This window comes from Parasphingopyxis sp. (genome assembly GCF_052168295.1).
Classification (GTDB): Bacteria; Pseudomonadota; Alphaproteobacteria; order Sphingomonadales; family Sphingomonadaceae; genus Parasphingopyxis.
This window is the reverse complement of the sequence record NZ_JBQLZN010000059.1, coordinates 1-55207: the sequence shown is the minus strand read 5'-3', so window position 1 is coordinate 55207 and position 55207 is coordinate 1. Positions and strand designations below refer to the sequence as shown.

General features: G+C 64.9%; 55 protein-coding genes (1 of these 55 cut by a window edge). 35 read left to right on the top strand and 20 right to left on the bottom strand.

All coding sequences use genetic code 11. The annotated features are described in order from the left end of the window. The 3 genes in view from ACTS1Z_RS10145 to ACTS1Z_RS10135 are tightly spaced (at most 2 nt apart) and all read left to right on the top strand, a layout consistent with a single transcriptional unit that may run on beyond the window. A protein-coding gene (locus ACTS1Z_RS10145; protein ID WP_442624340.1) for a TonB-dependent receptor crosses the window boundary here: on the top strand, positions 1-1421 show its 3' portion. Its footprint begins 1093 nt before the window's first position; 1421 of the gene's 2514 nt are visible here — the last part of the coding sequence; its start codon lies off the left edge, out of view; it ends in the stop codon at positions 1419-1421. 2 nt (positions 1422-1423) lie between these two features. After that, on the top strand, positions 1424-2650 hold the full coding sequence (locus ACTS1Z_RS10140) for a serine hydrolase domain-containing protein (RefSeq protein WP_442624339.1): 1227 nt from the start codon (positions 1424-1426) through the stop codon (positions 2648-2650). Continuing rightward, on the top strand, positions 2647-4062 hold the full coding sequence (locus ACTS1Z_RS10135) for a flavin monoamine oxidase family protein (protein WP_442624338.1): 1416 nt from the start codon (positions 2647-2649) through the stop codon (positions 4060-4062). The genes ACTS1Z_RS10140 and ACTS1Z_RS10135 overlap by 4 nt, the downstream gene beginning before the upstream one ends. 70 nt (positions 4063-4132) lie before the next feature. On the opposite strand, the gene ACTS1Z_RS10130 is transcribed toward ACTS1Z_RS10135, so the two are convergent. Both ACTS1Z_RS10130 and ACTS1Z_RS10125 read right to left on the bottom strand, forming a co-directional pair. Further along, the gene (locus ACTS1Z_RS10130; protein WP_442624337.1) at positions 4133-6619 is read right to left on the bottom strand and encodes a TonB-dependent receptor; all 2487 of its coding nucleotides are present in this window, start codon (positions 6617-6619) and stop codon (positions 4133-4135) included. A 128-nt stretch (positions 6620-6747) separates the two neighbouring features. Beyond that, positions 6748-7845 (bottom strand): PLP-dependent cysteine synthase family protein, encoded by a 1098-nt coding sequence (locus ACTS1Z_RS10125; RefSeq protein ID WP_442624336.1) that lies wholly within the window; start codon positions 7843-7845, stop codon positions 6748-6750. 110 nt (positions 7846-7955) lie between these two features. Here ACTS1Z_RS10125 and ACTS1Z_RS10120 point away from each other — a divergent pair, with 110 nt between their 5' ends. Continuing rightward, complete coding sequence (locus ACTS1Z_RS10120) at positions 7956-8417, top strand: Lrp/AsnC family transcriptional regulator (RefSeq protein WP_442624335.1); 462 nt, start codon at positions 7956-7958, stop codon at positions 8415-8417. Positions 8418-8426: 9 nt separating this feature from the next. Here the strand turns inward: ACTS1Z_RS10120 and ACTS1Z_RS10115 are convergent, their stop codons facing one another. From ACTS1Z_RS10115 to ACTS1Z_RS10090, 6 genes are all read right to left on the bottom strand, one after another. Beyond that, entirely contained in the window at positions 8427-9599 is a 1173-nt protein-coding gene (locus tag ACTS1Z_RS10115; RefSeq protein ID WP_442624334.1) for a CaiB/BaiF CoA transferase family protein, read from the bottom strand. Continuing rightward, the gene (locus ACTS1Z_RS10110) at positions 9599-10528 is read right to left on the bottom strand and encodes a hydroxymethylglutaryl-CoA lyase (protein WP_442624333.1); all 930 of its coding nucleotides are present in this window, start codon (positions 10526-10528) and stop codon (positions 9599-9601) included. The genes ACTS1Z_RS10115 and ACTS1Z_RS10110 overlap by 1 nt, the downstream gene beginning before the upstream one ends. Continuing rightward, positions 10525-11142 (bottom strand): 3-isopropylmalate dehydratase small subunit, encoded by a 618-nt coding sequence (gene leuD, locus ACTS1Z_RS10105; protein WP_442624332.1) that lies wholly within the window; start codon positions 11140-11142, stop codon positions 10525-10527. The genes ACTS1Z_RS10110 and leuD overlap by 4 nt, the downstream gene beginning before the upstream one ends. A gap of 135 nt (positions 11143-11277) precedes the next feature. Next, complete coding sequence (locus tag ACTS1Z_RS10100; protein ID WP_442624369.1) at positions 11278-12657, bottom strand: 3-isopropylmalate dehydratase large subunit; 1380 nt, start codon at positions 12655-12657, stop codon at positions 11278-11280. Next, on the bottom strand, positions 12654-13151 hold the full coding sequence (locus tag ACTS1Z_RS10095; RefSeq protein WP_442624331.1) for a DUF3598 domain-containing protein: 498 nt from the start codon (positions 13149-13151) through the stop codon (positions 12654-12656). Before ACTS1Z_RS10095 ends, ACTS1Z_RS10100 begins: the two co-directional genes overlap by 4 nt. A 3-nt stretch (positions 13152-13154) precedes the next feature. Continuing rightward, the gene (locus ACTS1Z_RS10090; RefSeq protein ID WP_442624330.1) at positions 13155-14516 is read right to left on the bottom strand and encodes an alpha/beta fold hydrolase; all 1362 of its coding nucleotides are present in this window, start codon (positions 14514-14516) and stop codon (positions 13155-13157) included. Between the two features lie 94 nt (positions 14517-14610). Between ACTS1Z_RS10090 and ACTS1Z_RS10085 the strand changes: the two genes are divergently transcribed. From ACTS1Z_RS10085 to ACTS1Z_RS10040, 10 genes are all read left to right on the top strand, one after another. Then, on the top strand, positions 14611-15285 hold the full coding sequence (locus ACTS1Z_RS10085; RefSeq protein WP_442624329.1) for an isochorismatase family protein: 675 nt from the start codon (positions 14611-14613) through the stop codon (positions 15283-15285). Further along, positions 15285-16175 (top strand): polysaccharide deacetylase family protein, encoded by an 891-nt coding sequence (locus ACTS1Z_RS10080; RefSeq protein ID WP_442624328.1) that lies wholly within the window; start codon positions 15285-15287, stop codon positions 16173-16175. Before ACTS1Z_RS10085 ends, ACTS1Z_RS10080 begins: the two co-directional genes overlap by 1 nt. Beyond that, a complete protein-coding gene (locus tag ACTS1Z_RS10075; protein ID WP_442624327.1) occupies positions 16172-17095 on the top strand; it encodes a polysaccharide deacetylase family protein in 924 nt (307 codons plus the stop codon). The genes ACTS1Z_RS10080 and ACTS1Z_RS10075 overlap by 4 nt, the downstream gene beginning before the upstream one ends. Further along, positions 17092-18516: an aldehyde dehydrogenase family protein gene (locus ACTS1Z_RS10070; protein ID WP_442624326.1), complete on the top strand. Its 1425-nt coding sequence runs from the start codon at positions 17092-17094 to the stop codon at positions 18514-18516. Before ACTS1Z_RS10075 ends, ACTS1Z_RS10070 begins: the two co-directional genes overlap by 4 nt. After that, on the top strand, positions 18513-19103 hold the full coding sequence (locus tag ACTS1Z_RS10065) for a VOC family protein (RefSeq protein ID WP_442624325.1): 591 nt from the start codon (positions 18513-18515) through the stop codon (positions 19101-19103). Before ACTS1Z_RS10070 ends, ACTS1Z_RS10065 begins: the two co-directional genes overlap by 4 nt. After that, positions 19100-20341: a cupin domain-containing protein gene (locus ACTS1Z_RS10060; protein ID WP_442624324.1), complete on the top strand. Its 1242-nt coding sequence runs from the start codon at positions 19100-19102 to the stop codon at positions 20339-20341. Before ACTS1Z_RS10065 ends, ACTS1Z_RS10060 begins: the two co-directional genes overlap by 4 nt. Beyond that, on the top strand, positions 20338-21525 hold the full coding sequence (locus ACTS1Z_RS10055) for a class I SAM-dependent methyltransferase (RefSeq protein WP_442624323.1): 1188 nt from the start codon (positions 20338-20340) through the stop codon (positions 21523-21525). Before ACTS1Z_RS10060 ends, ACTS1Z_RS10055 begins: the two co-directional genes overlap by 4 nt. After that, complete coding sequence (locus ACTS1Z_RS10050) at positions 21522-21794, top strand: hypothetical protein (protein WP_442624322.1); 273 nt, start codon at positions 21522-21524, stop codon at positions 21792-21794. Before ACTS1Z_RS10055 ends, ACTS1Z_RS10050 begins: the two co-directional genes overlap by 4 nt. A 47-nt stretch (positions 21795-21841) precedes the next feature. Then, complete coding sequence (locus tag ACTS1Z_RS10045) at positions 21842-22504, top strand: cupin domain-containing protein (RefSeq protein ID WP_442624321.1); 663 nt, start codon at positions 21842-21844, stop codon at positions 22502-22504. 99 nt (positions 22505-22603) lie between these two features. Further along, positions 22604-24202, top strand: coding sequence for a response regulator (locus ACTS1Z_RS10040; protein ID WP_442624320.1), 1599 nt, complete (start codon positions 22604-22606; stop codon positions 24200-24202). A gap of 27 nt (positions 24203-24229) precedes the next feature. Here ACTS1Z_RS10040 and ACTS1Z_RS10035 read toward each other — a convergent pair whose 3' ends face one another. Beyond that, complete coding sequence (locus tag ACTS1Z_RS10035; protein ID WP_442624319.1) at positions 24230-25384, bottom strand: FAD-dependent monooxygenase; 1155 nt, start codon at positions 25382-25384, stop codon at positions 24230-24232. Continuing rightward, positions 25381-26136, bottom strand: coding sequence for a hypothetical protein (locus ACTS1Z_RS10030; RefSeq protein ID WP_442624318.1), 756 nt, complete (start codon positions 26134-26136; stop codon positions 25381-25383). The genes ACTS1Z_RS10035 and ACTS1Z_RS10030 overlap by 4 nt, the downstream gene beginning before the upstream one ends. Positions 26137-26236: 100 nt before the next feature. On the opposite strand from ACTS1Z_RS10030, the gene ACTS1Z_RS10025 reads away from it, so the two are divergent. Then, the gene (locus tag ACTS1Z_RS10025; protein WP_442624317.1) at positions 26237-26929 is read left to right on the top strand and encodes a hypothetical protein; all 693 of its coding nucleotides are present in this window, start codon (positions 26237-26239) and stop codon (positions 26927-26929) included. Here ACTS1Z_RS10025 and ACTS1Z_RS10020 read toward each other — a convergent pair. The 6 genes from ACTS1Z_RS10020 to ACTS1Z_RS09995 form a co-directional block, all read right to left on the bottom strand. After that, positions 26926-27285, bottom strand: coding sequence for a hypothetical protein (locus ACTS1Z_RS10020; protein WP_442624316.1), 360 nt, complete (start codon positions 27283-27285; stop codon positions 26926-26928). The genes ACTS1Z_RS10025 and ACTS1Z_RS10020 overlap by 4 nt on opposite strands. Further along, complete coding sequence (locus ACTS1Z_RS10015; RefSeq protein WP_442624315.1) at positions 27282-28505, bottom strand: class I SAM-dependent methyltransferase; 1224 nt, start codon at positions 28503-28505, stop codon at positions 27282-27284. Before ACTS1Z_RS10015 ends, ACTS1Z_RS10020 begins: the two co-directional genes overlap by 4 nt. Positions 28506-28613: 108 nt before the next feature. Then, complete coding sequence (locus ACTS1Z_RS10010; RefSeq protein WP_442624314.1) at positions 28614-29759, bottom strand: nitrilase-related carbon-nitrogen hydrolase; 1146 nt, start codon at positions 29757-29759, stop codon at positions 28614-28616. A 6-nt stretch (positions 29760-29765) separates the two neighbouring features. After that, positions 29766-31325: an FAD-binding oxidoreductase gene (locus ACTS1Z_RS10005; protein ID WP_442624313.1), complete on the bottom strand. Its 1560-nt coding sequence runs from the start codon at positions 31323-31325 to the stop codon at positions 29766-29768. Then, on the bottom strand, positions 31325-32611 hold the full coding sequence (locus tag ACTS1Z_RS10000) for an MFS transporter (RefSeq protein ID WP_442624312.1): 1287 nt from the start codon (positions 32609-32611) through the stop codon (positions 31325-31327). The genes ACTS1Z_RS10005 and ACTS1Z_RS10000 overlap by 1 nt, the downstream gene beginning before the upstream one ends. Positions 32612-32671: 60 nt before the next feature. After that, positions 32672-33604, bottom strand: coding sequence for a DUF1838 family protein (locus ACTS1Z_RS09995; RefSeq protein WP_442624311.1), 933 nt, complete (start codon positions 33602-33604; stop codon positions 32672-32674). Positions 33605-33704: 100 nt separating this feature from the next. Between ACTS1Z_RS09995 and ACTS1Z_RS09990 the strand changes: the two genes are divergently transcribed. The 6 genes from ACTS1Z_RS09990 (at position 33705) to ACTS1Z_RS09965 (ending at position 39321) form a co-directional block, all read left to right on the top strand. Then, positions 33705-34388, top strand: coding sequence for a hypothetical protein (locus ACTS1Z_RS09990; protein ID WP_442624310.1), 684 nt, complete (start codon positions 33705-33707; stop codon positions 34386-34388). 98 nt (positions 34389-34486) lie between these two features. Further along, a complete protein-coding gene (locus ACTS1Z_RS09985) occupies positions 34487-35326 on the top strand; it encodes an HpcH/HpaI aldolase/citrate lyase family protein (RefSeq protein WP_442624309.1) in 840 nt (279 codons plus the stop codon). Beyond that, complete coding sequence (locus tag ACTS1Z_RS09980; protein ID WP_442624308.1) at positions 35319-35828, top strand: MaoC family dehydratase; 510 nt, start codon at positions 35319-35321, stop codon at positions 35826-35828. Before ACTS1Z_RS09985 ends, ACTS1Z_RS09980 begins: the two co-directional genes overlap by 8 nt. A 13-nt stretch (positions 35829-35841) precedes the next feature. Next, a complete protein-coding gene (locus ACTS1Z_RS09975) occupies positions 35842-37020 on the top strand; it encodes an acyl-CoA dehydrogenase family protein (RefSeq protein WP_442624307.1) in 1179 nt (392 codons plus the stop codon). After that, complete coding sequence (locus ACTS1Z_RS09970; RefSeq protein ID WP_442624306.1) at positions 36996-38228, top strand: CaiB/BaiF CoA transferase family protein; 1233 nt, start codon at positions 36996-36998, stop codon at positions 38226-38228. Before ACTS1Z_RS09975 ends, ACTS1Z_RS09970 begins: the two co-directional genes overlap by 25 nt. A 4-nt stretch (positions 38229-38232) precedes the next feature. Further along, entirely contained in the window at positions 38233-39321 is a 1089-nt protein-coding gene (locus tag ACTS1Z_RS09965; RefSeq protein WP_442624305.1) for a CaiB/BaiF CoA transferase family protein, read from the top strand. A 5-nt stretch (positions 39322-39326) separates the two neighbouring features. On the opposite strand, the gene ACTS1Z_RS09960 is transcribed toward ACTS1Z_RS09965, so the two are convergent. Continuing rightward, a complete protein-coding gene (locus ACTS1Z_RS09960; RefSeq protein ID WP_442624304.1) occupies positions 39327-40064 on the bottom strand; it encodes a GntR family transcriptional regulator in 738 nt (245 codons plus the stop codon). A gap of 41 nt (positions 40065-40105) precedes the next feature. On the opposite strand from ACTS1Z_RS09960, the gene ACTS1Z_RS09955 reads away from it, so the two are divergent. The 11 genes from ACTS1Z_RS09955 (at position 40106) to ACTS1Z_RS09905 (ending at position 49811) form a co-directional block, all read left to right on the top strand. After that, the gene (locus tag ACTS1Z_RS09955) at positions 40106-41329 is read left to right on the top strand and encodes an MmgE/PrpD family protein (protein WP_442624303.1); all 1224 of its coding nucleotides are present in this window, start codon (positions 40106-40108) and stop codon (positions 41327-41329) included. Continuing rightward, positions 41326-42639: an MmgE/PrpD family protein gene (locus ACTS1Z_RS09950; protein ID WP_442624302.1), complete on the top strand. Its 1314-nt coding sequence runs from the start codon at positions 41326-41328 to the stop codon at positions 42637-42639. The genes ACTS1Z_RS09955 and ACTS1Z_RS09950 overlap by 4 nt, the downstream gene beginning before the upstream one ends. After that, positions 42636-44009 carry a phenylacetate--CoA ligase family protein gene (locus ACTS1Z_RS09945; RefSeq protein ID WP_442624301.1) on the top strand — a complete coding sequence of 458 codons (1374 nt, stop codon included), beginning with the start codon at positions 42636-42638 and terminating at the stop codon, positions 44007-44009. The genes ACTS1Z_RS09950 and ACTS1Z_RS09945 overlap by 4 nt, the downstream gene beginning before the upstream one ends. Further along, on the top strand, positions 44006-45316 hold the full coding sequence (locus ACTS1Z_RS09940; protein WP_442624300.1) for an amidase: 1311 nt from the start codon (positions 44006-44008) through the stop codon (positions 45314-45316). The genes ACTS1Z_RS09945 and ACTS1Z_RS09940 overlap by 4 nt, the downstream gene beginning before the upstream one ends. A 19-nt stretch (positions 45317-45335) precedes the next feature. Next, positions 45336-45644, top strand: coding sequence for an REDY-like protein HapK (locus ACTS1Z_RS09935; protein WP_442624299.1), 309 nt, complete (start codon positions 45336-45338; stop codon positions 45642-45644). A gap of 104 nt (positions 45645-45748) precedes the next feature. Next, positions 45749-46543 carry an SDR family NAD(P)-dependent oxidoreductase gene (locus ACTS1Z_RS09930; protein ID WP_442624298.1) on the top strand — a complete coding sequence of 265 codons (795 nt, stop codon included), beginning with the start codon at positions 45749-45751 and terminating at the stop codon, positions 46541-46543. Further along, positions 46543-46965, top strand: coding sequence for a GFA family protein (locus ACTS1Z_RS09925; protein WP_442624297.1), 423 nt, complete (start codon positions 46543-46545; stop codon positions 46963-46965). Before ACTS1Z_RS09930 ends, ACTS1Z_RS09925 begins: the two co-directional genes overlap by 1 nt. A 5-nt stretch (positions 46966-46970) precedes the next feature. Beyond that, entirely contained in the window at positions 46971-47837 is an 867-nt protein-coding gene (locus ACTS1Z_RS09920; RefSeq protein ID WP_442624368.1) for a polysaccharide deacetylase family protein, read from the top strand. Further along, entirely contained in the window at positions 47834-48598 is a 765-nt protein-coding gene (locus ACTS1Z_RS09915) for an enoyl-CoA hydratase/isomerase family protein (RefSeq protein ID WP_442624296.1), read from the top strand. The genes ACTS1Z_RS09920 and ACTS1Z_RS09915 overlap by 4 nt, the downstream gene beginning before the upstream one ends. After that, positions 48595-49488 carry a VOC family protein gene (locus tag ACTS1Z_RS09910; RefSeq protein ID WP_442624295.1) on the top strand — a complete coding sequence of 298 codons (894 nt, stop codon included), beginning with the start codon at positions 48595-48597 and terminating at the stop codon, positions 49486-49488. The genes ACTS1Z_RS09915 and ACTS1Z_RS09910 overlap by 4 nt, the downstream gene beginning before the upstream one ends. Beyond that, positions 49485-49811 carry a YciI family protein gene (locus ACTS1Z_RS09905; protein ID WP_442624294.1) on the top strand — a complete coding sequence of 109 codons (327 nt, stop codon included), beginning with the start codon at positions 49485-49487 and terminating at the stop codon, positions 49809-49811. The genes ACTS1Z_RS09910 and ACTS1Z_RS09905 overlap by 4 nt, the downstream gene beginning before the upstream one ends. A 94-nt stretch (positions 49812-49905) precedes the next feature. On the opposite strand, the gene ACTS1Z_RS09900 is transcribed toward ACTS1Z_RS09905, so the two are convergent. Genes ACTS1Z_RS09900 through ACTS1Z_RS09890 form a run of 3 tightly spaced genes read right to left on the bottom strand, consistent with a single transcriptional unit; the run spans position 49906 to position 52291 of the window. Beyond that, complete coding sequence (locus tag ACTS1Z_RS09900; RefSeq protein ID WP_442624293.1) at positions 49906-50523, bottom strand: carboxymuconolactone decarboxylase family protein; 618 nt, start codon at positions 50521-50523, stop codon at positions 49906-49908. After that, positions 50523-51500, bottom strand: coding sequence for a quinone oxidoreductase family protein (locus tag ACTS1Z_RS09895; RefSeq protein ID WP_442624292.1), 978 nt, complete (start codon positions 51498-51500; stop codon positions 50523-50525). Before ACTS1Z_RS09895 ends, ACTS1Z_RS09900 begins: the two co-directional genes overlap by 1 nt. Beyond that, positions 51497-52291, bottom strand: coding sequence for a hypothetical protein (locus ACTS1Z_RS09890; RefSeq protein ID WP_442624291.1), 795 nt, complete (start codon positions 52289-52291; stop codon positions 51497-51499). Before ACTS1Z_RS09890 ends, ACTS1Z_RS09895 begins: the two co-directional genes overlap by 4 nt. A gap of 122 nt (positions 52292-52413) precedes the next feature. Here ACTS1Z_RS09890 and ACTS1Z_RS09885 point away from each other — a divergent pair, with 122 nt between their 5' ends. The 3 genes from ACTS1Z_RS09885 to ACTS1Z_RS09875 all read left to right on the top strand — a co-directional run bounded on the left by ACTS1Z_RS09885 (position 52414) and on the right by ACTS1Z_RS09875 (position 55101). Further along, positions 52414-53175: a hypothetical protein gene (locus tag ACTS1Z_RS09885; RefSeq protein WP_442624290.1), complete on the top strand. Its 762-nt coding sequence runs from the start codon at positions 52414-52416 to the stop codon at positions 53173-53175. A gap of 9 nt (positions 53176-53184) precedes the next feature. After that, positions 53185-53490, top strand: coding sequence for a DUF1330 domain-containing protein (locus ACTS1Z_RS09880; RefSeq protein WP_442624289.1), 306 nt, complete (start codon positions 53185-53187; stop codon positions 53488-53490). Positions 53491-53571: 81 nt separating this feature from the next. Further along, positions 53572-55101 (top strand): acetyl-CoA acetyltransferase, encoded by a 1530-nt coding sequence (locus tag ACTS1Z_RS09875; protein ID WP_442624288.1) that lies wholly within the window; start codon positions 53572-53574, stop codon positions 55099-55101. Positions 55102-55207 lie beyond the last annotated feature (106 nt).

Here is a 55207-nt window from a genome sequence, read left to right as displayed (position 1 = left end):
ACGAGCAGTTCACGCAGGAGATCAAGCTTACCGGCAACCTCGGCGACGGCCTCGTCGATTTCGTCGCGGGCCTCTATTATTTCCGCGAATGGAACACGACCGATTTCGGCGACATCTTCACGCTCGGCATCGCGCCCGGCGGCTTCCCGCTGTTGCTTGCCGATCGCGTCCTCGAGAATAACGCGGAAGCATGGGCCGGCTATGTCCAGGCCGACTTCAACGTCACCGACGCGCTGACCCTGACGGCCGGCGTCCGCTACACCGATGAAGAGAAGGACGTCACCTTCATCGACAATCGCGGCAGCCTCGGCAACGGGCTGTGCATCGGGCCGAACCAGTTCGGGCCGAGCCCGTGCCTGATCAACTCGAATCTGATTGCCTCCAACGGTGCGCAGATTCCGACCGAACAGAGCGTCGATGTGTGGACCCCGCGCTTCGCGATCAGCTATCAGGTCAATCCCGACTTCATGGTGTTCGCCTCGGCGACGCGCGGCTTCAAGTCGGGCGGCTGGAATGCCCGCGGCACGTCGCCCGGCACGCTCCTGCCGTTCGATCCGGAATTCGCCTGGAGCTATGAAGCGGGCTTTCGGTCCGAATGGTTCGACCGGCGGCTGCGGTTGAACGTGACCGGCTATATACTCGATGTCAGCGGGCTGCAGACCCCGTCGGCGCTGATCAACCCGAATACGGGCGCGATCGACTTCATCACGCGCAACTTCGCGGATTACGAGAATATGGGCCTCGAGGTCGAGATCAACGCGCAGCCTTTGCCGGGCTTCAACGTCTTCGCGGCGATCGGCTATCAGGACGATGAGTATCAGATCCCGTCGAACGCGCCCGATTTCGATGCGTTCGGCGTCCAGTCGGTCGGCGCGCAGCAGGCTGCCTGCCGGGCGCAGCTGGCGGCCGGACTCACCGCCGGCGGCCGCGATCCGGACGGGCCCGGACCGGCGCCGAGCGACCAGGCCACGGCCTGCGCCAACGGCATCGTCACGGCGGACGGCTCGATCGCCGAACCCGTGCGGACGCCCGATTGGACGCTCGCCTTCGGCGCAAGCTACGAAGCGGTCCTCGGCAATAGCGGCATGACGCTGACGCCGTCGGTCAACGCGACCTACCAGTCCGACCAGGAAGTCGGCACGTCGAACGTGAACATCTTCGATGCCGGTTTCACGAGCCCCGGCGGCGTTGCCTATCAGGGCAATCTCGCGGGCAACGGCAATTTTGTCACCGGCTCGTTCAGCGAAGCGCACTGGATCGTCAATTCGAGCCTCACGTTGCGTGGCGAGGACGATAACTGGGCGTTGACGCTCGAATGCAATAACTGTTTCGACGAGGAATATATCCAGTCGGCGCTGGCCAATTACAGCTATCTGAACCGGCCGCGTACCTGGATGGTCCGGGGCAGGATCACCTTCTGATCATGGGCGCAAAACGCGCACTCAGGACGGCCGCCGGCCTTTTCGGTCTGGCGGCCGTTCTTTTTCCAGCGGCGGTGACAGCTCAGTCGGATGCGGACCCGGTGCTCGAACAGCGGCTCGGCAGCTTTCTCGCGGGCGGCTACGAACCGCTGACGACGCCCGTCGGCTGGTATGCTCCGACCGAGCAGGTGCGCGGCGGCGACTATCCGGATATCCGGCAGCTTGTGGAGAGCGATGCGTTCGATGCGGACGCCATCGCCGCGGTCGCCGCCCATGCCGGGCGGATCGGCAGTTCGGCGCTGCTCATTTCCCATCGTGGCCAGCTCGTCCATGAAAGCTATTGGCAGGACAGCGGCCGGGACACCTATTTCAACCCGCAATCGATGTCGAAAACGGTCGCCGCGATGCTTATCGGCGTCGCGATCGCCGAGGGGCATATCGCGAGCGTTGACGATCCGGTCGGGCGTTACATCGCCGAATGGGCGGACGATCCGCGCGGCGCGATCACCATCCGCCACCTGCTCCATATGTCCGGCGGGCTCGCCCAGCTCAGCGGCGATTACGGTTATGCTGTCGTGCCCGAGAACCCGTCCGTGGCGCAGTTTTTCGGCAGCGATTTCGTCGGCCCAATCCTCGGCCTCGCCCAGGTCGATCCGCCCGGCGCGCGCTGGGATTACAACAATAACGAAACCAACCTGCTGGGCGTCGTCGTCGCGCGCGCCACGGGCATGCGTTACGCCGATTTCTTGTCGGACACTCTCTGGCGGCCGCTCGATCTCGCCGATGCGTCGCTCTATCTCGACCGCGAGGGCGGCACGCCGATGATGAGCTGTTGCATCCTGTCGCGGCCAATCGACTGGCTGCGGATCGGCGAGCTTGTCGCCAATCGCGGCGCGTTTGGCGGGACGCAGCTCGTGCCCGCCGACTGGATCGATGCGATGCTGGCGCCCGCACCGACGCGTTCGAATTATGGTTATCTGACCTGGCTCGGCGATCAGCGGGTTGGCGGAGAGCCCGATCCACGGCCCGGCCTCATTCCCTGGCAGAGCGAGCCGTTCGCGGCGGATGATTTGATCTTCCTGCATGGCCATGGCGGGCAGCGGACCTGGATCGTCGCGTCGCGGGAACTCGTGATCGTGCGCGCCGGGCGGAGCTGGCCGACCGAATGGGACGAGGCCGCGATCCCCAACGCCGTGATCCGCGCACTGGACGAGGGCGACGCGCAATGAATGCGGTGACGCGCCGGAATTTTCTCCGCGCGTCCGTCGCCGCCGCGATCGCACCGGCCGTGCTCGGTACCACGCGCCGATCGAGCGAAACCGCTGACGTGCTGGTTCTCGGGGCTGGCCTCGCCGGTCTCTCCACCGCGTTGCAGCTTGCCGATGTCGGGGCCTCGGTGCTGCTGCTCGAGGCGCGCGAGCGCCCCGGGGGCCGGGTGCAAACCCTGTTCGATCTGCCTGGCCGTCCCGAGGCGGGCGGTACACAGCTCAGCTCCAATTATCGGCGCTTCGTGGGCCTTGCCGAGCGGTTCGGCATTCCGCTCGTCGAGGATTCGCCGATGCAGCGGGACGGACCGCCCGAACTCTACATAGCTCTGCGCGGCGAGACGATCCTGCCCGCTCAATGGCTCGGTCATGCGCTCAACCCGTTCGAAGGGCCGCTCGCCGGGCTGCCGCCTTGGGCGCTGCCCTTCGCCGCGATGGGACGCGACAATCCGCTGCCCGAAGTCGCGAGCTGGCGCGATCCGGCCTTTGCAGAATATGATCGTCCGGTGTCCGACCATCTGGGCTGGACGAGCGAGCAACTCCGCCTCGGATTCGGCATCAATCCCGGCTATGGGGCGTCCGCCTATAGCCAGTCCGCGCTGATGTGGTTCCAGATCATGAAGGCGATCGCCGAGCCCGGCGGACGGCTGCTGACCGTCGAGAATGGCAACCAGCGCGTGCCCGATGCGATGGCCGCGGAACTGGGCGACCGGGTGCGTTTCGGCGTCGCCGCGCGCAGCATCACGAGCGGGCCGGAGGGCGTGGAAATCCGGATGATGGACGGCAGCCGCTATCGCGCCGACCGCGCCGTGATCACGTTGCCGACCAGCGCGCTCAGAACCGTCGATATCGACCCCGCGCCGCCGCTCCTGCAGCAGCGCGGCATTCGGGCGCTGCCCTATAACCGCGTCGTGCGTGCCTATTTCGCGCCCGAGCGGCGTTTCTGGGAGGAAGACGGCCTGCCGCCCTCGATCTGGAGCGACAGCTATGCCGGCCGCGTCTTCGCGCTGCGTGGCGGCGGGGGCAGCGAGATCACGATGATGCAGAGCTTCATCACGGGCCGTGCGGCCGAACTGCTCGACCGTATGCCGCAAAGCGAAGCGATGGCGCTCGTCCAGGCCGAGATCGAACGCATCCGGCCGGCATCGCGCGGCGCGTTGCGCCCAGCCGCCTATGTGAGCTGGGGCAACGATCCTTATGCAGGCGGCGCCTATGCCTGCTGGGCGCCGGGCCAGATCACCGCCTTCGCCGACGCGCTGTCCGCGCCCCACGACCGCCTGATCTTCGCCGGCGAGCATACCGCGATCCGCGCACGCGGCATCGAAGGCGCGCTGGAATCCGCCGACCGGGCGGTGCAGGAGGTTTTGGCGGTTTGAGTCCGACAGAAAAAGGGCGCCGCGTCTGGTAACGCAGCGCCCCTATTCTGGCAGCTAGGCCTAGCCCAGGTTAGTACCGCGCGCTGACCGCGACGCCGAAATGGCGGCTGCGGCGGAGCGCGCCGACGAAGTTACGGCGGAAGCTGTTGTTCGCATCCGCATAGCGCAGCACGAGCGGCGAGCTATCCTCGTTCGTCAGATTGTTGACGTAGAAGTGGATCCGGTAATTGTCGTTCCGGAACCCGGCCCGCGCATTGACCAGCGTCGTATCGCCATTGTCGATCAGGTTGTGCACCTGGGAGAAGACCCGGCTGCGGTGCGAGATGTTCGCGCCCGCGAAGAACTCCCAGCCGCTCCCACCGATATCGGTGCGATAATCGACGTCGGCGAAGATCGTGTGCCGCGACGTACGCGGAATCTGCCGCCCGGCGATCGATCCGAAGAGCGACTGGCAGCCCGGCGTATTCGGGAACTGGTCGCCGATCGAACAGTCGACGAGATTGTTATCGCGCACATCGTTGAGCACGCCCTCATTCTCGTCGAACCCGCTCGTGAATTCGGGATCGAGCAGCGTGTAGTTGGCCGTGAACGTCCAGTTCGGGTTCGGGCGCACCTGCGCTTCGATCTCGAAGCCCATGATCCGCGCGTCGCCCGCATTGGTGATGGCCGACACCGTATTGTTCGCGTTCTGCACATTCTGCGTCAGCTGATAGCCGTCGATCTCGTTGAGGAAGGCGGCGAAGTTGAAAGTAAAATCGCCGAACGTGTTCTTCGTGCCGATCTCGTAGGAGATCGCGTCTTCCTGCTCATAGGTCGGCACGCCGGCGGCGATCGCCGTCACGCCGTTGAAACCGCCCGGCTTGGTGCCGGTGGCGAACACCGCGTAGAACAGATTGTCGGGCGTCGCCTGCCAGCTAAGCGTGATCCGGGGATCGAAGCTGTTGAAGGTTTCGCGTCCCGCAGCCTGGTTCAGGATCGGCCCGCCCGCATCCTGTTCGACCGCGGAAAAGGTGATGCGCTCGGACGCATACCGGCCCTCAAGGCTCAGCTCGAGATTGTCGGTGATGTCGAAGGCGACCGAACCGAACACGGCGAGGTTGCGGATGTCGGTTTCCGTTCGGTCACGCGAGTTCGGTGCGGTAGGTCCGAACAGCGGGAAGACGAAGCCGCAGATCGGGTTCGCCGCGCATCGCGCCGCTTCGGCCGCCGTTGCCGCGCCGAGACTCGCGCCCGCCTGCACGAGCGCATTGGCCGGCACCTGGCGGACGTCCTGCGTATTGATGCTCTGGTCGAAATAATAGCCGCCGAACAGGAAGCGCCAGCCATCGCCATCGTACAGGAATTTGAGCTCCTGGCTGAAATCGTCTGTGTCGGTCAGTCCTTCGAAGGTGAAATCGACGGTCGTGCCGACGAATCCGAACGGGAAGATCGGGCCGGCCGGACCAAAGCCGATCGGCGCACCGGCCGGGAAGCGGGCGAACACCGCCGTCTGGAAGGCGGTTGCCGAATAGTCGGCATCGACGGCGAATAGCGTGTCGCGGTCGTTATAGCCGGTTAGCGAAACCAGCGTCAGATTGTCGGTGAGGTCGACCTCGATCCGCGACGACAGGTTCAGCGTGTCGATATAGGTGCCGACCGGGCTGCCCGCGGCGAACTGGATGCTCGGATCCGCGGTGACGGGCTGGGGCTGCAATGTGCCACAGAAATAGCGGCCACCGCCGCCATAGAGCGAACCATTGTCGAAGAGGCAGTTGTTGGCGGTCGCCGGCTGGGCGAACAGCGCCGACTGGCCATCGTCGATTTCCGAATAATAGCCGCGCAGGCGCACCCGGACCGGGCTGCCGACGGGCTCGTAGGCGATGACGCCGGAAAAGGCGAGCGACTCTTCCTGGCCGAAGGTCACGCCCGTATTCGGATTCACATGTTCGCCGCCGAAATCATAATAGCGGACCTGCGCGCCGGCGGTCAGGCCTTCGGCAATGCCGCCCTCGATATTGCCGGTAATCTCGTAGCGATCGTCTTCGGAGATATCGACCGTCAGGCTGCCGCCCAGCTCGTCACTCGGCGTGCGTGTGATGATGTTTATCGCGCCCGAATAGGTGTTGCGTCCGTAAAGCGCGGACTGCGGGCCTTTGACGACCTCGAGCCGTTCGATGTCATCGACATTATAGTCGGAGATCGATCCGGTGATGTAGATACCGTCGATAAAGGTCGCAACGCCGGAATCGCCGAGGATGTTTGCCTGACCGCGAATGACCGGCCGGTTGGAATCGCGTCCGAACTCATTGTCGAAAGTGAGGCCCGCCGTGGTCGCCGCGATATCGGTGAGGTCCTGCAGGTTGAGTCGCTCGATCGTTTCCGAAGTGGCGACTGCAACCGAAACCGGGGCGTTCTGCAGCGCCTCGTCGATCCGCCGCGCGGTGACGATGATCGGCGCGCCCCCGCTTGCCGTGTTTGCGCCTTCCCCGACCACCTGCGCGTGCGCCGCGCCCGGCAAGGCGATGGCGGCGATACCCGCCGTGGTCGCGAGCAAAAATCCCTTGTTCCGTGATGTCATTAGTCCCTCCCAAAACTATTTGTTTCAATCAGTCCGTGTCCCCAGTAAATTTGTCCAGACAAATTTTATTTTTGGCGCAGCGAAGTCCCTGACTGTGGCGCAACTGCAACGCCTATGTTGTCGCGATTTTACCTTTGGTTGTGGCCCAGCCGGTCGTTGTTTGGCGCTCGCGCCGGGCAGTGGATGACGTCGAGGCCGAGAAGCTCGGTATCCGGCGTCAGATAGCCGGGCTGTACGGGCTCCGTGCGCGCCAGGTCTGTCGACAGATAGCGTGCGCTATTGTCGCACAGCACCGTCGCGACCGGGCAATCGCGCCCGCGCTCCGCCACGACCTTCAGTGCCGCGACGATATTCGCGCCGCTCGAAATGCCGACACCGAGGCCGAGACGATGGGCGAGCTGCTGCGCCATCAGGATCGCATCGCCATCGGCAACGGCAATCACCGGAGCGAGCTCGTCTAGCTTTACGATATCGGGGATGAATTCGTCGGACACGCCCTGGATGCGGTGATGCCCGACCTTGTAGCCGGTCGATAGCGTCGGCGATTCCGCCGGCTCGACCGGATGGACGGCGATGTTATGGCCGTACGCCGCACAATAGCGGACCGCGCCCATCACTGTGCCGCCCGTGCCGACGCCGGCGACGAACGCGCCGGGCTCAGCGCCGGTGCTCGCCATCTGCGCGAACAGTTCGGGCATCGTGCCTTCGGCATGGGCGCGCCAGTTATCGTCATTCTCGAACTGGCGGGAAAGGAACGCGCCTTCGCGCGCGGCCATCGCTTTCGCCTGCGCGATCGCGCCGAGAAAACCGCCTTCTTCGCGCGAGACGAGCCGCAGCTCGGCACCATGGCTGGCGAGCAGCGCGCGGCGTTCGGCGCTCATCCAGTCGGGCATGAAGATCGTTACCGGATGGCCGAGCGCCCGGCCGAGCGCGGCGAGCGCGATCCCCGCATTGCCGCTCGTCGCCTCGACGATCGGCTGGCCCGGCGTAAGTTCGCCGCGCGCGATCGCAGCGGAGAGGATGCCGTGCGCCATCCGGTCCTTGATCGATCCGGTGAGGTTGAGGAATTCCGCCTTGGCGTAGACGGTCGTCCGTTCGCCGCGAAACCGCGTATGGATCGCGATCAGCGGCGTGCGGCCGACAAGATGGCCGAGCGGCGCGCAGCAAGGCGCGGGCGCGATACTTTCCGACGACTGGCGATGCGCGATAGCGGCCTGTGTGAGCACGATAGTCTCCCCTTAAGGCCGGCCAAGTTATTGGCTCAACGGCGCAAAATCATCGCCAAACTACATGGTCGATGGACATTATTCGAAAAAATATTCTATTATATATCCATATGGCAAAAAAGATTGACGAGACTGATCGCCGGATATTGGCGCTGCTGCAGACCGACGCGACGCTGTCGCTCGAGAAGATCGGCGAGCGGCTGTCGCTCTCGGTCAATAATGTCTGGCGGCGCGTGAAGCGGCTCGAGGCGGACGGCGTGATCGCGCGCCGCGTCGCGCTGATCGATCCCGAGGCGGTCGGGCTCAACGTCACCGTCTTCGTCGCGATCAAGACCAGCGACCATAGCGAGGACTGGCTCAAGGCCTTTGCGACTGCCGCGCGCGCGCTGCCCGAGGTGGTAGAGCTGTATCGCATGGCCGGCGATGTCGATTATTTCGTCAAGCTGCTCGTCCGCGATGTCGGCGATTACGACCGGGTCTATCGCAAGCTGATCGCGACCGCGCCGATGAGCGATGTCAGCGCGAGCTTCGCGATGGAGCGGATCAAATTCGATACGGCCCTGCCGCTATAACCTGCCGCTTTAGGCCGCCGCGCCTGCCTCTTTGAGCGCCGCGATTTCCTCCGCCGAATAGCCGAGGTCCGCCAGCACGTCATCGCTCTGATCGCCGGGTTCGGGCAGCGTGTCGGGCGCGCCGGTGCGCTGCCCTGCCATGTCGATGGGGAGGACGGGCAGCTGGACGGTGCGGCCATCGGTCAGGGTGACGTCCTGCAGCCCGCCGCTCGCGACGAGGTGCGGATCGTCGAACAGTTCCTCGGGTTTGCCGATCGGCGCGAAGGGCAGGCCCGTGCCGTCGAGCTTCGCGATCAGTTCGTCGCGGGTGAAACTCTTCATCAGCGCGCTGATCTCCGGCATGATCTCGTCGCGCGCCTCGACGCGGGCATTGTTCTCGCGCAGCTCCTTACGCGCCCAGAGATCGTCGAGGCCGAACAGCGCGCAGAATTTCTCCCAGAGCGCATCGGTGACGACGCCGATGAAAACGGGCTCGTCGGCGGTCTCGAACACATCGTAGATCGCCCAGGCCGATACGCGCGCGGGCATCGGCGCGGCCGCCTGACCCGTCACCGCCTTTTGCGCCATATGCTGGCCGACCAGATAGACGGTCGTCTCGAACAGCGAGGCCTGCACCTTCTGCCCGCGCCCGGTGCGGTAGCGCTGCTCGACGGCGGCGAGGATGGCGATGACGCCGAACATGCCGCCCGTAACGTCGATCACGCTCGCCCCCGCACGCAAGGGCCGCCCCGGCGGGCCGGTCATATAGGCGAGCCCGCCCATCATCTGCGCAACCTCGTCGAGCGCCGTGCGATTCTCATAGGGTCCGGGCAGAAAGCCTTTTTCCGAGCAGTAGATGAGCTTGGGGTTGGTCTCGGCCAGCGCCTCATAGCCGAGGCCGAGCTTCTCCATCGCGCCGGGCCGGTAATTCTCGATCAGGATATCGGCGCTGTCCGCCAGCTTTTTCGCCGCGACGAGGCCGTCAGGGTCCTTGAGGTTCAGGCAGATGCTCTGCTTGTGCCGGTTGTACATCGGGAAATAGCCGCCGCCCGAACCGAGCAGCCGCCGCGTCCGGTCCCCGCCGATCGGTTCGACGCGGATCACTTCGGCGCCGAGCTCGGCGAGGATCGCACCCGCGGCCGGCCCCATGACCATATGGGTGAATTCGACGACGCGCAGGCCCGAGAGAGGTTGTTCGCCCATCACGCGGCCTCTCGGAAGCCGAGCGGGAGGCCGGCATCGGGCGTGAAGCCGTAGAGCGGCTCGCCGGGCAGGGCTTCCGCGATGATCTCGCGCACCTTCAGCAGTTTTTCGAGATCGATTCCGGTTTCGTACCCCATCGCTTCGAGCATGAAGACAAGATCCTCGGTCACGATATTGCCCGATGCGCCGGGCGCGAAGGGGCAGCCTCCGAGCCCGCCCAGCGAAGCGTCGAACGTCGTGATGCCCTCTTCGAGCCCCGCCACGACATTGGCGAGCCCGAGACCGCGGGTGTTATGCAGATGCAGCGTATTGAGCTTGTCCGCGCCGACCGCCGCCTTCACCTTGCGCACGAGCCGCCGCACCTGTTCAGGGTTCGCGTACCCCGTCGTGTCGGACAACCCGACCTCGGCGACGCCCGCCTCCATCGAAGCCTCGGCGAGCCGGACGACCTGATCCTCGTCGACCGGCCCCTCTATGGTGCACCCGAACGCTGTCGACAGCCCGACCTCGAAATGCGGGCGTTTGTCCTCGGGCTGCTCGGCGACCAGTTCGGCGATCGGACGGATTTCGGCGAGCATGGCCGGATGGTCCTTGCGGACATTGTTGATGCTGTGCGTTTCTGACATCGAAAACGGTATCGACATCTTGTCGACGCCGGCGGCGATGGCGCGCTCCGCGCCTTTGAGGTTCGGGATCAGCGCCACGACCTCGAGATCGGGCAGCGTCTTGGCAAAGGCGACGAGCTCCGCCGTATCCGCCATTTGCGGCAACAGCTTGGGCGGCACGAAACTGCCGACCTCGATCTCGGACACGCCGGCCTCGGCCTCGGCCTTGATCCAGGCTTTCTTTGCGTCGAGATGCATGACGCGGTCGATGCTCTGCAGCCCGTCGCGCGGGCCGACTTCGGAAATGTGGATGTGGCCGGTCATCTGCCGTCTCCCAAATATATCCAGGGCCGGGCCTCGCGGTCGGCCTTTTGCCATATGGCGATGTCGTCCGAATTTTTCAGCGTGAGGTCGATCGCGTCGAGGCCTTCCAAGAGCATAGCCTTCGCTTCCGCACCGATATCGAACGTCCAGCTCCGCCCGTCGGGCAGCGCGATCGTCTGCGCGGGCAGATCGATGGTCACGGCCGTATCGGCCTCGGCGATCGCTGCGATATCGGCGCGCGCGAGTGCTGCGGGCAGCACGCCGTTGCGCACGCAATTGCCCGCGAAGATCGGCGCGAAGCTCTCGGCGATGATCGCGCGGATGCCATATTCGGCCAGCGCCCAGACCGCATGTTCGCGGCTCGATCCGCAGCCGAAATTGCGCCCGCCGAGCAGTATCTGCGTGCCTTCATATTTCGGGCGGTTGAGCACGAAATCGGGCCGCTGCTCGCGCCCGCCGATCTCGGTGTAGCGCTGCCCGGCGAACAGCCCGTCGGCCAGCCCCGTCTTCCCCGTGCTCTTCATCTCGCGCGAGGGGATGATTTGGTCGGTATCGATATTGTCGCGCAGCATGGGCGCGGGAAGAGAGGTGAGGGTGGTGAGGGGGTCAGGCATGTACAAGCCTTCCACCCCAAATCCGTTTGGGCTGAGCTTGTCGAAGCCCTGTCCTTCCTTTTTCGACCGTGGCAAAGGAAGAACGACCCTTCGACAGGCTCAGGGTAAGCGGGTTATTGACGAACGGCCGACGCATCACCTCACCTCCCGCGGATCGGCGATCGCGCCCGCAAGCGCACTGGCCGCGACGGTTTCCGGGCTGGCGATATGCGTCTTTACATTCGGCCCCTGCCGGCTTTCGAAATTGCGGTTGGTCGAGGAGATCACGCGGACGCCTTCGCCGAACGTTTCGCCGCCTGCGTAGAAGCACATCGAGCAGCCGCTCTCGCGCCATTCGAAACCGGCGTCGAGAAATATGCGGTGGATACCCTCGGCCTCGGCTTCGCGCTTCACATGGCTGGAGCCGGGCACGCAGATCGCCTTCACGCCTTCGGCAATGCGCTTGCCTTCGAGCAGGGCCGATGCGCGGCGCAGGTCGGAGAGGCGGCTGTTCGTGCAGCTGCCGATAAAGGCCGCGTCGATGGCGAGTCCCTTGAGCGGCTGGCCCGGTTCGAGCGCCATATAAGCGAGCGGCCGCGCCTCGGCATCGTCCGGCACATGCCCGCCAATGCCGATGCTCGCCTCGGGGCTCGTGCCCCAGCTCACCATCGGCTGGATCGCGCTGGCGTCGATGGCGATCTCCGCGTCGAACTGCGCGCCCGGATCGCTGCGCAAGGTGCGCCAATGAGTGAGCGCCGCGTCCCAGTCTTCGCCCTTCGGCGCATAGCGCCTGCCCTCCAACCAGGCGAAAGTCTTGTCGTCGGGCGCGATAAAGCCGCTCATCGCCGAAAATTCGGTCGTCATGTTGCAGAGCGTCATCCGTCCTTCCATCGACAGCGCCTCGACGGCCTCGCCGGCAAACTCCACGGCATGGCCCTTGCCGCCCGCCGCGCCGTGCGCCGCGATGAGCGCGAGGATCATGTCCTTGGGCGTCACGCCGGACGGCAGCGCACCGTCGAACGTCACGCGCATCGATTTCGGTTTTTCGAGCCTGAGCGTACCCGTTGCCATCGCATGTTCGGCTTCGGAACTGCCGATGCCCCAGGCGAGCGCGCCGAACGCGCCTTGCGTGCAGGTATGGCTGTCCGGCGCGATCAGCGTGCAGCCGGGCAGGACGATCCCGAGCTCGGGCGAGATGACATGGACGATGCCCTGATCGGGATCGGTGACGTCGAACAGCGTGATGCCGGCCGCCCTGGCCGCGGCGCGCAGCTCGGTGATGAACACCTGTCCGCCCGGCATCAGTGTCCGGTCGCCGCGCCCTGGCCTTGTGTCGACGATATGATCTGCAACGGCGAACACACGCGACGGATCGGCGACCTTGCGCCCCGCTTCGGCCAGCGCGTTAAGCGCCGCCGGCCCCGTCCGCTCGTGCAGGAATATCCGGTCGATCGCGATCAGCTGCGCGCCGGCGGGCAAATCGGCCGCGACATGGCTGTCCCACAGCGTGTCGAAGAGGGAGGTCGGTGTGCTCAGCTACCCTGCTCCATTTCCGCGTCCATAGCGCGCCAGTCCTTCGTCACGGACGTCTCCTGAATGGACGTGCGCGTTTCGAGCGCGCCGTCGCGGATCCAGTGCCATGTGCGGCAGCGATTCTGCCCATCGTCTGAAAGCTGGATCATTTCGTAGAGATAGAGCGAGGGATCGCCGGTGCGTTGCCAATAGAGCATCATCGTGCGGTTATATTCGTCGAGATCGACGGCCGAGGCCCAGCCCTTGATCAGGTCATTGTCCCACCAGACACGCCCGTCGCGATAGTCTGCGGGAAAATCGCGGATCTCGGTGCGCCCGTCCGGCCAGGTATAATGATTGGTCTGATGATAGGGGTAGGGCCCCTTATCGGGAATGCGGCAGATCAGGCGCGAGGCGTGCTCGTCGACTTTCTCGTTCGCTGCGTTGAAATAGCTGTAGGTGCCGTCCCACACGCCTTCGTGGCGGGCGAGCAATGGCATGTCTTCGCGAATTCCCATGGGTCAATTGTCCTTGTCGAGGAGGGCGAGATGATAGGGGCGGGCAGCACGGGCGCGGAGCAGGTCGCGATGCTCGGTCGCCAGCTTTTCCAGCGCCAGATCGGCCGGATCGAAGGCGCGGGCGTTGTCCGCTTTCGCTTCGTACCAGGGTTCGAAGAAATGGCGGGCGCGGACGATCTGCCAGGCGGTCGTGAGATAGGCGCCGAACCGGTCGGGCGTCAGATCGGGATAGAGACGCGCCGGATCGCCGGGCGGCGGCGCGGGGATATGGGTTTTGAGCGTGCCGAGTTCGGCAGACACGGCATCGATCAGCGCCGCCCATCCGGCCCAGTCCTTGGGTGCCTGGCTGTTCCAATCGTCAGAGAGGCCGTGGCCGGGCAGGTCGATATGGAGCGCATCGGGCGCGGCGGTGCTGTCCAGCGCCCGGCCGGGCTCGTGGAGGTGCAGGGCGTCGGACCCGCGATTGCCGCGCCAATGGATGAGGCCGTCAAAGCCGCCAGTGTCTATCGCGACAAATCCCCGGTCATCCGCTTCAGGCAAGGCGGGTTCCTCCGGATATTCTCCCGCCAACAGATGATCGAGGCTCGCATGCTGATGGTCGTCGGGTGTCGCGACCTTGCGCGCCTCCCAGCCCGAAGGCATGTCGCCCAGACGGTCGATATGCGCCTGCAGCGGATCGCCATCATAGGCGGTGATCAGGCAGGGCGGCATCTCCGCATCGGTCGGCGGGATATCGCGCGGCGCGCGCAGCACGGCACCATAGCCAGCCTGATAGGCGTTCCCCGCGTCCAGCATCTCGCGCACCACGGCATCGACCCGCGCCGGATCATCATGTGCAACGCTCAGCCGATGCGCCTCGTCCGTCGCGAACCAGGGGAAGAACCAGCTCTGTTCGAGTATCCGGTTCCACAGCCAGGTGAGGTGCTCGCCATAGTCGGCCGGATGGAAGGGCGGCAGATAGGCATCGCCGAACAGCGCCATTTCGTCCGGCGTCCATACCGCATAGCCGCCCATCGCGGCGCGGGTGAAACGCGCGGGGCTCTGTTTGAGCGCCGTCATCAGGATGATCGCGCCCGAATGAAAGCCGTACGCGGCGCAGCGGTCTATACCGAGCGCGTCGAGCAGGGCGTGCACGGCTTCCGCAAAGTCATTGATATCGGGCTCGCCGGGCAGCGGATCGGACTGGCCGAAGCCCGGCGTATCGGGCGCGATGCAAGTGAAATGCGGCGCCCATTTCTCCATCAGCGCTGCATATTCGGCCGAACTGCGCGGGCTTTGATGCACCATCAGCAGGATCGGGCCACTACCCGCCTTGCGATAATGGACGTGGCGATCGCCAAGTCGAATGTAATGCCGTGTGATCATTGGGGCATAATTTGTCCGGACAAATTTCTCTCGACAAGTCTTTTCTTTCGCGGCACGATAATCGCACGGAGGAGCGAGAGGAGAAAGGCGCCAGATGCAGGGCACAAAAATGGTCAGCGACGGGAAGACGGCGCGCGAAATCTTCGACGGCGTGATGGCCAATCCGGCGCGCAAGAAATACGGCTTCGGCGAGAAGCTCGCCATCGTAAATGTCGATATCCAGCGCGCCTATACGGACCTTGCTGCCTTCAAGACGGCCTATGAAACCGATCCCGACCAGATCGCCCATGTGAACCGGATTTCCGCGCTCGCGCGCGGCAAGGGCATGCCCGTCATATGGTCGCGCGTCGCCTATAAAGCCGATGCGGGCGATGCTGGCGTCTGGGGCACGCGGACCGATACCGAGGATTCGCTGCAAAACATCAAATATGATTCCGAGCGGCACGAATTCGATCCGCGCTGCGAGATCGACCCCGACGACATGACCTTCACCAAGCGCATGCCGAGCGCTTTCTTCGAGACGCCGCTCGCCAGCTATCTGGTCTGGCACAAGGTCGATACGGTGGTGGTGACGGGCGGTTCCACTTCGGGCTGCGTGCGCGCGACGGCGGTCGATTCGCTATCGCACGGTTACCGCACGATCGTCCCGATCGAGACCTGCGCGGACAAGCATGAGAGCTATCACTTTGCGAACCTTACCGACCTCCAGCTAAAATATGCCGATGTCGAACCGGTCCAGGCGGTGATAGACTGGCTGGAGGCGCGTTAGTGCGGGAAGGCGAAGCGGACCCCGAATTGTACGATTTCAAGGCGTGGCGCGGTCGGCCGAAGCTCGCATGGCCGGACGGCAAGACCTGCGCCGTCTGGGTGGCGCCGAACCTTGAGTTTTACGAGCTCGATCCGCCGACCAATCCGCACCGCAAGAGCTGGCCCAAGCCGCATCCCGATGTGGTCGGCTACAGCCATCGCGATCATGCCAACCGCGTGTCGCACTGGCGGATGGCGGATGCGATGTCGAAACACGGCTTTCCGGGATCGGTGAGCCTGTCGGTCGCGCTCTGCGATCATATCCCGGAAGTCGTCGAGGATGCGAATGCGCGCGGCTGGGAGTTTTTCAGTCACGGCATCTACAACACGCGCTACAGCTACGGGATGGACGAGGCGCAGGAACGCGCGATCATCGAGGATTCGATTGCGACCGTGAAACGCGCGACGGGGCAGACGATCCGCGGCTGGCTCGCCCCGGCGCTGACGCACACGCCGCGCACGCTGGACCTGATCGCCGAATATGGCCTCGATTACACCTGCGACCTCTATCATGACGACCAGCCGACCGATGTGAAGGTGGTGTCTGGCAAGCTGACCGCGATCCCCTACAGCCTTGAGGTGAACGATCACTACGGCTTCTTCATCTACAATATGAGCCCACGGGAATATGCCGATACGCTGATCCGGCAGTTCGAGCGGCTGGCGCGGGAGGGAGAAGAGTCCGGCACGGTGATGTGCATCCCGCTCCACAGTTACCTGATCGGTCAGCCGCACCGGATCGGGCCGTTCGAGGAGGTGCTGAAGCATATCGCGGCGGACGGTCGCGCCTGGATCGCCAAGGCCGGGGAGATCGTCAATAGCTATCGCGAGCAGACGGGAGATGCGTCATGAGCCTCGATCCCGCCTATCTCGACTATCCGAAGCGCCAGCGCGGCATGGATCACGAGCATTACCCGTACAGCCGCTTCGATACGCGGCTGCCCGTGCAATGGCCCGGTGGCAAGAGCGTTGCGATCTGGCCGGTGATCAGCCTCGAATGGTTCCCGATTACGCCGAGCGACGAACCCCTCCGCGCGCCCGGCCATATGCAGACCGCCTATCCCGATTACCGCCACTATACCGCACGGGAATATGGGACGCGCGTAGGTCTCTACCGGCTGCTCGACGCGTTCGAGGGAATCGGCGCGAAGATATCGGTCGCAACCAACAGCGCCATCGCCAAGCGCTATCCCGAAATCGTCGAAGCGGTCGTCGGCGCTGGGCATGAGATCATCGCGCACTCAACCGATATGAACGGCACCATCGCCAGCGGATTGCCCGAGGAAGACGAACGCGCGCTGATCGCGCAGTCGCTCGATACGCTGGAACAGGTGTCCGGGACCCGGCCGCGCGGCTGGCTATCCATCGCCCGCTCGCAGAGCTTCAACACCGCTAGGCTGCTCGCCGAAGCGGGCCTCGACTATATGTGCGACTGGGTGAATGATGAGCTGCCCTACCGCTTCGCGACCGAAGCCGGCGATATCGTCAATATCCCGCTCAACCACGAGCTGTCGGATCGCCAGATCGTCAACGTCCAGCAGCAATCGGCGGACAGCTATGTCCAGCAGATGCAGGACGCTTATGGCTGGCTGGCTGGCGAAGCCGCAAATCATGGCGGCCGCATGCTGCCGATGCATCTGACGCCCTATATCATGGGGCTCCCGTACCGCATGGATGCGTTCGAAGGCCTGCTCCGCTGGCTGGCAGACCAGCCGGGCGCATGGTTTGCGCGCGGCGACGCCATTCTCGATAGCTGGAGCGCGCAACAGTGAAAATCCGCAATCCCCGGACCGGCGAATATGATTACGAAATCAGCCCGGCTGATGCCGACGCAGTCGCCGATGTCGCGCGATCGCTGCGCGCCGCGCAGCCGCAATGGGCGGCACGGCCGCCGGAGGAACGCGCGGATATCCTCCGCCGCTGGGCCGATGCGGTCGAGGCGCATCGCCAGCCCCTGTTCGAGGCGCTGCGCACGGACACGGGCCGGGCGCTGATCTCCGCCGTCGAGGTCGACGGGCTGTCGGCGACGATCCGGCGCTGGGCCGATATCGCGCCTGGCCTGATCGCCGCGCACAGCAACGCCGACGTCCAGCTCGCCCATCCGACCGTGACCAATTCGACCCGGCTCGTGCCATACCAGTTGTTCGGCGCGATATCGCCGTGGAACTTCCCCATTATCCTGTCGACGATAGACGCGATTCCGGCTCTTGCCGCCGGGTGCGCGGCGCTGATCAAGCCATCCGAAGTCACGCCGCGCTTTATCGCGCCGCTGCGCGATACCATCGCCCAGGTCCCGGAGCTGGAATCGGTACTGGCGCTGATCGAGGGGGATGCGGAGACGGGCCAAGCGCTCGTCGCCAATGTCGATTATATCTGTTTCACCGGTTCGGTGGCGACCGGGCGCAAGGTGGCCGAAGCCGCGGCGCGCGCCTTCATCCCGGCCAACCTCGAACTGGGCGGCAAGGATCCGATGCTGATCCTGGCGAGCGCCGATCCCGAACGCGCGGCCAGGACGGCGCTGCGCGCGAGCGTCGTCGCCACCGGCCAAGCCTGTCAGTCGATCGAGCGGATATATGTCGCGCGTGATATCTATCAGCCCTTTCTCGATGCGCTGGTGCGTGAGGCCGAGGCCGTGTCGCTCAACTATCCGGATATCGGCAGCGGCGAGATCGGCCCCTTCATCTTCGCACCCCAGGCCGACAAGGTCGCGCAGCACATCGATGCGGCGCGCGAGGCGGGCGCGCGCATATTGACGGGCGGCACGGTAGAGACGCTGGGCGGCGGCAAATATCTGCGGCCGACCGTTATCGCGGACGCCACCGCCGATATGGCCGTCGTGCGCGAAGAGACATTCGGGCCGGTGCTGCCGGTCATTCCCTTCGATACGGTCGATGAGGCAGTCGCGGCCGCCAATGACAGCGATTATGGCCTGTCGGCGGCGGTCGTCGCCGGCACTGCGGAGGAAGCCGAGGCGGTCGGTATCCGGCTGGAGGCCGGGGCGATCTCGATCAACGACGGGTCGATGACTTCGATGGTCTGGGACGCGGAAAATGAGAGTTTTAAACTGTCCGGCATGGGCCCCTCGCGGATGGGTGATAGCGGTTTGTTGCGCTTCTTCCGCAAACAGGCGCTGATCCGCCAGAATGCCGAACCGGCGACCATCGCCGGCTTCTCGGAGGAGAATCTAGGATGAAAAAGCTCGCACTATTGGCCCTGATGGCCTGCGCGCCTGGCATGGCCAGCGCCGGGCAAAGCGAGAGCGACGACCAGACCGCCTCGCCCGGCGTTGCTGCCCCAGATGAGCGATCACCGACCGATTTCCGGCGCAGCACGCTGATCGTGCGCGATATCGATGCGTCGCTCGCCCTCTATCGCGACGTGCTCGGCTTCTCGGTCAATTACGATACCGAGGTGACGACGTCGGGCGTCGCGCTCCCAGCCGGCGAACCGGGCGCGCGGGCGCGCTTGGTTTTGGCGAACGCCAACGACCCATGGATCGGCTGGATCGGCTTCATGCAGTGGCTCGAGCCCGCGCTGCCCGATCCCGGTCCCTATCCGACCCGGCTCGGCATCGGCGATCATGTGATGATCATGAACACCGACGATGCCGAGGCGCGCTGCGCCGCCGCCGCGGAAGTTCCGGGCGTCACCATGACCGCGCCCGCGCGGATGCAGGAATATCCGGGCCGCGATGGCGCGCCGCCGATCCGCGTCATCGGCTGCAACATTTTCGATCCGGACGGCAATCTGATCGAAATCAACCAGTTGCTGCGCGAATGAGCGCCACGCTGCTTCTTGCGGCGATGCTGCAGGGAACGGCCACTGCCCCGGCCACGCCCTGCGCCGACCCCGTCTATATGGTCGTGGCCGGCCCGACCCATGATCGTGCGCGGATGATGGCTTATGGGCAGGCGATCGCGGACTCGCAGATCTACGACCGGCTCGGCGGCTATTACATCAACGCCCCGCGCGCCGTGGCGACGTTCGAGGGCGATGCGCCGCCCGGCTATGCGACGCTGATTGTGCGCTTTCCCTGCCTCGCCAATGCGGAGGCCTTCTGGAACAGCGATGTCTATCAGAATGAAATCCTGCCGCTCCGCCAGAATCCGAGCGCCGGCGATTATTTCGTGACCGTCTATCCGGAGATACCGCTGCGGCCCGAGATGGTCGGCAAGGTCGGAGAAGCCGACTATCTGGTGCGGTTCGAGGGCAGCGAAATTCCCGAACGGCTTGGTTATGCCGACCCGCCGGGCTTGGTGCTCGGAGTCGATGCGAACGCGGCGGACCTGGCCGCACCGTCAGACGGTTGGCCCGAGGCGCGGCTGTTGCGGCGCGATGCGGTGACGGGCGAAGCGTGGCGGCTCTCGGCGGACCGGGCGTCCGATTTCGATGGCGGCGCGGCACCGGCGCTGACCGAAATCTACGTTCTGCGCGGATCGATGCGGTTCGCGCGCGTCGCGCTGGGGCCCGGCGATTATGCGCGGCTCGGCGCGGGCTATGACATGGGCGAGGTCCGGCTCGGTACGGACAGCGATATCCTGCTCTTCCGCTATCCCGAAAGCGCGCCAGCCAGCCCACAGCCCGAACCGCTGATCGTGCGGGAAGCCGAAACCGAATGGACGGCGGGCACGGTCGCGCGCGATGCGGGCGCCGAAGCGCCGCTGATGATCCGGCGGCTCTACACCGATGCCGAAACCGGCGCGCGGACGCATCTGGTGCGGCTCGCGGCGGGCGTGTCCGTGCCCTGGGAAATCCATTCGACGGCCGAGGAAGGTTATCTGCTCGACGGCGATTATCGCCTCGCCGAATGCCTGCCGAGCGGTCGGCGCGATTACGACTATGCGCCCGGCGGCTATTTCTATCGGCCCGCGGGCGTTATGCATAGCGGGCCGCAATCGACTACAACGACCGGCGCGACGTGGCTGATCCGGACGCCGCGCACGCTCGACGCGCTATTCTATCCGGCGTGCCCGAGCGCGCCCGCAGCCCCGGAGAATGAGGAGGAGGAAACCCCATGACCCCGACCCTGCAACATGCGATGAAGCCCGAACTGACGGTGGAAGAGGCCGCGCGCGGCCGCTTCGTCTCGGGCATCCGCAGCCTGATCCTCAACGATCTCGCCGCCGATATGCGCGCCGGCTACGAAAAACGCGCCGCGCCAGCCTTCCGCCGCGACCATGGCCGCGCGCCCGAAACCAGCCGCGAGGCGCATCTGGCGCTCCGCGGCGATCCGGCGTTCAACATCTACAGCGCGATGCGCGTGCAGGCGCAGAAGATGGTCTGGGCGAGCGTCGCGGATATCGTCGAACGCGATCTCGAACGGATGGAGGCCGAAGCGGCCAAGGTCGCCGATGCGCCGGGTTCGCTGACCCTCGATCCGTCGCTCGACGTGCCGCGCAATGTCGATGCGATCGACGTCCATCTGATGCCCGGTTCCTATACGCGCGGTGCCGAAACGCTCGAAGCGGGCGCGGTCTACGATCAGGGGCTAGCGGTCTTCTCGATGGGGCTGATGGGGGCCAATCTCGACGATATCGGCCTCTCCATGGCGCGCTATATCAAGGGCAAATATCCGGATTTCAAACCGCGCGACATTCTCGATACGGGCTGCACGATCGGCCACAATACGCTGCCCTGGAAACAGGCCTATCCGGATGCGCGGGTCGAGGCGATCGACGCCGCGCCGGGCGGGCTGCGCTATGCTTCGGCGCGCGCGAAGATGCAGGGGCAGGAGGTGCATTTCCGGCAGATGTCGGCCGATGCGCTCGATTATCCCGACGAAAGCTTCGATCTCGTCTGGTCGTCCATGTTCCTCCATGAGCTCTCGAAAAAAACGCGCGCCAAGGCGTTCGCAGAGGCCTATCGCGTGCTCCGGCCCGGCGGACTGATGTTGCACATGGAATTGCCGCCCAACGACCAGATGGACGCGTTTGACGGCTTCTATCTCGACTGGGATAGCTATTATAATTCCGAGCCATTCTACAAAGGGTATCGCGACGAAAGCCCGCCGGAACTCTGTGTCCGCGCCGGGTTTGCAGAGGACGACTATATCCAGTTCGTCGTGCCGAGCATCGGCATCTATGGCGAGCAGGCGGTCGCGGATACGATTGCGGCGGAAGAGGGCGAGGCCGTGGGGCAGGAAACGACGGGGCGGCTGGCCGAGGGCGTGATGTGGTTCGGTTTCGGCGCCTGGAAATCATGAGCGGCGACCACAAGACCGAAGGCCCGCCGATCAAGCCCGAGGATGCGCCGGACAGCATTTACGGGCCGGACGGGCAGCCCCGCTTCTTCGCTGAGCCCGGCATGGACCGGTTCGTCGCAGTCGTGATGAATCTCGCCCAAGAGATCTGGGTGCAGGAGGAGCGGCTGATGGCGCTCGAGGGCGAGGACGCCGATGCCGAAACGCGCGATGCGAAGCTCAAGGCCTTTATCGACCGGGTGTTCCAGCCTATCCGCGAACCTGACGCCTGAGGCGGGTCTGTAACCGTCACGGGCAAACGCGCGAAGGACGGTGCAGCATGCGCATCAACGCCGATTTCTCGAAACCCGCTATCGTCCGCCCCGGCGATGTCGACTGGACCGCATCGCCGATGCCCGGCGTCGAGCGCAAGATGCTTGACAGGATCGGCGAGGAAGTGGCGCGGGCGACGTCGATCGTCCGCTATGCGCCGGGCTCGCATTTCTCCGAGCACGCGCATGGCGGCGGCGAAGAGTTTTTCGTGCTGGAGGGTGTTTTCTCCGACGAAACCGGTGACTTTCCCGCCGGCACCTATGTCCGCAATCCGATCGGGACGCGCCATACGCCGCACAGCGATCCGGGCTGCACGATCTTTGTGAAGCTGCACCAGTTCGACGCGGACGATACCGAGCAGTTCGCCGTGCAAACCCGGACCGCGGAATTTCGGCCCGGGCCCGTGGAGGGCTCGACTGTCCTCCCGCTGCATCGTTTCGGATCGGAGTCGGTCGCGCTCGTGCGCTATGCGCCGGGTACGCGCGCAACCCCGGACCGGCGCCGGGGCGGCGAGGAGATTCTCGTGCTCGAAGGCGTGCTGCAGGACGAACGCGGCAGCTATCCTGCCGGTACATGGCTGCGCTACCCGCATCTCTGGGACGGCAGGGATCATTTTTCCGAGAAGGGCTGCCTCCTCTACGTGAAGAGCGGACATCTGCCGACCGGATAGAATCTCCATTTCGCACCCTGTTCTGGAGTACTGGGTGGCTATCGCTGCCGCGCAGGGCTACGCCGAACGACAGTTCGTCGTTTGTGTGGGGGCACGAGTATGAATTACGGCAGCTTTTTCTACGATTACACGCCGCATGGCTATTGCATCATGTGGCAGCCGGGGCTGGTCTGGACGCATGTGATATCCGATGCGCTGATCGCGCTCGCCTATTTTTCGATCCCGATCGCGATCCTCTATTTCATCCGCAAGCGGCCCGATATCCGGTTCGGCTGGATCGCGGCGCTGTTTGCGGCCTTCATCCTTGCCTGCGGGCTCACGCACGTAATGGGTATCTGGACGCTGTGGAACGGCGATTACGGCATTCAGGCGCTGATGAAGGCGTTCACCGCGCTGGTGTCGGTCGCAACCGCCATCGCGCTCTGGCCGCTCATCCCCAAGGCGCTTGCCGTGCCGTCGACGGCGCAATTGCAGCGTACCAATGAGGAGCTTTCGGCACTGGTCGCGGAACGCGACGCGGCGCTCGTCCGCTTGCAAAGCGAGATCGAGGAACGCACCAAGGCCGAAGAGGCGCTGCTGCAGGCGCAGAAGATCGAATCGATCGGCCGGCTCACCGGCGGCATCGCGCATGATTTCAACAATCTGCTGCAGGCCGCGTCCGGCAATATCGAGCTGATCCGCACGCGCAGCGACGCCGACGATCGCGTATCGCGCTGGATCGGCAATGCGGGCGCGGCGATCGAGCGCGGCAAGCGGCTGACCTCGCAGCTCCTGTCTTTCTCGCGGACGCAGAAGATCGAGCTCGAACCGCTCGAGGCCAGCGAGGTGGTCGAGGAAGTGGGCGAGATGATCCGGCGAACGATCGGGCCGCAGATCGATCTCACGGTTCGAACGTCACCGAAAAAAGTGGACGTGCTCGCCGACCGGACGCAGCTCGAAATGGCGATCCTCAATCTTGCGATCAACGCGCGCGATGCGATGCCGGACGGTGGCAAGCTGGAAGTCGCCGTGCGGTCGACGAATTTGCCGGTTTCCGAAAACGATCTCCCCGCCGGCGACTATGTCGATATCGTGGTGTCCGATACGGGCGGCGGTATCGATCCGGAGGTCCTGCCCAAAATCTTCGAGCCTTTCTTCACGACCAAGGAAATCGGGCAGGGTACGGGGCTCGGCCTTTCCATGGTGTTCGGTATGGCCAAACAGTCCGGCGGCATCGCCTTCGTCGAATCGACCGGAGCGGACGGCACGACGATCACGATCCGGCTCCGCCAGGCGCACCGGGACGACAGCCAGGCCGATGCCGGCGCGGAAAGTGGCGCCAGTGCCACCAGGCTGCCGAAGCTCGATGTGCTGCTGGTCGACGATGAAGACGATGTCCGCGGCACCGTTGCCGATATGCTCGAACATCTGGGGTGCCGGGTCAGGGCCGTCGCGGACGGCGAGGCTGCGGTCACTGAGATGCTGAGCGGCCGGTTCGATCTGGCGTTGCTCGATTTCGCCATGCCGGACCGGTCCGGTGCGCGCGTCGCGGCGATGCTGCGCGTCATCCGGCCCGATCTGCCGATCCTGTTCATCAGCGGTTATGCGGATACCGAAGCGCTCGAACAGGCGGCCGGCGGCGATTATCGGCTGCTCCACAAACCGTTCAGCGACCATGAGCTTGCCGCCGCGATCCGCGCGGTGATCGCGGAAGGGTAGCGCAGCCGGCCAGAAGCGCTCCAGACGTCAGATCGGGGCGGTCACCGGATCGAACTCCATCATCTCGCGATCATTCATCGGCGCGCTTGCGGGTTCGAATGTGTCGGGATCGATCGCCTGCGTCACCTGGCCCTGCCGGATCGACATCTGGTGGAGCAGCTCGGTGCGCGGTTTGCGCGCCGCCTCATGGCGGGCCAGCGCGGCCGCCGGATCGGTTTCTTCAGCGAACGCCCGGGCCAGCACATAGCCGTCCTCGATGGCCATGGCCGCGCCCATGCCGAGAAAGGGCAGCATGGCATGGGCCGCATCGCCAAGCAGCGTCACCCGGCCCTGCGCCCATTGCGGCAGCGGTGCGCGATCGTACAGCCCCCATTTGATGATGGATTGCGCCCGGTCGATCAGGCCCATGACATCCGGGTGCCAGCCATCGAACGCCGCGCGCAATTCGTCCGTCGATGCCGGTATCGACCAGCCTTCGGCGATCGCCTCCTGCGTTTCCGCGAGGCCCGCGCAGTTCACGATCTCGCCGCCGCACATGGTGTAGCGGTTGAAGGTCCGCTGCGGGCCGATGAAAATCGCGCTGCGGCCCAGCCCCATGAAGGGCGCAGCTTCGGCCCGGGGCACGAGGAAGCGATAGGCGACATGATCGGTAAAGCGCGGCGTATCGCCGGGCCATAGCTGGGCGCGCACCGCCGAACGCACGCCGTCTGCGCCGATCAGCACATCGCCATATGCCGTCTCGCCACCGGCAAAATGCGCGGTCACGCCATCGCCATGATCCTCGAAGCCGGTCAGCCGCCGGTCCGTCAGGATCTTCGCGCCAAGGGCTTGGGCAGCGGCGATCAACACGGTTTGCAGATCGGCCCGATATATGTGCCGGACGATATTGGCCGCGCCATCGTCGGGCAGGCCGTCTCCCTCGTCGCGCGCGCCCATCAGCAGCCGGGCCGTGCGATAGTGGAGAAAGGGCAGGGTGCCCGCGGGGCAGGCCCGGGCGGCGACGTCAGCCTGGGTGCCGAGCGCCCGGAACACATGCTGTGCGCCGATACCCAGCGTCAGCCCGGCGCCCGTTTCTTCGAGCCGCGCCGCCGCTTCATGGACTTCTACCGTGAAGCCCCGTTGGCGCAGGGCTATGGCGGCCGTCAGGCCGCCCAGCCCTCCACCGACGATCAGTATTTTCAAGAGCCGGCCTGCGGCGCGGCGTCGCCCGGCCCGAAGCGTTCGAGTTCGACGAGCTCGTAGCGGTTCATCATATAGCCGTCGATGCTGCCCTTCACGACGATGGAATCCTCGTCGGCCGTTACCCACATGTCATAGGCGGGATGCTCGGTGCCGCCCATGCCCTCTTCGTCGACGAAGCGGAAATGGCGGCAGGCGAAGGTGCCGGCGGCGACCGTCATTTCTTCCTCGCCGACATATTCGAGGCCGATATTGACCTCCGCGATCATCGGCGGCGTTGCGCCGCGATGATCGGGCGAGGGCAGAAACACGCGCACATTGCGGCGGTGCGGGTCCTTCGACAGGTCCATGCATTTCGTCAGATAGCCGTCGCCGACGATCGGGTGCGTGCCGAAGCCGTCGAGCGCGCCGTTCATCGGCATTTCCTGCGACAGCCGCCCGATGGACGGGCCATGGCTTTCGCAGATGACCGTTTGGGCATCGTGATCGGCATGCATCCAGCCCGTGCCCAGATAGTCGTCGCCCAGCGTCAGATGCACGTGCAGGTCGAGCGGTTCCCCGTCGGCGCCGAGCCGGTAGACGATATCGCGCAGCACGGTCGGGTCCGGTTCCTCGATCTCACAGCGCGCGCGCATGATCGTCGATCCGTCGCCATGATGGGTGAAGGCGAACCATTCGCGGCCGCGTTCCCGGCCTTCCCATTCGGGCTTTACCGAGGTGTAGCTGATTTTTCCGCTGACGGTGCGATGCTGCATGGCACTCCCCTGTTTTGCGCGTTTGCGACCATGCCTGCGCATTTAAAGCTTGCCAAGTGAAATTTGTCCGGACAAATTATGCGCGAACTGGGAGGGGTCGATGGAATTTCTGACAGCCAATGAGCTGAGCATCCTGCGCTGGGTGCATATCCTGGCGATGGTCTATTGGCTGGGCGGCGAATGGGGCGTCTTCCAGACCAGCTATCACGTCACCAATCCGGCGCTGTCGCTCGAGGAGCGGCGGCGGCATATGGAGACGGCCTATCGGATCGATATCCTCGCGCGCACCGGCATCGTGCTGCTCCTCCCGCTCGGCCTCCATATGGGCAAGCTCTACGGCTTCGTGCCGATCCTGGAGGGCGCAGGCGTCTGGTGGATGTGGCTCTTCTTCGCGGTCTGGCTGGCCATGACCTGGACGGCTTTCATCAAGCGCGAGACCGATATCGGGATCAAGGTGACGCGGGCCGAGGAATTGCTGCGCTATCCGTTGATCGCCGTGCTGTTCCTGGTCGCCTTCATGGCCTGGGGCGGCACCGGCCCTGTCGAGACCGGGCCGGGCAATTTATGGTATCCGGCGAAGATCGGGCTCTATGCCTTCGCGCTGTGCATCGGCCTGTTCCTCAGGCTCGTGATGCGGCGCTGGACGGTGCGGTTCCGCAAGCTCGCCGAAGGGCCGGATGCAGCAGAAGAGGCCGCGCTGGCACGCGAAATCGGCCAGGCGCGAATCTCGGCCTATATTTACTGGATCACGATCGCGAGCGTCTGCTTCCTCGGCGCGGTTAAGCCCTTCTAGCTCGTCTGCAGATCTTCGACGACATCCTGGATCGGCGGTTCGAACTCTTCGAGCGCCTGTAGCGCCTGATGCGGGCCGCGCATCACGCGCGCGATATATTCGCGGATCAGCTCGCCGCGCTCCTGCCCGGCCTCGCGGTCTGGCTCATAGGCTTCGATGTCCGCGCGGCTGATCGTGCCCTTGGCCTCCAGCAGCCGTTCGACCGTGTCGAGCCGCTCGCGCAGTACGGATACCTCGCCGATCACGGCCATCAGCATCGAGAGCATTTTCTCTTCCTCGGGATCGCCGAGAAAGTCGGGGCGCTTGCCCTTGGCCTTGAGATTGGCCCGCGTCATCCAGTCAATTTCTTCGGTCATTCCGCGGCCTCCTGAATGGCTTCGGCATTCTTCCATGCGCCATAGGCGTTCCACACCGCAGCGCGGCCATGGTCTTCGGATTCGCCGGTCGGCGCCGCGGGGAAGATATCGGTATCGACGACGGCGCGGACGCCGACAGTGAACAGTTCGTCTCGCGCGAAGCCCGCCTTCACCATCTCCTCCTTGAGGTCGAGCGCGTGCATCGCCGACCAGAAGGGCTCGTTATTGTTGAACGCGTCCCAGTCGCGGATGAACTGCTCGTAGAGCGGCATTTCGTCCGAATATTGCGGCTGCTCGACATGCAGCATCAGCCCGTCATCGGCGAGCACGCGATAGCCTTCGGCGATGATCTTGGGCAACGCCTTGCCGGAGAGTTCGTGCAGGAACATCGTCGTCTGCACCCAGTCGAAATATCCGTCCTCCCAGCGCGAGAGATCTTCGGCATTGGCCTGGACGAAGCGGATATTCGTCGCACCGAGTGCCTGAGCGCGGGCATGGCCGTAGCGTAGCGACGGCGCGGCGGTATCGATCGCGATCACCTCGGTATCGGGGAATGCAAGGGCCAACGGCACCGCGTTATGGCCGATCGTGCAGCCGATATCGAGGATGCGCTTGGGCGCCCAGCCCGGCCGTTCCTTGGCGATCCATTCGACCAGCGCCTGCCCGCCGCCATCGTTGAGCGCGCCGAGCGCGCCGCCCGTCGTTGCGAACAGGCCGCAATCGTAATTGGCGCCGGCCGAGACATCGCCGGGCCGTTCTTCGCCATGATAGCTGCCCGGCATGCAGTGAATATCGACCGCGGCCTGATAGCGCGGCACCGCGACCGATGGATCGAGCTCCAGCGTATCCTTGCCGGCGTTGAGCGCTTCGGCCTTGGCGTCCAACGCGTCGAGCTGGCGCAGCACCATCGCGCGGCCGTTCTGCTGGCGCATCTCCATCGAATTGCGCTTGAGCGCCGACCAGAAGCTGTGGAACGGATCGGCATTCATCGCATGGCGGATTTCGAACCGGTCCTTGGGCTCGCGGCCATGCTCCTTGACGAAAGCGGGCAGGACGCGCTTGTCATAGGCGAGCTTGTTGCCCGGGCCGAGCGTGCCGGCGAGAAACTTGTTGAGGTTTGCGAGAAAATCGAACCGCGCCGCCTCGTCATGGCGGGGTTCGGGAAACATCTCATGCCGCGAAACGGCGGTATAGGGCGGGGCGACGTCGATCTTGCTCATCCATTCTCTCCGAGATTGTCCGCGATACTATAATTAGTCCGGACAAATTTCCAGACCATGATCTGGATCAAAAAGCCGCGTGCAGAACCGATATCGGCGCAATGCCGCCTATATCAATCCTTCGCGCACCATGCGTTCGATCACCTCTTCCTGCGTCCGGCGGAAATAGTCGCGATCGGGGACGCGTGGCATATCGCCGTCCATCATGCCGTTGGCGGCGTGAATCTGCGTGTCCGCATAGACCGGCGCGAACAGTTCAAGCCGCTGGCGCGCGAGGAAGTTCGTCATGCTCGGCGTGCGGCGACCTTCGCGCAGCCCATCGATATCGACGGTCGCAAAGGCGGTGAAGGTTTCGCCGCTGTTCGATTCGGCGACGACGCGGCCCTTCCAGTCGATAACCTGCGAATTGCCGTCGGCCGAGGCGAGCGGCAGCGCCGCGCCCTCGATCCCCGCCGTGTTCGCCGACACGACATAGGCCATATTTTCGAACGCGCGCGCCTGCTTTGCCACGTCCTTGGGCGTATCGAGCGGCGATCCGATCTCGGACGAGCTGTGCACGAACACTTCCGCGCCGCGCAGCGCATGGGCGCGGGCGATTTCGGGATAGAGGATTTCCTCCGACGCGATCGCCGCCAGATTGCCGATCTCGGTCCGCGCCACCGGGAACACGCCGTCGATGCCATAGATATCGAGATAGCGCGACCAGACATCGTGCGGCGTCGGCGCGAACATGGAATTCAACCGGCGGTAGCGCAGCACGACCTCGCCCGATGGCGCGATCACGAAGCTGGTCTGGAAATAGAAATCGGGAAAATTGCTGTCGGCCTCATAGGCGTTGCCCGCGAGAAACAGGTTCGCCCGCTCCGCCACGCCGCCTAGCGCCTCATATTCGGGCCCGTCGATTTCGAGCGCCGCCTTGTCCGCGAAATCGGGGATCGAGATGCGCCCCGGATAGCTGGTCAGCAGATACTCCGGCAGCACGGCGAGGCGCACCGGATGGCCGCCATACTGTTCGATGAAGACACTGGCCGAGCGCAATTTCGTCTCGACCTCGCCGATCATCGCCATCATCTGCGCGCGGGCGGCGGCCCGGTCGGGCGTCGCCTCTATGGAACGGGCGGCGAGCTGCAGCGCAAGCGCCGAATAGAGCGGGGTTTCAGGCATTGCGTCTTCCTGCGCCATCAGGGCGGCATTGGGCAAGGGCAGCATGCTCGCGAGCATCGCTGCCATGATCTGCCGCCGGTCCATATACATGATCGATCATCCCAGCCCGAGCGCCCCGGGATTCATCCGTCCCTCGGGGTCGATCGCGCGCTTTACCGCTTCGAGCAGCTTCCAGGCCTCGGGGTCGCTACGCGCTTCGAGCGGATAGGCGCGCCCGATCTGGAAATGCACACCGTCCATCTCGCCGAAAATGTCGATCACGCCCCGCCGCAGCGTAGCAACGAGCGCGCGGGCCTCTTCGTTCACCGGAAAGCCTTTGAGCTTCGCGAGATGATCGGGCTCGACAGAGCGGCGGTGCATTTCCTGCATCTCGTCCGGCCAGTAGAAGACGGGTTCGATGAGGAAACCCGTGCGGCCGACGGTCAGGATCAGATAGCCGGCGCCGACGCCGAGCCGTTCCATCTCTTCGCCATGGCGTTCGTACAGCGCGCCGATCGTTTCGATCGTTTCCAGCGCGCGCGAATGGCGGACGATGCCGTGAACGGGCACCCAGCGCTCGCCGTCCGGTCCGACCATCGAATTGACGGGCGGGAAGGGGTTGGCGCGCATGACCTTGGGGATCGTATTCTCGACCTTGGTGCCGCCGGCTTCGGCGACGATTTCCTCGACGCGGCGCATATCGGCATCGACCGCCGATTGATGCCGCCCTTCGCAGATCAGATGCGCGGAAAAGGTCGCATCGTCGAGGAAGGAGCGGCCCGCGGCAACGACCTTTGCGCCTTCCTTGATGCCCTTCCAGAAACCGCCTTGGCTTTTCATCATGCCGACCAGCTGCTTGGCATCCTTGGTCAGGCTGTCGCGCTTCATCCGCTGCGCCTGCAGGAACGGGTCGAAACCGAAACATTCGCTCGCCAGCCCTTCCCGCGCCACCTGGCTCATCGCGGCGGTGATCTGGTCGGGCGTGTCGAATGCGAAGGAGCCATAAGCGAACGCCGTCGCGTCGCGCATCATCGGCAGCGTCACCTTGGCCTTGATGCCGAAGCTGCCCGCGTCCGATCCGAACAGGCCGGTCAGGTCCGGGCCGAAGGGGCGGAGAAATTCGCTGCCCGTGCGCATCACGGTGCCGTCGGCGAGGACGACCTCCATCGCGAGCGCGCTCGGCGCGATGGTGCCGTTGGTCGCCCCCCAGAACAGGCCGTTCTGGCTCATCCCGCCGCCGATATTCGCCTTGATGCCGGAGAGCGTGCCCCAGACCGGCGTACGCAGTCCGCGCGGGTGCAGCTCTTCGTACAGTTTATGCCAGGTGCAGCCAGCCTCGACGGTGACGGTCATGTCCGTCTCGTTGACTTCGAGGATGCGGTCCATCGCGGCCATGTCGATGATCAGCGCGCCGGCTTCGGGCGCGACATAGCCGGATGTGTAGCTCATGCCCCCGCCGCGCGGAACGATGGCGACGCCGCTATCGGCGACGGCAGCAAGGCCGCGCGCAAGCATGTCGGTATCGGCCGGGCGGAAGATGCCCAGCGGATCGGGGCCGAGCGTGTAGACGTCCTGCGCATAGAAGGTGCGCTCGGCCGGGTCGGTGATCACCGCATCGGCGCCGACGGCTTGGGTCAGCAGGCCGAGCGTATCGCTATGGGCGGGCGCGGTTGCCATCAGGCCGGCTCCGCCGCCGGCTCGGTGGACGGCCCCTCCTCGGCCTCCGGGAAGGTCTCGGGATAGCGGCCGAGAAACAGCAGTAATCCGCCGCCGATGACGAAGCCGCCCATGGCCACGGTCAGAATGGGATCGAAGCTGCCTGTCCGGTCGAACACCTGCGCATAGAGCAGGGGCGAGGCGGCCGAAAACAATCCGAACGGCATATAGAGCATGCCGTAGATCTTGCCATAATTGGCCATGCCGAAATAGCGCCCGGTCAGATACGCGATAAGGTCGCTCTCGGCGCCGGCGGCGAAGCCGAGCAGGAAGCCGGCGATGGCGGCCAGCGGAAAGGTGATGCTGTCGCCAATCAACAGCCAAGCCGATATGGCGGGCAGGCACAGGAGCGGGAAGGCCACGAAGCCCTGCCAGAAGCGGTCGAGCAGTGCGCCGGTGATCAACCTGCCGGAGAAAATCCCGATGCCGAGGATACCCATGACGGTCGCCTGGGTCTGCGGATCGATACCGCGCAGGCCGAGCATCCGGGGCATGTTGATGAACGCGCCGCCGAAAGAGGCAGCGATCAGCGCGATCGACAACCAGATCACCCAGAAGCGGTAATCCTTGAGCGCCGTTCCCAGGCCCACGCCGGTCAGCTTGCCGCTCGCGCTCTCGATCGCCTTCGGCCGTTCTTCCGGCCGCGGCTCGCGAAACAGGAAGTAGCCGACGATCAAGGCGGTTATGGGAAAGACGGCGATGACGAGGAACATCTGCCGCCAGCCGAAATTATCGATCGCCCAGACGGCGACTTGCGGGATGACCATGGCGGCCAGGCTCGTGCCCATCAGCAAGATCCCGAGTGCAAGCCCGCGATGCTTGAAAAACCAGAGATTGATCGCGCGGCTCCAGGTGACCGGGGTCGAGCCGATCCCGACAAGGCCGACCACGACCCAGAAGCCGTAATAGATGTAGAGCGTGGAGGGGTCGTCGGAGGCGGGGGTGAGCGAGATCGCCGCGAAGGCGAGCGCAAAGGCGAACAGCGACCACAGGGCGACCGGCCGGACACCGAAGCGATCCGCCATCCAGCCGAAGACCGGCGCGAGGAAGGAGGCGATAACCCCGAACAAGGTGATCGGCACCAATATCTGCGTCTGGGACCAGCCGAATTCGGCGGTCAGCGGTTCGGCGGTGAAACCGATCACATTGTAGGGGATGGGCGAGGCGCCGCACGCGACGCCGAGCACCCCCGCGAACAGCACCGTCCCGCCGAGACTGAATTCGCCTTTCTGCGTCTTGGAATTCATCGTCTCTCCTCGCGGGCGGCGACCACCCGTTTACGCTGCAATAGCCGTGTGTGTCTCGCCTTATTCGCTATGCCCGCTGGCCGGTGCGCTTTCGCCCTCGGCCGCGCGCCGCTCGTCGATCATCCGGCGGAACACGGTCCAGGTCGTATCGTTGGGCCGAGCGTCGTCGCCCGGAGGCGGCGCGGTATATTCGGGATAGTTGGCCGCGATCTCGTTGCGCAGCACTTCGGGCAATTCGTCATAGCCGCCGCGCAGCTTCGCGCCGACCGCGTTGAAGATCATCTGCCCGTCCCGGCTGCGCATCCGCATCCAGGGCAGCCATTGCGCCACGCGGACCCAGCTCACGCTCGGATAGGCGGTATTGGCTTCGCTATCGAGAATCTCGTCGGCGCGCGCGGCGAAGTCGAAAATCTCCATCGCCTGATACATGTTGCCGGTGAATTCCTGATAATCGCCGCCGAGCGGGTTCACATAGAAGAGCGGGACTTCGAACGGGATCAGTACCCAGTCGCCGATGCGGCGATAGGTCGAGATCCGGTAGGGCGATCCGTCGCGCGTCACCGGGAAGTTCGGCGCACGCATGTTCACCGGATCGTTGGCGACATGCATCACCTCGACCGTTTCGCCGGTCCAGGGATTTTCCCAGCTCCGCAGCACTTCGTCGGTCTCGGGATCGGTGTAGAGCATGATCTCGCGGCTGACCTGCCGATAGCCGGTGCCGCGCTCGGGATCGGTCACGCTCACGCATTGGCGGATATTCATGCCTTCGAGGTTGAACAGGTGCCGGTCGCGCTCGCCGCGCACGCGCGAATAGGCCCGGCCCGACCAGTAATAGACGGCCGGTTCGCCGTCCTGCTCGCCGCATTGCAACCGCTTCGAGATTTCCACCGCGTCTTCGGGGTTGGACGGATCGAGCGTCCGCGCGTCCGCCGCCGCGCCGGTTCCCGCGAAAGCGATCGCCGCGCAAGCCAGTGCCAAATTCCTGATACCCATTAGTCCTCTCCCCAAAGCCTTTAATGTCTACGTAATTTGTCCGGACAAATTTTGACTTTGTCAATGGCGCGAGTCATAGCGAAGCGCAAGGGGAGTTTCCATGTCGCTCGATGCCATCGCCTATCCAACGCTGGTCTACATCCATCTGCTGCTGTTCGTGCTGTGGCTCGGCGCGGATGTCGGCGTCTTCCTGCTCGGCCAGCATTTCCGCAAACGGCACGATTATACGCTGGAGCAGCGAATCGCGCTCCTTAAGATGCTCGTGCTCGTCGACATGACGCCGCGCAGCGCCTGGGCGCTGATGGTGCCCATCTCGCTCTCGGTGCTCGCCGTCGGCAACTGGTGGGACGTGCCGGGCTGGCTCTTGATCGCGAGCTGGATCGTCGGGGGTTTCTGGCTGTGGCTGGTCTGGGACGCGCATATCCACGACCAGACGCCGCGGGCCGCGCGCGACCGTAGCATCGAGAATTGGCTCAAATACGGCCTTACCGCCTTTTACCTGTGGCTCGGCATCCAGTCGCTCGTCACCGGCGCGCCGCTCGATCAGGGCTGGATCGCCTGGAAGGCGGCGCTGTTCGGCGCGATCTTCGCCGCCGCCATCATGATCGACGTCGCCTTCAAGCCCGTCGGGCCGCAACTCGGCAAGCTGCTTGCCGAGGGATCGAGCGATGAGACCGAGATTCCGTTGCGCCAGACGATGGACCGCACGCGCATCTGGGTCTGGATCGTCTATCTCCTTCTGATCGCGACAAGCTGGCTGGGCGTGGTAAAGCCGGTCTTGTGACCGAATTTACGGGCGGCCGGACCAATCGGCGCTTGACTTTAAATTTGTCCGGACAAATTGTGCGGATACGAAAGCGTTACAGGAGAGAATCGACGGGCATGGGCGGATTGAACTCGATATTGTTCGTGCCCGGATCGCGTGCCGACCGCTTCGCCAAGGCGGCGGAAAGCGGCGCCGACCTCATCTGTATCGATCTCGAAGACGCCGTCGCGCCAGGCGACAAGGATGCGGCGCGCGAGGCAGCGATCGGATCGCTCGATACGCTCGATCCCGAAGGCGTCGCGATCCGCATCAACGGTCTCAAAACCGCGGCCGGCCTGCGCGACCTGCTGGCGCTGCGGGATGCCGAGACCAAGCCGCGCCTGGTCTTCATCCCGATGGTCGAAAGCGCGGCCGAGCCGGAAATCGCCAGCGCGGTGCTGGGCGCGGGTGCGCCCGGCCTCGTGCCGCTGATCGAGACGGTGAAAGGCCTGCGCGCCGGGGACGGCATCGCGGCGGCCCCGGGCGTTGCCGCGATGATGTTCGGCGGCGGGGATTTTTCCGCCGAACTCGGCACCGATCTCGCCTGGGAGCCATTGCTCGCGGCGCGCGGCGCGTTCGTGATGTCGGCCGCGGCCGCGCGGATACCCGCCATCGACGTGCCCTTTATCGCGCTCGACGACGATATCGGGCTCGAAGCCGAAGTCCGCCGGGCCAAGGCGCTCGGCTTTGCGGCCAAGGCGGCGATCCACCCCAAACAGGTGGAAACGATCAACAGCGTTATGCGCCCGACCGAAGAGGAACTGGCCGAGGCGCGCGCGGCGCTCGACGCCTATGCGGCGGCGGGCGGCAAGGTGATCCGCCACAATGGAAAGATGCTCGAAGCGCCGGTGATCAGGCGGTTCGAGGCTATGCTCGGAATGGACGGGCTCGGAACAAAGGGAAAAGAGCATGCGTGATGGAGTAATCGAAGTCGAACCCGGGCGTTTCCGCGAGGTGCAGGGCCGCTATTTCGAGGATTTCGAAGTCGGCCATATCTATGAACACCGCCCCGGCCGCACGATCACCGATACCGACAATGTGTGGTTCACCTTGCTCACCATGAACACGCATCCGGCGCATTTCGACTATGAGCTCTCAAAGGACACCGAGTTCGGAAAGCCGCTGGTCGTCAGTCCGTTCACCATTGCGCTGATGACCGGCATGAGCGTCTCCGACACCAGCGGCAAGGCGATCGCCAATCTCGGCTGGGACGAGGTACGCATGACCAAGCCGCTGTTTGTCGGTGACACGCTCTATTGCGAGAGTGAGGTGCTCGAAAAACGCGAGAGCAAGAGCCGCCCCGAACAGGGCATCGTGACGTTCAAGACGATCGGCAAGAATCAGCATGGCGATGTCGTCAGCCACTACAAACGGACCGTACTCGTCTGGAAGCGTGGCCATGGCGGCCTCGACGCATAAGGAAACGAAACAGATGGCAAGCGCACCCGATACCAGCCGCCCGCCGATGGACCCGGCCGAAGAACAGGCCCTGCTCGATTCGATCCAGAAATGGATCGACCGCGAGGTCCGCCCGGTCGTCATGGAACATGACCATGGCGATATCTGGCCCGAGGAACTGGTCAACCAGATGGCCGAGATGGGCCTGTTCGGCGCGACCATCGGCGAGGAATATGGCGGGCTCGGCCTGCCCGCGACGACCTACGCCAAAATCGTCGCGCTGATCTCCTCCTACTGGATGGCGATCACCGGCATCTTCAATTCGCACCTGATCATGGCGGCGGCCGTCGAACGGTTCGGGACGCCCGCGCAGAAGGCGAAATGGCTGCCGAAATTCGCGACCGGCGAGATTCGCGGCGGCCTCGCGCTGACCGAACCCAATGCGGGCACCGACCTGCAGGCGATCCGTACGACCGCGGTGCGGGATGGCGACGATTATGTCATCAACGGCACCAAGACCTGGATTTCGAACGGCATCAAGGGCTCCTGCTTCGCGCTGCTCGTGAAGACCGATCCCAAGGCCGATCCGCGCTACAAGGGGATGAGCCTCTTCATCGCGCCCAAACAGGACGGGTTCACGACCGGCAAGAAGTTCGACAAGCTCGGCTACAAGTCGATCGACAGTGCCGAGCTTATCTTCGACGATTATCGCATTCCCGCAGACCATCTGATCGGCGGCGAGGAAGGTCAGGGTTTCTTCCAGGCGACGGGCGGGCTGGAGCTTGGCCGGATCAACGTGGCGGCGCGCGGCGTCGGCATGGCCGAGGGTGCGCTCCGTATCTCGACCGAATATGCCCAGACCCGCGAGACGATGGGCACGCCGATCGCCAACCATCAGGCCATCCAGCTCAAGCTCGGGGAGATGGTGACGCGGGCCCGCGCCGCGCGGCTGCTCACGCTCGATGCGGCCGAAGCCTATGATCGCGGCGAACGCTGCGACATGGAAGCGGGCATGGCCAAATATTTCGCCTCCGAAGCAGCGGTGAAAAATGCCGATGAAGGCATGCGCATCCATGGCGGCTACAGCTATTCGAAGGAATATGAGATCGAGCGCTATTATCGCGACGCGATGCTGATGTGCATCGGCGAGGGGACGAACGAGATGCAGCGCATGATCATCTCGAAGCAATGGGTGAAGCGGAACCCGGTGTGAGCCAGCGCCCGCTTCCCCTTGCCGGCTATCGGATTCTCTCCGCCGAACAATATGGCGCGGGGCCCTATGGCACGATGTTTCTCGCGCAACTGGGCGCCGAGGTCATCAAGATCGAACCGCCGCCGAAAAATGGAAAAGGGGGCGGGGACACGGCGCGTGCGGTCGGCCCGCATTTCCTGCGCGAGGGCGAGAGCCTCTATTTCCAGACCTTCAACCTCAACAAGAAATCGCTGACGCTCAATCTGCAGAGCGACGAGGGCCGGGAGATTTTCCGCAGGCTCGCGGCGGACGCGCATGCCGTCGCCAATAATCTGCGCGGCGACCTGCCCGAGCGGCTGGGGCTGACCTATGACGCGCTGAAGGACGTCAATCCGCGGCTCGTCTGCGCGCATCTTTCGGCGTATGGCCGCGATAACGAACGCGCCAAATGGCCGGGGTACGATTATCTGATGCAGGCCGAGGCGGGCTTTCTCGCGTTGACCGGCGAACCGGACGGACCGCCCGTGCGCTTCGGCCTGTCGATGGTCGATTTCATGACCGGGACGATGATGGCGGTCGGGCTGCTCGCCGCGCTCGCCGATGCCGAGCGGTCCGGGCTCGGGCGCGATATCGATGTCGATCTGCTCTCCGCCGCCGCGCACCAGATGAGCTATCCGGGCATCTGGTACATGAACGAGGACGATGTGACGCCGCGCGCGCCCTTCGGCGCTCATCCGACGGCGACGCCGAGCCAGATGTTTCGCACCGCCGACGGGTGGATGTTCGTGATGGCGCAGCTCCCCAAATTCTGGGCGGTGCTAGTCGAGGAGATCGGCCGGCCCGAGCTTGCCGAGGATGCGCGCTTCGCAACGCCCGCCGCGCGCCGCGAGAATCGCGATGCGCTGACGGCGGAACTGGAGTCGATCTTCGGCGCGCAACCGACCGCGCACTGGGTCGATCTGCTGAAGGGCAAGATGCCGGTCGCGCCAGTCAATTCTCTCGAGGATGCGATGGACAATCCGTTTCTCGAGCAAACCGGCATGATCGATCATGTCGACCATCCGGACCGCGCGGGGATCAAGGTGCTGACCAGCCCGATCAAGGTCGATGGCGAGCGCCTGCCGACGAGCGCCGGGCCGCTGCTCGGCGCGGAGAGCGACGATATTCTGGCCGAACTCGGTTACGATGCCGACGCGATCGCCGCCCTCAAACAAAGCGGCGTCGTGTGATTCGATGGGGCAGCTCGACGGCATAACGGTGATCGACCTGTCCCTGTTCCTGCCGGGTCCGATGGCGACGATGATGATGGCCGATCAGGGCGCCGAGGTGATCAAGATCGAACCCGCTGCGGGCGATCCGGCGCGGCAGATGGCGCCCGAAGAGGCCGGCCAGTCGGTCTGGTTCCGCAATCTCAATCGCGGCAAGAAAAGCATAGTGCTGGACCTCAAAAGCGAGGCGGGCGTGGCGCGGTTGCGCGAGCTCGTCGCGAAGGCCGATGTGTTCGTCGAGGGATTCCGTCCCGGTGTTATGCAACGGCTCGGTTTCGATTATGCCGCCGTGTCCGCGATCAATCCGGCCATCGTCTATTGCTCGATATCGGCCTTCGGGCAGGACGGGGCGATGGCCCATCATCCGGCGCACGACCTCGCGGTGCAGGCGCTGACTGGCTTTCTGTCGGTCAATGACGGCGCGGACGGGACGCCCGTCGTCCCCGGCGTGCCCGCGGCCGATATGGCCGCCGGGCTCACCGCGCTTTCGGCGATCCTCATGGCGCTGATCGGGCGCGAGAAGACCGGACGCGGGGACTATATCGACGCGACGATGTTCGAGGCGATGCTGCCCTGGTGCGCGCATATCGCGGGCGGCGCGATCGCGGGCGGCGAACCGCCGCGCTCGCAATCGCAGCGCTCGCTGGGCGGCGCGGCCTTCTACAATGTCTATGCGACGAAGGACGGGCGGCATGTCGCGCTCGGCGCGCGCGAGATGAAATTCGTCCGAAACTTGCTGACCGCAATCGACCGGCCGGATTTGATCCCGCTCGGCGAAGCCGAAGCGGGCGAACCGCAAGCCGAACTGCGCGCCTTTCTGGCCCAAACCTTCGCGACGAAAACCCGCGACGCATGGGTCGACTGGTTCGCGGACAAGGATGTCGCCTTCTCGCCGGTGCTCGATTTTCGCGAGGCGCTGGCCAGCGACCTCGTCGCCGAACGCGGGCTGCTGGTCGAAGCGGACGGTGCGCATCAGATCGCGCCCGCTATCCGGTTCAAACAGGCGGCGGGCCGGCCGATGGGGCCCGCGCCCGAGCTGGACGAGCACGGATGAGCGGGTCAGCCTTCGGCGTCGATATGCATCGAATAGGCGAAGCGGTCGCCGGGATGATGGCTGGCCGAAATCTCGAAAATCCGGTTCTTCGCGTCGCGATAGGCGCGCAGGATGCGCAGGGTGGGCGCGCGGCGCGAAATGCCGAGCGCCTTGGCGATATCGGCGCTGGCGCCGACGGCTTGAATATCCTGGGTCACATAGGCGACCTTGACCCCGGCGAGCTCTTCGAGCTGGCGGAAAATCGTAACCTGGGAGGACCGGATTTCCGCCGCGGCTTCGGCATAGTCGCCATGGACATAGGCGTCGGTGATCGCGATCGGCTTGGGATCGCCAAGTCGCGTGCGGACGCCCTGAAACTGGAACCAGTCCCCGTCCGTATCGCCGCTGACATGGTCGGCGATGCGCCGCGGCAGGCTCGTCAGCCCCACCGGTTTGAAATCATATTGCGTGTCGCGCGCATATTGCAGCAGCTCGCCGACATTGGAGAGCGGCTGGTGCAGCGTGCCGCCGCGCGCCGCCGCCGGCTGGATCACCGTGCCCGATCCGCGCTTGCGCTGGATAAGCCCTTCGGCGACGAGCCGGCGCAGCGCCTCGCGCACCGTATAGCGGCTCACCCCGTGTTCGCGGCACAGTTCCGTCTCGGTCGGAAACTGCCCGTCCTCGCTCAGATCGCCGCGCAGGATAGCCGCGCGCAGCGAATCGGCGAGCTGGACGTAGCGGGGCTTGGTGATGGCGTCGGACAAGAAACAATCCCTCTGCGGCGGCGTGCCAGAGCGGTGGCTGTATGAGCGAACCGCTGCTGACGCAACTTTCGGAAAGACTAACGCGGCCTGTCGGCGAAAGCGATAGGCAGCGCGCCCGGCTGCACCTGCTCGACTGGCTGGCCTGTGTCGCAGGCGCGCGGGAAAGCGACGTGGCGGGGCGCGGCGGTCTGCTTTCCATGCCGCTCGCCGGCGCCGCACTGCTCGGCAATGTCTTGGAGATGGACGATGTGCATCGCACCGCTCTGTTGCACCCCGGCCCGGTCGTCTGGCCCGCGGCTCTGAACGGTGCGCCGGAAAGGCTTGCCGATGTTCTGGACGCCGCGATACGCGGCTATGAGGCGATGATCGCCATCGGCAGTGCGCTCGATGCGCATCATTACAGCCTGTGGCACCCGACCGCGACGGCCGGCGTGTTCGGTGCGGCGGCTGCGGCCGGTTCGCACTGGGACTTCAGCCGCGACACGATGGTATCGGCGCTGGCCAATGCGGGCTCGGTTAGCGGCGGCCTCTGGCATATGCGGCATGACGATGTGATGACCAAGCAATGGCATGTCTATCATGCGGTCAGCACGGGGTGCGACGCGGCGTTGGCGGCATTCAACGGTATCACCGGCCCGGCTGCGCTGCTGGAGGGGCCGCAAGGCTTGTTCGCAGCGATGACCAAGAAACCGGGTGTGCTGGCCGAGAATGGCGATAGCTGGCTTATCCACCAAGTGAGCTTCAAGCCGTTTGCCGCCTGCCGCCATGCGCATCCCGCCATCGACGTGGCGATGGAGCTGCGCGCGGCGGGAAAGCTTGCGCCGCCCTTCTATGTCGAGACCTATGCCGATGCACTGGCCTTTTGCGACCGGCCCGATCCGGTGACCGAGCTCGACGCCAAATTCTCGCTCCAGCATGCCGTGGCGGTCGTGGCCGACGGGCGCAAGGCGGAGCCGGCGGATTTCACTGAAGCGGCGATCGCCGAACTCACCGGTCTGCGCGCGCAGGTCAGTGCGGTCGAGGACCCGGCGATCACCGCGCGCTATCCCGCGCATTTCGGCGCGCGGGTCAACGGGCTGGAACTCGTCGATACGCTGGGCGATCCGGAACGGCCTGTCAGCGAGGACGCGATTGTCGCCAAGATGCGCAGTCTTGCCGATTGGGGCGGACTCGACGCCGGGGAAGCGGATCGCGCGGCGGAGATCGCCTTGCACGGCGATAGCGCCGAAGCCGTCGACACACTGCTGAAGGATTGGCTTGGATGACCGCGACGCAGCGCCTTCTCGACTTTGCGGCGGCCGATCACGCGCTGCCCGAAACCACGCGCGAAGCCGCGGTTCGCCTGCTCGCCGATACGCTAGCAGGCGGCGCTGCGGGTGCGGCGTCGGACGAGGCGCAGCGCGTGCTCGACGCGGTGCGCGGCTGGGGCGGGTGCAGCGGCGAGGATGTCCGGCTCATCGGGCTCGACGAGCGTCTGTGTGCGCCCTCCGCCGCATTCTTCAGCGGTTTCGCGATCCACTGCCTCGAATGGGATGCGGTGCACGAACCGGCGGTCGTGCACGCGCTGTCGGTCGTCACGGCCGCGCTGCTAGCGGCCTCGGACCGGAAAGGCGGGAGCGATACCGATGCCTTTCTCGCCGCGCTTGCGGTCGGCGTCGATATCGCGAGCGGCATGGGCGTCGCCGCGACCGGCGCCATGCAATTCTTCCGCCCGGCCACGGCGGGTGTGATCGGCGCGGCAATGGCCGTCGCACGGCTCGAGGGCTTGGATGCAGACCGTTTCGCCGATGTCCTCGGCCTCGCCTACAGCCAGGCCGCCGGGACGATGCAGGCGCATGTCGAGGCCTCGGTCGCGCTGCCGCTGCAGATCGCCCATGCCGCGCGCGCCGCGATCACCGCGGTCGATCTTGCCAAAGCGGGCATGGACGGGCCGCACCATGTGCTGGAAGGGCCGTTCGGCTATTTCGCGCTCTTCGAGCCCGGAAGGCTGCCGCGCTACACAGATGCGATCGGCGCGCGCTGGCTGATCGAAGAGGTCAGCATCAAACCCTTTCCCTCGGGTCGGGCCAGCCATGGCGTGCTCGGCACGATCGACGACATGATCCGGTCGGGCGAACTCGATCCCGAGACGGTCGAGAGCGTCGATGTCGCCGCGCCGCCGCTGATCAACCGTCTCGTCGGGCGGCCATACATGCCGGACATGGCGCCGAGCTACGCGCGGCTCTGCCTCGCCTTTCTCGTGCCGCTGCTGTTGCGCGACGGCATCGTCAATCCGGCCTGTTTCACCGCCGATCAGTTCGCCGATCCCGCGCTTTCTGCGCTCGGCAAAAAGGTGACGGTCCGGCTCGACGACAATCCCGATCCCAACGCGCTCGGGCCGCAACAGCTCACGATCACGCTCAAAAATGGCGGCCATGTCGCGCGCACCATCACCGGCAATCTCGGCAGCCCGGAAGCGCCGATGAGCGCTGAGCAATCCAGCGCCAAATATGATCTCTGCCGCACACTCGCATCGCTCGATGCGGACGCGCGGCTCTTCGACGACCCCTTAGGCTACGCAACGGACCCGCAATGAGCTTTCCCACCTATTTCGAGGCCTTCGACGCCAGGCAGATGCTGGCCGATTATCCGGTCGGCGAGGATTTCGTGTCCCGCTACACAGCCATGTCGCGCGACGAACTGCACGCGATCCAGGATGCGCAGTTCAAACGGCTGATGAAACGCGGCTGGGAAATTCCCTTCTACCAGCGGCTCTGGGGCGCCAAGGGCATCGAACCCGGCGATATCGGCGGGCTGGAGGATATCGGCAAGCTGCCCGTATACGACAAGTCGGACCTGATGGCCTCGGTCAACGATTATCCGCCCTATGGCGATTTCGACGGGCGCGCCGAGGGGCCGGACAGCGATCCCGTCATCTTCCATACCACGAGCGGCACGACGGGCCGGCCGCAGCCGTTGATGTTCGGGCCCAAGGGGCGCGAGGTCACGAACCTGCTCGTCGGGCGCATGTATCGCTGGATGGGGCTTACCGGCGATGACGTGATCCAGTCGGTCTATGGCCATGGGATGATCAATGGCGGCCATTATATCCGCGAGGCCGTCACGCATTACACGAACGCGCTGTTCCTCTCCGCGGGGACCGGAATCGAGACGCGCTCGGTCAACCAGGTCAATCTGATGGCCGATTTCGGCGTCACCGTGATGGTCGGCTTCGTCGATTATGTCCGCAAGCTCGCCGAAGTTGCCGAGGCCGAAAAGCTGTTCGACCGGATCAGGTTGCGCATGATCATCGGTCATCTCGGTACCGAGGACCGCGCCTCGACCGAAGACGCCTGGCACGGCGCGAAGGCCTATGACTGGTATGGCGTCGGCGATACCGGTTCGATCGCAGGCGAGGGGCCGGACCGTAACGGATTGTACGTCTGGGAGGACGCGCAATATCTCGAGCTGCTCGACGTCGATACGGGCGCGCCGGTGAAAACGGGCGAGACCGGCGACATGGTCGTCACCTGCCTGTTCAAGGACGATATCGCGCCCTGTATCCGCTTTAACACCCATGACGTGACGGAAGAGCTGGAGGGCGCGAACGATACCGGTATGGTCTTCAAGCGCATTTCGGGCTTCAAGGGCCGCAGCGACAATATGGTCAAGCTGCGCGGCATCAACATCTTCCCGCACGCGATCGGCGCGCTGATCGAGAACCGCGCGGACCTGACCGGCGAATATGTCTGCCGGGTGACGCGCGACGACAGCGGCAAGGACCATATGTGCGTGGTCATGGAAAGCCGGGGCGGCACGGACGAGGGCGAGATCGGCGAGATCCTCAAGCGTGGGCTCGGCATCGAGGTCGATATCGACATGGTCGGCGTCGGCGATACCGCGAAGGACACGCAGATCGACGTCCGCCAGAAACCGATCCGCCTGATCGACGAGAGGAAGCTTTGACCGAACCGCTCCATCGCCACGGCATTGCCGGCCTGCTCGCGCTGTATCGTGCGGGCGAGGCGATGCCGTCGGCGGTCGTGGAAGCGGCGTTCGAGCGGATCGCGGCGCTGAACGGCGATCTCAACGCCTTTGTCGAGCTGGACGAGCCGGGCGCGATGCAGGCGGCGGCAGAAAGCGACCGGCAGATTCTGTCCGCCGCGCCGCGCGCGCTCGAGGGCGTGCCGGTGGCGATCAAGGCCAATATAGATGTCGAGGGGCTGGTAACGAGTGCCGGGATCAAGGCGCGCAAGGATTGCGTTGCCGCGGCCGATGCGAAGGTCGTCGCCGACCTGCGCAACGCCGGCGCGATCGTCCTCGGCACGCTCAATATGGAGGAGGCCGCGCTCGGCGCGAAGACCGATAATCCCTGGCTGGGCGCGGCGGAGAACCCGCACCGGATCGGCCATACGCCGGGCGGCTCCTCGGGCGGCAGCGGCGCGGCGGTGGCAGCTGGCCTCTGCGTCGCGGCGCTGGGCACCGACACGCTGGGCTCGGTCCGGGTGCCCGCCGCCTATTGCGGCGTGTACGGGCTCAAGCCGACCTACAACGCGATTTCGCAGCACGGCCTCGAAATCTGTGAGGGATCGTTCGATGCGATCGGCCCGCTGGCGCGTTCGCTCAGCGATCTCGAAATCGTCGCGCGCGAACTGATCGATTTCGCCGATCCGCAGAGCATCGGGACGCCGGTCACGCTGGCAGGGTTCGGCGATGTCGAATGCGAGCCCGCGGTCGTCGCCGTCTATGAGAAGGCTGCCGGCCTGCTCGACGCGCGCGGGACATTCGCGCTGCCCGATCCGCTATCGCGCATCCGTTTCGCCGGTTTCATCCGCGCCGCGCGCGCGCTGCACGATCATCTGGCCGATCTCCGCGCCGCCGATCCGGACGGGCTGTCGGAGAATCTCAAATATCTGATCGATATCGGGCCGAAGCGCTCGGATGCCGATCTCGCCGAGGACGCGGCGGTGCTCGCGCGGACTCGCGAGGCGCTGCATGCCGCGGTCGATGCGCATGGCGCGATACTGCTGCCGACCGTGCCGCAGGCCGCCTTCCCGCACAGCGAACAGGCCCCGGTCAACCAGGCCGATTTCACCTGTCTCGCCAATATCGCCGGCCTGCCGTCGATCAGTATCCCAGCCGGCGCCGATGACGACGGCCTGCCTGTCGCGGTGCAGCTGATCGGCGCGGCGGGCAACGAGGCGGGACTGTTCGATCTGGCGCGCGGGCTGGACCTGCAATTGGACGGCTATCGCCTGCCCGATCTATTCTGAGAAACGAGAGGAGACAGACATGCGGATCATCGTATTGTTCAACCTGAAAGACGGGGTGAGCGTCGAAGACTATGAGAATTGGGCGAAGACACGGGATATTCCCGGCGTCAACGCACTCGGATCGGTCGACGGCTTTACCGTGCACAAGGCGACGGGTGTGTTCGGCGACAACAGCGCCAAGCCGGCCTATGACTATTTCGAGATCATCGACGTCAACGACATGGACGCCTTCGTCGCCGATATCTCGACCGAAGAGTTCCAGGCCGCGGCCGCGCCGTTCCAGGATTATGCGGACAATCCGCAATTCATCCTGACCGAAGATTTATAGAGGTGGCGCATAACCTCCGTTAGCCCTGAGCCTGTCGAAGGGCGTCTATCGGTTGAAAAGCGCCCTTCGACAGGCTCGGGGCTACGGAACGAGAGGACGAACACATGAAGTTCAAAGGAAAGACGATCGTCGTGACGGGTTCCGGCAAGGAAAAGGGGCTGGGGCAGGGCATTCTCCAGCGTTTCGCCGATGATGGCGCGAACTGCGTCGTGTCTGACATCGCAATCGACGCCGAGGCCGAAGGCGTGGCTGAGGAACTGCGCGGGCGCGGCGCCGAGGTCGCGACGATCGCCTGCGACGTCAGCGATCCAGCGCAATGCGACGCGCTGGTCGATGGCGCGGTCGACCGGTTCGGCGGCGTCGACATCATGGTCAACAATGCGGGCATCGGCTTCATGATGACCCCGATGCTCGACGTGAAGCCCGAGGACTGGGCGACCGTCATCGCGGTCAATCTTTCGGGCGCCTTCTACTGCACACAGGCGGCCGCCAAGGCGATGGTCGCGAAAGGCGGGGGCGGGCGGATCATCAATATCGCCAGCCAGGCCGCGAAGACCGGCTTTCCGCACATGGCCTCCTATTGCAGCTCGAAGCACGGGATGGTCGGGCTGACCCGGTCCACCGCGCTGGAGCTGGGTGGGCACGGGATCACCGTGAACGCCGTGTGCCCCAACCATGTGACGACCGGGCTCGGCCAGAAGCAGAACGAATATTTCTCCAAACTGCTCGGTTTCCCGAGCGTCGAGGCCTATCTGGAGAATATGAAGGCGCGCAATCCGATGGGGCGGCCCGGCCTGCCGAGCGATACGGCGGCGGCCTGCGCCTGGCTCGCCAGCGACGAAGCCATCTATGTCACCGGCGAAGCGCTCAACGTGTCGGGCGGAGAGGAAATGCATTGATGGCGCGCTATGCCGGGTCCTGCCATTGCGGCGCGCTGACGCTCGATTTCGCGAGCGAAAAATCGCCGGCCGATCTCGGCGCGCGGACCTGCCAGTGCAGCTATTGCCGCAAGCAGAACGCGTCATGGACGTCGGACCCGGAAGGCCGGGCCGACATCCGCATGGCGGGGCCCGTCACCCGCTACAGGTTTGGGACGAAGACGGCGGATTTCCTCGTCTGCGCCACCTGCGGCGTCCTCATGGCGGCGGTCAGCGAAATCGCGGGGCGTATGCGTGGCGTAATCCATGTCGGCTGTCTTGAGGACAGCGCGGCCTTTCTCGCCCAGGCCGCGCCGATGGATCTGGACGGCGAGCTGCTGGACGCGCGGCTCGACCGCCGCGCCCAGCGCTGGACGCCCGTCGCGATAATGGAAAAGGTGTGAAGACGATGCAGGAAGAACGGATCGACTGGCCGGACGGCGGGAAGATGGCGCTGAGCGTCGTCGTCAATGTCGAGGAAGGGTCGGAAATGACCGTCGCGCGCGGCGACAAGGGGATGGAGCCGGTCGACGAACTCGGCATCCATATCCGCGCGCCGATCCGCAATTACGGCAATGAGAGCAATTATCTCTACGGCATCAAGGCCGGCGCCCCGCGCATCGTCAAGCTGCTGCGCGACTATGACATCATGGCGAGCTGGACGGTCGCGGCGATGAGCCTCGAAAACCATCCCGAGATCGCCGAAGCCATCGCCGAACTCGGGCATGAGCCGGTCAGCCACGGCTGGCGCTGGGTCCATCAGTTCAAGCTCGACGAAGACGCCGAGCGCGAGTTCATCCGCAAGGCCGTCGCGTCCATCGAGAATACGGTCGGTGTCCGCCCCTATGGCTGGCTCTCGCGCTATTTTCATACGGACGAGACGCGGCGGCTCCTGATCGAGGAGGGTTTCGCCTATCATATGGACGATTATTCGGGCGACGTGCCGTTCTGGGATCGCGAAACGGTGCCCGGAAAGCCGATCGTGATCGTCCCCTATCAGCTCGACAATAACGATATGAAGATGTGGACCGACCCGGCGCTGACCCCGCATCAATGGCTCGATTATGCCAAGGCCAATTTCGACCAGGTCTATCGCGAGGGCGAGGCGGGCAATCCGAAGATGATGAGCCTTGGCCTGCATTTGCGCATCATCGGCCGGCCGGGCCGCATCTGGGCGCTCGAGGAATTCTTCAAACATGTCCGCGCCCACTCGGATGTCTGGGTAACGACGCGGCACGCGATCGCGCAGCATTTCGCCAAGGTGGAGCCCGCATGACGCTGCGCCTCGAAAAAGAGGGCCGGATCGCGCGCTTGCTGATCGACCGGCCGGACAAGCGTAATGCTTTTACGCAGGACATGTGGGAGCTGTTTCCGAACCTGCTCGCCGATGCGATGGACGACGAGGCTATCCGCGTGATGATCGTCAGCGCGAGCGAGAGGGAGAGCGCGTTCAGCGCAGGCGCCGATATCGCGGAATTCGCGGCCGGGGCGAAGGATGCCGATTGGCGCGCGAAGAATCAGGCCGCGATCCGCAAGGTGCAGCACGATCTTGCCCGTGCGCCTAAGCCGACCGTGGCGGTGATCGACCAGGATTGCATCGGGGGCGGCTGCGGGATCGCAATCGCCTGCGACATGCGCGTCGCCGGGCCCAACGCCCGCTTCGGGATCACGCCTGCGAAGCTCGGCCTCGTCTATTCGCTGCACGACACCAAGCTGCTCGTCGATCTCGTGGGTCCGGCCCAAGCGAAGCGCATCCTGTTCACCGGCCAGTTGCTGTCGGCCGAGGAAGCGCAGCGGATCGGGCTCGTCACGATCCTCGCCGACGATCCCCATGCCGAGGCGACGGCGCTGGCCGAGACGATGGCGTCGGTCTCGCCGCACAGCCAGCGCACGAGCAAGGCGATCGTCCGCCGTATCCTCGACGGGCAGGCGGACGACGATGCGGAGACCGCCGCGCAATTCGATGCGGCCTTCGAGGGCACGGACTTCAAGGAGGGCGTCAGCGCCTTTCTTGAGAAGCGAAAGGCGCAGTTTTGAAACACGGATCCATTCTCGGCGGCGTCGTCACGACGCCCGATCTCGACATGGCGCTGGCCGATTATGAAGGGACGCTCGGCCTGAAGCTCATCGAACGCGGGCCGCTGCCGGACGATCTGGCCGCGAGCTGGGGTGTACCGGCGAGCGCGGGGCAGCCGATGGCGATCCTGCAACCGCAAAGCGGCGCGCATTGTTTCATCCGGCTCGTCGAACAGCCCGATCATCCCGATTTCAGGCCCACGCGAACCTATGGCTGGGCCGCTTATGAGCTAACGGTCCAAGACGTGTTCGGCTGGCCGGACCGGCTGCAGGGCAGCGGCTTCGATATCGTCGGGCCGCCCAAGGAGTTGGAGGGCCTCCCTTATTTCGTGCCGATGCAGGTGCTCGGGCGCGGCCGGGAGATGGTCTATCTGAACGAGGTGCGCGAGAATACGCCGTCTTCGGACCTGCCGCATGCCGGGTCGCTGACCGACCATATCTTTATCGTCATCCTCGCGACGCCCGACCGGGCGGGGACCGTCGCCTGGTATTGCGAGACGCTCGGCCTCGACGAGGGCGATACCTACCGCCTTGAATATACGATGATAAACGACGCGTTCGGTGCGCCGCCGGGCACCCAGTCGGACCTCACCATGGTGCAGAACGACCGGCTGCCGATCGTCGAGGTCGACGATTATCCGGCCGAAGCGACCGCGCGGGCGCGGCATGATGGTATGCTGCCCCCCAGCAATGCGCTGGTGACGCTGGCGGCCGACGATCTGGGCGCGCTGGATTGCGAGTGGATTGCGCCGCCTGCGCTGCGATCCGGCCCGCTCTATGAGGACCGCCGCGCCGCGACGGTTATCGGCCCGGCCGGCGAACTGCTCGAACTGGTGGAGACAGGAAGATGACCAAGGTTGCGCCGCAAGCCGCCTATATCGCCTGGTGCACGGATCATCCGGGTCCGGAGCCGCAACGGCTGCGTAAGGAGCTCGCGCAAGCGCATTTCGCGCATATCGAGACGATCATGGACAAGATCCGGGTCGCCGGGCCGGTGCGCGATGCTGACGGCAATACGATCGGCTCGATGCTGATCTTCGATGCGGAAAGCGAGGCGGAAGCCCGCGAGCTGCTAGACCGCGATCCGTACGCGAGCGCCGATATCTGGGAAAGCGTGGAGGTGCGTCCCTTTTTACCTGCGGCCGGCGAATGGATCGGCGGCAAGGTTTGGTGAAGAACTCGATGAAAATATCCGCTGGGGCTGAGCCTGTCGAAGCCCTGCCCTTCGCCTTCAAAGATCGAAAAAGAAGTACAGCCCTTCGACAGGCTCAGGGCGAGCGGGTTTCTTTTTGGCCGCTTGCATGCTTCCCCGCCGACCAGTCGCCGCCAAAATTCTCCAGCGCATAGCTGAGCGGGGCGTCTTCGAGCGGGGTTGCGAGCGTGTCGTTCCAGCGGTTGAGGAAGCCGAACAGGCCGAGCAGCGCAATCATCTCGACGATCTGCCGCTCGCTCCAATGCTGCCGGAGCGCTTCGAAATGCGCTTCTGTCGCGGCATTGGGCGTCTGCCCGGCGGCGAAGGCGAGGTCGAGCGCCGCGCGCTCGGCGTCCGAAAACAGATCGCTCGTCTTGTAGTCCCATACCGCCGCGACTTTTTCGCCGTCTACGCCCGACATTTGCGCCGCACCATGCGCGGTATGCGCCTCGCAATAGCGGCAACCCGCGGCGCTGCTCGCGACCATCGCCATCAGCCGCTTGAGGCCGAGATCGACCTCCGGCGAGCCGTAAATCGTCGCGATCAACCCTTCAAGCGCACCGAGCAGCTCCGGCCAGCGGGCCATCGTCATAATGTCGTTCGAGGCGAACCCCATGCGGGCCTCGGCTTCCGCCAGCCGCTCACGCAGCCCATCGGGCAGTTGGTCCGGCGCAAGCGGTTCGATATGCGCCATCAGGGGAGGAGAACGGTCGAGCCGACCGTCTTGCGCGCTTCGAGATCGCGATGCGCCTGCGCCGCCTCTTCGAGCGGATAGGTCTGACCGATATCGACGCTGAGCACCCCTTCGCCGAGCAGCGCAAAAAGCCGCGCCGCCCCGGCGCGCGCTTCGGCGGGATCGGAATAATAGTCGAACAAAGTCGGCCGGGTCGTGAAGAGCGAACCCTTCTGCGCAAGAATCGCCAGATTGGTGTCGCCGACCGGCGCGCTCGCATTGCCGAAGCTGATCTGCAGGCCGCGCGGGGCGAGCGAATCGAGCGACGCCTCCCAGGTCGCCTTGCCGACGCCGTCGAAGACGACGCGCACACCCGTGCCACCCGTAATCTCGCGGACGCGGGGCGCGACCTCTTCCTCGGTGTAGAGGATCACATGATCGGCACCCGCCGTCTTGGCTTTCTCCGCCTTTTCTGCGCTGCTGGTCGTACCGATCACCTCCGCGCCCAGATGTTTGAGCCATTGGACGAGCAACTGCCCCGTGCCGCCAGCGGCTGCATGGACGAGGACGGGCCAACCGCCCTCGACCTTGCCGCAGCGCTCGACGAGAAATTCGGTCGTGCAGCCCTTGAGGAAGGCCGCCGCCGCGACATCGTCCGCCACGCCGTCCGGAATCGCGAAGAGCCGGTTGGCAGGCATATTGCGCGCGGTCGCATAGGCGCCGAGCTGCGGGCCGAAAGTGACGACGCGGTCGCCTTCCTTGAAGTCGCTCACGCCCGGCCCCACGGCCTCGACGATACCCGCCGCTTCCAGCCCCAGTCCGCTCGGCAGTTCGACCGGATAAACGCCCTTGCGGTGATAGGTGTCGATCATGTTCAGGCCAACGGCTTTGTTACGCATCCGCACCTCGCCTTCGCCCGGATCGCCGAGATCGACATCCTGCCAGGTTATGATCTCGGGCCCGCCATGTTTCGTGATTTCCGCGCGTCGCTCGCTCATGCGTCCGGTCCTTCTTCCGTTTGCTGCACCGTGCAACTCGCCTGCATCCAGCGCAAGTTGATGCCGATCCGCTCCGCGCCGGGATCGGCCCAGCTATAGGAGACCGCGCGCTCGGGCTCGTCTTCGGTGTGGACGTAGAGCACGAGGCTCGGCCGGTTGCGGGTCGGCGGCGGCCAGATGACGTTTCGCATGCGGATAATCGCTATCGGCGCGCCGCTGTCCCCGCCACCCGCGCGGATGCGGCCGCCCTGATCGTGCATCATCAGACCGTTATCGAACGTCCATTCGCTCTCGCCCTCGGCCACGGGCTCCGTCTTGCGCACGGATATCCAGCAGGAGACGGGCCGGGCGCGGCGCATCTCCATCATCCGCCCGTCGGGCCAGCTGAAGGTCATGCCCGACGCGCTGACCCGCTCCATGCGCACCGGCAGGCCGTCGCAATCGCCTTCGCTGCCTACCAGCACGAATTCTGCGCCCTCGGGCCGCATCAGCCGGGTGCAGTCTCCGGCGGTCAGCGCGGTGAATTCGCCGCGCGCTTCGATCGTCACCGGCTGGCCCTCCGCGCCGTAGAGCGGCTCGCCGAACGGATCGATCGAATGCAGGCGCATGCTGCCATCATCGCCCGTACTGAATCGCAGGCTGATCCAGCGATCCTGCGGTTCGCCCGCCTCGCCCTGGAAATAGACCTGTTCGGTATTGGCATAGGTGCCTGGCACGAGGTCGGCGAGGTCTTGCGCGGCGGCGGCCGTCGGAAGCGCAGCGAAAGCTGCCAATATCGGGATGAAACGCATGATCGGCCCTCCTCTGCGGTGCCTGCACGCTATAGCGATGGGCGACAAATGCAAATCTGTCCGGACAAATTTTGACAGCCCTCGCGAATCCGGCAAAGAGTATGGGCGGGAGGATCGCGACGATGCGTCACTGGATTGGGTTGCTGCTGTTTCTGTTCACCGCTCCAGCGCTTGCGCAGGACGGGCCGGCGCCCGATGCGCGTACGATCCTCGAACGCGCGACCGCGGCGGCGGGCGGCGAAGACTGGCTCAATCCCTCGACGCTCCAGCTCTCCGGCCATGCCGTGTTCTACGGTCCCGACAGCGCCGAACCGCGCGCCCGGTCCGACGATTATCGCATGTGGCGCGTCTTCGATCCCGACCGCACCGCGAGCCATAATGCACAGGGCAAGGTACGCATCCGCGCGGGCATGGGCGACGGGGTCATGTTCGAGGTCGGCTATGACGGCGAGACGACCTGGACGCAGGACGGCATCATGCCGCGCGAAGAGGCGGACGCTTATTGGGCCTCGGCCTTCGGCTTCGGGATCATCCGGCGCGCGCTGGGCGAAGGCTTCACGTTGACCCGCATCCCCGACGGCAATTCGAACGGGCACGATATCTATAAGATCCGCATCACCGATCCGGGCGGCGCGGAGACGATCTTCGGGATCGATCAGGAAAGCCACTATATCCGCACGATGGAATTCGCGACGCCGCGCGGCTGGCATATGCGCGTCTATGACGATTTCACCACGCTGACGGAGCCGAACTGGGTGCAGGCCGGGACGGTCACGCTGTCGTACAATGGTGTCGTCTCGAACACCGTCTATTGGACCGAAACGGTCGTGAACGCGCCGATCGCCGATCGCATCTTCGCCTATCCGCCGAGCCCTCTTGATTAAGGAATCGCCATGCCCGCCTATATGATTGTCACCGCGAAAATCGAGGATCGCGGCGCCTTTATCCAGGGCTATGGCGCCGCCGCCGGCAAACTCGTCGAACAATTCGGCGGCAGATATCTGCTGCGCGGTCCGGGCGCGGAATTGCTCGAAGGCGATTTCGGGGATGGCGCGTCGATGGTCATTTCGGAATGGCCGGACAAGGCGGCCGCCAAGGCCTTCTGGAACTCGCCGGAATATGCCGAGGCGAAGAAGCTGCGCGAAGGCATCGCCGACGTACAGGTGCTGCTGATCGAGGCGGACAGCATCACGGGCTGACGACCGCGGCCAAGCTGTTTCCTCGCGTGCCGCGCTCGGCTAGGCCGTCCGAAATCTTTTTCGCAGGACAGACGAGACATCATGACCGCCATTCCCGATTCCACGCCCCTAATTATCGGTGTCGGCCAGTATGCCGAACGCCCGGACGATGCCGATTATGCCGCGCTCTCGCCGATGGATCTGGGCGGCAAGGCGCTCGGTGCGGCGATCGCCGACTGCGGGGCGGATGGCGATGTCGCTGCCGCGATCGACACGATTGCCGCCATTCGCCAGTTCGAGATTTCGACGCCCGGCGCCGTCGCGCCGTTCGGCAAGTCCAACAATGTGCCGCGGTCCTATGGCAAGCGCGTCGGCGCGGACCCGGAGCGCGCGATCCTCGAAATCGTCGGCGGGCAGGGGCCGCAAAAGCTGGTCGGCGAACTGGCGGCGGATATTGCAGAGGGCCGCTCGGGAGTCGCTGCGATCGTCGGCTCCGAAGCGATTTCGACGGTGCTGACGCTGGGCAAGGCCGGCGAAAAACCGGACTGGTCGGAAGAGGTCGATGGGAGCCTCGAGGATCGCGGTCTCGGCATGCGCGGCCTGCTGGACAAGACACTGATCGCGCATGGCCTTGTCACGCCGATCTCGCTCTATGCGCTGTTCGAGAATGCCCGGCGCGCGGAACGGGGCATGGGGCTGGACGCCTATCGCCGGGAGATTGGCGAGCTGTTCGCGCCGTTCAGCAAAGTCGCGGCGCGCAATCCCTATGCCGCTGCGCCCGTCGCGCGGACGGCGGAAGAACTGGCGACCGTCACCGAGCGGAACCGGATCGTCGCCGAACCCTATACGCGGATGACGGTCGCGCGCGACCAGGTGAACCAGGCGGCCGCGATCTTGATCGCCTCGGCTGGCGAGGCGCGCGCGCTCGGCGTGCCCGAAGAGAAATGGGTGCACATCCATGCTGTCACCGATGCGAAGGAGCTTTCGGTGCTCGAACGCCCGGATATGGCGGTGAGCCCGGCCTCGATCGCCTCGGTGCGCGACGCGCTTGAGATGGCAGGGATCGACATGGATGCGATCGGCTATTTCGATCTCTACAGCTGTTTCGCGATTGCCGTGACCAATATCACCGAGGCGTTCGGCATCGCGCCCGACGATCCGCGCGGCCTGACGCTGACCGGCGGGCTGCCTTTTTTCGGCGGGGCGGGGAACAATTACTCGGCGCACGCAATTGCCGAGGCCGTGCAGAAGGTGCGCGCCGACGAAGACTCCTATGCGCTGGTCGGCGCCAATGGCGGCTTTATGAGCAAATATGCGACCGGCATCTATTCCCGTCGCGCCGCCGACTGGAGCGGCGGCGAGCGCTTCCGGAAACTGCCCGACCAGGCGGAGAAGCTCGCCGTGCGCGACGAATATGTCGGCGAAGCCGTGGTCGACACCTATACGATCGTGCCCGGCAAGCACGGGACGGTTGCGACGGTCATCGCGCGCACGGACGAGGATGCGCGGATCGCCGCGAACGCAGCGCCCGAGGATGCGAAAACGCTGGCGGTCTTGCAGGAGGGTACACCGTTCGGGCGGAAAGTTACGGTGCGCGCCGAGGGCGGCCGTAACCTCTTCACCTTCGCCTAAATCGTCATTGCGAGGAGCCGTCAGGCGACGTGGCAATCCAGAGCTGCAGGCGAAATCGTTAGCTGCTCTGGATTGCTTCGCTGCGCTCGCAATGACGAGTCGGTGG

Excerpts from the sequence above, each read along its gene's own strand:
- ACTS1Z_RS10140 (WP_442624339.1), top strand. The coding sequence starts at position 1,424 with ATGGGCGCAAAACGCGCACTCAGGACGGCCGCCGGCCTTTTCGGTCTG.
- ACTS1Z_RS10135 (WP_442624338.1), top strand. The coding sequence starts at position 2,647 with ATGAATGCGGTGACGCGCCGGAATTTTCTCCGCGCGTCCGTCGCCGCC.
- ACTS1Z_RS10130 (WP_442624337.1), bottom strand. The coding sequence starts at position 6,619 with ATGACATCACGGAACAAGGGATTTTTGCTCGCGACCACGGCGGGTATC.
- ACTS1Z_RS10120 (WP_442624335.1), top strand. The coding sequence starts at position 7,956 with ATGGCAAAAAAGATTGACGAGACTGATCGCCGGATATTGGCGCTGCTG.
- ACTS1Z_RS10115 (WP_442624334.1), bottom strand. The coding sequence starts at position 9,599 with ATGGGCGAACAACCTCTCTCGGGCCTGCGCGTCGTCGAATTCACCCAT.
- ACTS1Z_RS10110 (WP_442624333.1), bottom strand. The coding sequence starts at position 10,528 with ATGACCGGCCACATCCACATTTCCGAAGTCGGCCCGCGCGACGGGCTG.
- leuD (WP_442624332.1), bottom strand. The coding sequence starts at position 11,142 with ATGCCTGACCCCCTCACCACCCTCACCTCTCTTCCCGCGCCCATGCTG.
- ACTS1Z_RS10095 (WP_442624331.1), bottom strand. The coding sequence starts at position 13,151 with ATGGGAATTCGCGAAGACATGCCATTGCTCGCCCGCCACGAAGGCGTG.
- ACTS1Z_RS10090 (WP_442624330.1), bottom strand. The coding sequence starts at position 14,516 with ATGATCACACGGCATTACATTCGACTTGGCGATCGCCACGTCCATTAT.
- ACTS1Z_RS10085 (WP_442624329.1), top strand. The coding sequence starts at position 14,611 with ATGCAGGGCACAAAAATGGTCAGCGACGGGAAGACGGCGCGCGAAATC.
- ACTS1Z_RS10075 (WP_442624327.1), top strand. The coding sequence starts at position 16,172 with ATGAGCCTCGATCCCGCCTATCTCGACTATCCGAAGCGCCAGCGCGGC.
- ACTS1Z_RS10065 (WP_442624325.1), top strand. The coding sequence starts at position 18,513 with ATGAAAAAGCTCGCACTATTGGCCCTGATGGCCTGCGCGCCTGGCATG.
- ACTS1Z_RS10060 (WP_442624324.1), top strand. The coding sequence starts at position 19,100 with ATGAGCGCCACGCTGCTTCTTGCGGCGATGCTGCAGGGAACGGCCACT.
- ACTS1Z_RS10055 (WP_442624323.1), top strand. The coding sequence starts at position 20,338 with ATGACCCCGACCCTGCAACATGCGATGAAGCCCGAACTGACGGTGGAA.
- ACTS1Z_RS10050 (WP_442624322.1), top strand. The coding sequence starts at position 21,522 with ATGAGCGGCGACCACAAGACCGAAGGCCCGCCGATCAAGCCCGAGGAT.
- ACTS1Z_RS10045 (WP_442624321.1), top strand. The coding sequence starts at position 21,842 with ATGCGCATCAACGCCGATTTCTCGAAACCCGCTATCGTCCGCCCCGGC.
- ACTS1Z_RS10040 (WP_442624320.1), top strand. The coding sequence starts at position 22,604 with ATGAATTACGGCAGCTTTTTCTACGATTACACGCCGCATGGCTATTGC.
- ACTS1Z_RS10030 (WP_442624318.1), bottom strand. The coding sequence starts at position 26,136 with ATGCAGCATCGCACCGTCAGCGGAAAAATCAGCTACACCTCGGTAAAG.
- ACTS1Z_RS10025 (WP_442624317.1), top strand. The coding sequence starts at position 26,237 with ATGGAATTTCTGACAGCCAATGAGCTGAGCATCCTGCGCTGGGTGCAT.
- ACTS1Z_RS10020 (WP_442624316.1), bottom strand. The coding sequence starts at position 27,285 with ATGACCGAAGAAATTGACTGGATGACGCGGGCCAATCTCAAGGCCAAG.
- ACTS1Z_RS10015 (WP_442624315.1), bottom strand. The coding sequence starts at position 28,505 with ATGAGCAAGATCGACGTCGCCCCGCCCTATACCGCCGTTTCGCGGCAT.
- ACTS1Z_RS10010 (WP_442624314.1), bottom strand. The coding sequence starts at position 29,759 with ATGTATATGGACCGGCGGCAGATCATGGCAGCGATGCTCGCGAGCATG.
- ACTS1Z_RS10005 (WP_442624313.1), bottom strand. The coding sequence starts at position 31,325 with ATGGCAACCGCGCCCGCCCATAGCGATACGCTCGGCCTGCTGACCCAA.
- ACTS1Z_RS10000 (WP_442624312.1), bottom strand. The coding sequence starts at position 32,611 with ATGAATTCCAAGACGCAGAAAGGCGAATTCAGTCTCGGCGGGACGGTG.
- ACTS1Z_RS09995 (WP_442624311.1), bottom strand. The coding sequence starts at position 33,604 with ATGGGTATCAGGAATTTGGCACTGGCTTGCGCGGCGATCGCTTTCGCG.
- ACTS1Z_RS09990 (WP_442624310.1), top strand. The coding sequence starts at position 33,705 with ATGTCGCTCGATGCCATCGCCTATCCAACGCTGGTCTACATCCATCTG.
- ACTS1Z_RS09985 (WP_442624309.1), top strand. The coding sequence starts at position 34,487 with ATGGGCGGATTGAACTCGATATTGTTCGTGCCCGGATCGCGTGCCGAC.
- ACTS1Z_RS09980 (WP_442624308.1), top strand. The coding sequence starts at position 35,319 with ATGCGTGATGGAGTAATCGAAGTCGAACCCGGGCGTTTCCGCGAGGTG.
- ACTS1Z_RS09975 (WP_442624307.1), top strand. The coding sequence starts at position 35,842 with ATGGCAAGCGCACCCGATACCAGCCGCCCGCCGATGGACCCGGCCGAA.
- ACTS1Z_RS09970 (WP_442624306.1), top strand. The coding sequence starts at position 36,996 with ATGGGTGAAGCGGAACCCGGTGTGAGCCAGCGCCCGCTTCCCCTTGCC.
- ACTS1Z_RS09965 (WP_442624305.1), top strand. The coding sequence starts at position 38,233 with ATGGGGCAGCTCGACGGCATAACGGTGATCGACCTGTCCCTGTTCCTG.
- ACTS1Z_RS09955 (WP_442624303.1), top strand. The coding sequence starts at position 40,106 with ATGAGCGAACCGCTGCTGACGCAACTTTCGGAAAGACTAACGCGGCCT.
- ACTS1Z_RS09950 (WP_442624302.1), top strand. The coding sequence starts at position 41,326 with ATGACCGCGACGCAGCGCCTTCTCGACTTTGCGGCGGCCGATCACGCG.
- ACTS1Z_RS09945 (WP_442624301.1), top strand. The coding sequence starts at position 42,636 with ATGAGCTTTCCCACCTATTTCGAGGCCTTCGACGCCAGGCAGATGCTG.
- ACTS1Z_RS09935 (WP_442624299.1), top strand. The coding sequence starts at position 45,336 with ATGCGGATCATCGTATTGTTCAACCTGAAAGACGGGGTGAGCGTCGAA.
- ACTS1Z_RS09930 (WP_442624298.1), top strand. The coding sequence starts at position 45,749 with ATGAAGTTCAAAGGAAAGACGATCGTCGTGACGGGTTCCGGCAAGGAA.
- ACTS1Z_RS09925 (WP_442624297.1), top strand. The coding sequence starts at position 46,543 with ATGGCGCGCTATGCCGGGTCCTGCCATTGCGGCGCGCTGACGCTCGAT.
- ACTS1Z_RS09920 (WP_442624368.1), top strand. The coding sequence starts at position 46,971 with ATGCAGGAAGAACGGATCGACTGGCCGGACGGCGGGAAGATGGCGCTG.
- ACTS1Z_RS09915 (WP_442624296.1), top strand. The coding sequence starts at position 47,834 with ATGACGCTGCGCCTCGAAAAAGAGGGCCGGATCGCGCGCTTGCTGATC.
- ACTS1Z_RS09905 (WP_442624294.1), top strand. The coding sequence starts at position 49,485 with ATGACCAAGGTTGCGCCGCAAGCCGCCTATATCGCCTGGTGCACGGAT.
- ACTS1Z_RS09900 (WP_442624293.1), bottom strand. The coding sequence starts at position 50,523 with ATGGCGCATATCGAACCGCTTGCGCCGGACCAACTGCCCGATGGGCTG.
- ACTS1Z_RS09895 (WP_442624292.1), bottom strand. The coding sequence starts at position 51,500 with ATGAGCGAGCGACGCGCGGAAATCACGAAACATGGCGGGCCCGAGATC.
- ACTS1Z_RS09890 (WP_442624291.1), bottom strand. The coding sequence starts at position 52,291 with ATGCGTTTCATCCCGATATTGGCAGCTTTCGCTGCGCTTCCGACGGCC.
- ACTS1Z_RS09885 (WP_442624290.1), top strand. The coding sequence starts at position 52,414 with ATGCGTCACTGGATTGGGTTGCTGCTGTTTCTGTTCACCGCTCCAGCG.
- ACTS1Z_RS09880 (WP_442624289.1), top strand. The coding sequence starts at position 53,185 with ATGCCCGCCTATATGATTGTCACCGCGAAAATCGAGGATCGCGGCGCC.
- ACTS1Z_RS09875 (WP_442624288.1), top strand. The coding sequence starts at position 53,572 with ATGACCGCCATTCCCGATTCCACGCCCCTAATTATCGGTGTCGGCCAG.